Origin of the sequence: Paenibacillus shenyangensis, from assembly GCF_000346635.1 — a bacterium.
GTDB lineage: Bacteria > Bacillota > Bacilli > Paenibacillales > Paenibacillaceae > Saccharibacillus > Saccharibacillus dauci.
Genome location: NZ_AOIG01000006.1, coordinates 1 through 57,671, shown reverse-complemented (window position 1 = coordinate 57,671; position 57,671 = coordinate 1). Strand labels below are relative to the sequence as shown.

Below are 57,671 nucleotides of genomic sequence, written 5' to 3'. Positions count from 1 at the left end.
TATCCGGACGTGGTGAGCTTCACTTGGGTATCCTGATCGAGAACATGCGTCGTGAAGGTTATGAGCTGCAGGTGTCCAAGCCTGAAGTTATCGTTCGTGAAATCGACGGTACTCGCATGGAGCCAATCGAGCGTCTGATGATCGATGTGCCTGAAGAAAGCATGGGCGCAGTTATGGAAAGTCTGGGAAGCCGCAAAGCTGAGATGGTTAACATGGTTAACAATGGCAGCGGACAGGTTCGTCTGGAATTCCTGATTCCTGCACGTGGTCTGATCGGATATCGTACGTACTTCCTGACTCTGACTCGTGGTTACGGTATTATGAACCATGCGTTCGATAGCTACGGACCGCTGGTAGCAGGACAGGTTGGCGGACGTCACCAGGGCGTACTCGTATCCAGTGAGAATGGTTCTTCCACACTGTACGGTATTCTGTCTGTTGAAGATCGCGGTACACTGTTCGTTGAACCGGGTGCTGAAATCTATGAAGGTATGATCGTTGGTGAACATACTCGTGATAACGATATCGTCGTTAACATTTGTAAAGAAAAGCAGCTGACTAACGTTCGTTCTGCTACCAAGGATGACACCGTTAAAATGAAAACTCCGCGTCTGTTCTCTCTGGAGCAAGCTCTGGAATACCTGAACGATGATGAGTATTGTGAAATCACGCCGAAAGCTATTCGTCTTCGCAAAAAGATCTTGAACAAGAGTGAACGCGAACGTGCTGAGAAACACCGCAAAGCAGCACAAAACAGCTAATTCCGGTCGTGAAGTTGCAATTATAATCTGAATTCTTCATTATAGTAGGTGGCTGAATCCTGAGTATGCTGGTGATCAGCATAGGATGGAGCAGCCACCTTCACTACATTATCTAATAACGATGGAACAGGTGTTGAGAGCAATGAGTACGACTACAGGAGGACTTCCGCCGCGTGCGGGGGGCAAGGCCAAATCGCAAAAAGCCGGCAATCCCAAGTCCAATAAAAAACAAAAGAAAAAAGTTAGCGGCTTTAAACGGTTTATGCAGATTCTGCTAATCGTGATTCTGCTGGCAATTGTAGGTGTTATGGCGTACGCTGGTATTCTTTATTATCAGCTGCAGGGAATGTTCGAAGGTAAAGGTGGTACAGGTCAGACTCCAGGTATTGTAGATACCAGAGTTCCTGAGAAATCTGCCAAAGAAAAGCCGATTACGATGGCTCTGCTCGGTACGGATTATCGCAAAGAGACCGGTACACGTCTTACCGACGTAGTTATGGTAGCTACGCTGAATCCGGAGACCAAGTCTGCCACAATCGTATCACTGCCGCGGGATACGTACTTCCAGCTGGATGGATATATTCCCAACAAGCTGAATGCGTATTATCCTAAATTCTATGCGGAAGATAAGAAAAAAGGCACAGATAACGCCATGCAGGAAATGCAGACCATGCTGGGGAAATATCTGGGAGTAGATGTCGATTATACGACAGTTATTAATTTCCAGGGCTTCAGTGATGTTGTAGATGCTGTAGGTGGTGTGGATGTCGATGCAGCCATGAATATGTGTTATATTGACCGTGCAGACGGAACCAATATCAATATCAAAAAAGGTCCGCAGCATCTGAATGGGGAACAAGCTCTTGGATATGTACGTTATCGTCATTCCAGCAGTTCTTGTAGCCCACGCACACAGGAATCCAGTGACTTTGATCGTAACAAACGTCAGAACGAAGTACTGAATTCTGTAGTGGATAAAGTTCAATCGTTCAGTGGTGTAGCAAAGCTGAGTTCAATTATCCAGTCGGTCGATGATAATATGGAGACGGATATTGAAGGCAGTCAGTTCACCAATCTGTTAACCACTTACTGGGATATTCCAAAAGCGAATATCAAGTATATGCCGGTTACAGGAGATTGGAAGAGCCCGTATGTATACATCAATGAAACCGAGCTGGCTAACGCCAAGCAGGCACTTCAGGATGAACTGAACGGAACAGCAACACATTCGGATCAATTTGACGGTGCAGGTACTTCCACAGAAAGTACAGGTCAGTCAGCAACTGCAAAATAAAAGTGAATATCATAAACTCCGTATGTATTGTTAATAGATCAGAAAGAAAAGAACAGTTTTCTGCTTAGGCAGAGAGCTGTTCTTTTTTTGTTGTAAAATGTCTATTTATTCCTAGAAAATGAATTATTATAGTAACCAAAACACCTACTATCTCACATTTGAAAAGGGCAATATCTATGCTATAATATCCGTGCACCTTACTATTCGCTGAAGCAGGGATTGGAGGTTTTGGGATGCCGCAATGTATGTGTAATACACTATCATGTGATGGAATCATTTCACATGTGCCAAATCCAACTCTTATTCAGCTGTATGCCAAAGGTGCGGCTTGCTGTGATTTTTTCAAATTATATTATAATGATAGGACAAGTCTGGGTGCTGTATAACCCGGGCTTTTTTGTTTTATATCAAGGGGAGGGTGAGGCTTGGCGGTTCAGGAAGCGGGAAGCATAAGCTGGAGGCATCAGAGATCACAAACAATTCGTACCCAGGGGGGAATCTCCATGAAAAAGATTTTTGTATTGGATACCAATGTGCTTCTTCACGATCCGAATGCCATTTTCGCTTTTGAAGAAAATGATGTAATTATTCCCGCAGTGGTATTGGAAGAAATCGATTCAAAAAAACGCAATGCGGATGAAATCGGGCGAAATGCCCGAGGCGTCTCCCGTTCGCTGGATGCGCTTCGTGAAATAGGACATCTTCATGATGGCGTTCAGCTGGAAAATGGAGGTACACTGCGGGTTGAATTAAACCATCGCAGCTTTGCCAAAGTGCATGAGATGTTTGGCGAGATCACCAATGATAACCGTATTCTGGCTGTTGCTTTGAATTATGATTTGGAAGAACGCGAGAAAGCCGAACCTCGTCAGGTCATTCTGGTGAGTAAAGATGTACTTGTTCGTGTCAAAGCCGATGTACTCGGACTGCTGACAGAAGATTACCTATCCGATCGCGCAGCCGAACCCAATGAGATTTATACAGGCTATACGACACTTCAAGTTCATCCCGCGACTATCGATGATTTCTACAATAACCGTTATTTATCCGTGAATGCGTTGAACCTGAATTATACGCTGTACCCCAACGAATTTGTAATTCTCAAAGACGAAATGGGCAGCGGCAAGTCCGCACTGCTCAAAGTCAGTTATGATGGCAGCAAGCTGGAGCCACTTTTCCTAAGCAATGAGCCGATATGGGGAATAGCTGCACGTAATGCCCAGCAGCGAATGGCTCTGGAACTATTACTCAATGATGATATTCCACTGGTTACCATTACAGGAAAAGCCGGTACAGGCAAAACGCTGCTGGCACTCGCGGCCTCATTATCCAAAGTAGAAGATGAGCAAAAATACAAAAAGCTGCTGATTGCCCGTCCGGTTGTACCCATGGGGAAAGACATTGGTTATCTACCGGGAGAAAAAGATGAAAAGCTTCGTCCCTGGATGCAGCCTATCTACGATAACCTGGAGTTCTTGTTTGATACCAAAAAAGCAGGAGATATCGATAAGATTCTAATGGGACTGGGCAGCATTCAGGTAGAGGCACTTACCTATATCCGTGGGCGGTCGATCCCAGGACAATTCATTATTATTGATGAAGCTCAGAATCTATCTCGTCATGAAGTGAAGACAATTGTATCCCGTGTCGGTGAAGGCAGCAAAATTGTACTGGTCGGCGATCCGGATCAGATCGATCATCCGTATCTCGATTCGATTAGTAATGGTCTGACTCATGTGGTAGAGCATTTTAAACAGGAAGGAATCAGCGGTCATATTACTCTGGAAAAAGGAGAGCGTTCCAAACTCGCTCAGTTGGCTGCGGATCTGCTGTAATATAAATGAACAAAAAGCGTCTTCTCCAATCAGGGAGAGGACGCTTTTTGATATATTTATTCATTCTGGAGTAGTGAGCCTCCATACTTTTCTGTATAGAGGCGATTATTTTGGCTCTTGTTCATTGTTTACTTGAGTGACAACTCCAGCTGTACGGTCATCGATTGAGGGACAATCCCGACCGAAGTCGCTTTGAGATAAGGAATGATCTGTTCAGGATAGAATCCCAGGTCGAACTCATTCTCCAGCATTTGGCAGGTTGTATCCGGTAGACGAAATCCGTTGAATATCAGCTGATCTACCCGGAAACGCATTGTATTTTGCGGAGCATTTTCAATCTCATAATGACCAATGATCTCCAAGGCCAGTTGCCCCTCTTGTCCATGAACAACTAGTCGATCCTGTTCAAAATTGAATTGCAGGCTATCTGGCAACCCGGCAGTCTGATGCAGAAAATCATTCAACTGCTGCTGCTCGATAACAATCGTATACTGCCGACCATTTGTACGAATAGCTCCCGGCTGCGATTCAAGAAATGCGGGAAATTGCTGCATGGATTGAGCCAATGCCTGAAAATAATTCTTCACTTCATACAATCCAATATTCTCCCAGTAGGCATTCATTTCATTGATCAGTTGTCTCGCAGTGTCCGGCTCGGAGCTGGAAGCAAGACCGCTGTGAATTCGGGTTTGCAGAGAAGATACACGTTGTCTCTGTACGGTCAAACGACTGCCGATCGTACGTAACTCCGTGGAAGTACGCAGCAAATCGCTTCGTATAGACTGTATCTGCTCATATCTGGTTCGATAATCTGTCATAATTTGCTGATCATGATCCAGAATCATTTTATAGTATTCGTAAAATGCAATGACTCCCGATATACTACCAGCCGCCCAGAAAGCATTGCGTAATTGCTCCCGCTCTCCGGTATAATAGGCAATTAGTATTTTATCGGATTGTACTTTGGCATCATTCAACTGCTGTTCACTGGTCAGAGCTTGCTGTTCCAGTTGTTGATACCGGGTACGGGCGGTATTTTCTTCCTGACGAATTCGTGTGATTTCATGATCAAGTTCAGTTACCGATAAACTGTCTTCCAACAGCTGACGGGTCTGCGGATCGAGTTGCTCTGCAGATTCTAGGGAAGGCGCCGCTGCACTAATGAATGAAAAAGGTACAAACATAGCTGCCAAAAGAGAGAAGCAAACGACGCATGCCGTGTAAACAGGTTTCATCTATCGTTTCCTCCCTGTATAATTAATGTTGTTACTGCAAATAAATTCATTATAAATAATGCAGAAGCTGTCTTTGGATTAGAAATATGAATGAGTAGGTCACGATCCAAAAGCTATATTCGGGTTATGCCTATGTAGATATATGGCTGTATGTTGCATAAATCATCTACAATATAGGAAAGCAGCATAGAAGATAGGGGTTATTCACAACTCATATATTCTTATTTTATCGCATACCATGTTCGGAGGGAATCACATGATTATTGATATTTTTGGAGCAGGATCTTTGGGGCTGCTCTTTTATAGTAAAATGGCTCAGACACAAGAAGATATTCAGCTAAATCTGTGGACACGTACAGAAGCACAAGCTTCACTAATCCGACAAGAGGGCATTCACTATTATCCATCTGCAGATGCGGTAGCGGATTTATCAAGTTTGTCTATCCCGGCATCAGGGAATGTCTATCCTGTATCTCATATTTATCATACAGGAGACTGGCGACCGGCAGATGTCATTCTGGTTACGGTGAAACAAACCCATATGACTCCTGAATTGATAGAGCAGCTGGCAGAACGGGTATCGGAACGGACCTGTATTATCTATTTACAAAATGGTATACGAACAGATCATACGGGGGATAACAAGTGGCAGGTTTATGCAGGCATTACTACAGAAGGCGCCAAGAAATCAGCTCCCAACAAGGTGATACATTCAGGGTATGGAGAGACCATACTTGGACAACTAACGCAACCTCACGGTACTGTAGACAGGGGGTATGAATCGGAGGTTGCAGCTAATGGGCATTCGGACGCTATCATTTTGTTATTAAATTTATGGACTAAAGCAGGACTTAGTGCCTCTTTGTCGAATAATATCGAGATGGCAATATACCGGAAGCTGATTATTAATGCTGTAATTAATCCACTCACCGCTTTGTGGCGTATACCTAATGGAGAGCTTTTGGCCAGTGCGGAGCGCATAGCTGTGATGAGACAGCTTTATGAAGAAGCGATTCATGTATATGACAAAGCAGATATAGAATGGTCAGAATCACTTTGGAATGATATCTTACAGATATGTCGATCAACTGCATCCAATACCTCCTCTATGCTGGCTGATGTACAGCAGGGTAGAAGAACCGAGATACGGTGGATTAATGGCAGTATTGCAGAGATTGCCCGGCGTCATCAGACAATAGCCCCTGGACATGAATGGGTATGTCATCTGATTGAGGCAATGACCATAAAGGAGGCAGATTAATGGGAGGATTTTTCGGGTGGCTGCTGAATGGAGCGATTTTTTTGAGTCTCGTTCCTTTTATCCCTTTCCTGGCTGTATATCTGATCAGCCGGTTTAAGAAAGAGCCGAAAAAGAAAGCGGCCGGAAATGCGATGGACGTGACGACTCCATTTCTTTATATTTCGGTAGCGGCGTTATTTAATATCATATTTAACAGTCAAATGGGATTTTACATATTTTTGCTGATACTGCTGCTGGCTATTGGAGTTATCGGAAGTGCACAAAACCGTCTCAAAGGGAAAGTGGATTTTCAGCGTCTTTTCCGTGCAGTATGGCGTTTATCTTTTTTATTTTTGAACTTAGGTTACATCGTGCTGCTTTTAATCGCTATTTTGCAATACTTGACACGGTAATCGTGTCGAAAATTGGGATATTTTTGCTTGATGTTAGGTATTCCTCCGTGGGATGAAGCCTAATATACACTGCAATGTGACGAATATGTTGAAAAAACCGAAAAAAAACGCTTTTTTTAAGATTAAAATATAGATTTTTTTGACCACTGGTTGTATAATCAATAAACATATACCACAACCACATTTTTTAGGGGGAAACTGCTAGATGAAAAAGAAAAGTTGGTTAGTACTTATGACCCTCGTACTAGCTTTTAGCACCTTGCTCGCAGCTTGCGGCAGCGGTTCTGAGAGTGGTACAGGTACAAGTGGACAAGCAGGAGAAGGCACTGCATCACAGGATTTACGCATCAACATGAGTGCAGAACCTCCTACTTTTGATCCGGCTCAAGCAAAAGACAGCCAGACAAATACGGCTCTGAAGCTGATGTACGAAGGTCTCACCCGTATGGGCGCAGATGGCAACCCGGCTCCAGGCGTTGCTGAAAAATGGGATGTTTCCGAAGATGGTCTGAAATATACTTTCCACCTTCGTGATAATGCAACTTGGAACAACGGTGAACCTGTAACAGCGGAAGATTTCGCTTATGCATGGGAACACGTTCTGAGCCCGGACACTGCTCCAGCATCTGAATATGCTTACCAGCTTTACTACCTGAAAAATGGCGAAGCGTTCAACACTGGTAAAATCAAAGATTTCTCCCAGGTTGGCGTGAAAGTTGTTGACGAGAAGACACTCGAGGTTACTCTTGAGAACCCTGCACCTTACTGGCTCGGTCTGACTTCTTTCTACACATACTATCCGGTTAACAAAAAGAACGTTGAAGCTAATGACAAATGGGCTGCAAAAGCAGACACCATGGTTACTAACGGACCGTTCACTTTGACAACTTGGACAACAGGCCAACAACTGGCTTGGACTAAAAACGACAAGTATTGGGATAAAGATAACATCAAACTGAATACAATTACGGCTTCCCTGGTTAACTCCGGTGCAACCGAGTATTCCAGTTATCAAAGTGGCCAGCTTGATTATGCTGGTGCACCAACTGGTGAGATTCCAACGGACCAGATCCCTGCTGCAAAACAACAATTCCCGGATCAATTCCAGGCAAAAGGTATTGCAAGCACATACTACTATGAATTCAATAACAAAGAAAAACCTTTCAATAATGCAAAAATCCGTAAAGCGTTTGCAATGTCTATCAATCGCCAAGCGATCGTTGACAATGTAACACTGGGTGGACAAATTCCGGCATTTGGTTTCGTACCTCCGGGTATCAAAGGCCAAACAGACGAATATCGTACTGAGCACAAAGACAGCTATTTCAAAGAAGATGCAGCACAAGCAAAAACATTGCTGGCAGAAGGTATGAAAGAGGAAGGTTACACAACTTTGCCTCCAATCACACTGATCTACAACTCCAGTGAAGCGCATCAAAAAATCGCTCTGGCGATTGCTGATATGTGGAAGAGCAACCTTGGTGTAGACGTGAAAACTGAAAACCAAGAGTGGAGTGTATTCCTGAATAACCGTCAAAGTGGTAACTTCCAAGTTGCTCGTGCCGGTTGGACAGCTGACTACAATGATCCAATGACATTCATGGATATGTGGGTAACTGGCGGCGGTAACAATAACGCTGGCTATGCAAATCCTGCATATGACAAACTGATTGCTGATGCAAAAGCTACTCAGGATGCTGCAAAACGCATGGATGATATGTCCAAAGCAGAGAAAATGCTGATTGAAGATGACATGACTGTTATGCCTATCTACTACTACACTAGCATTTCTCTTGTAAAACCTAATCTTAAAGGAATCGTTGTTGATTTCAGTGGAGCAATTGACTTCTCCAAAGCATATTTCGAATAATTCAATAATTAATTTGGCAGTTAGATGATTGCTGCGGGATATATGTGGAGCTTTTCCAACCATATATATCCCGCTTTTATGTGTGTTTGACGTTTTACCATATATTGCTTTTTCTAACTTTGAATATTGCAAGTTTTTTACTTGTTTTTATTAAATAATATGAATTGCAAGTTTCTTTCTTACTTAAAGAATCAAAGAAATAGTATGGTTGAACAATACGCATAAACAATACACAAAGGAGGGTTCCAGAAGAATGGTTAGGTATATTGCCGGCAAGTTTCTTTTTATGCTAGTGTCTCTATTTATTCTGGTATCACTGACATTTTTCCTGATGAAAGTTATTCCAGGTGATCCTTTCATGTCAGAAAGAGCAGTGCAGCCTCAGATCAAAGCACGTCTGATGGCTCAATATGGATTGGATCAACCCATTCCTGTGCAGTATGTACGTTATCTGGGCAATGTTGTTCAAGGAGATCTTGGTATTTCGATGAAATATCAAAACCAGGATGTAACCGGACGAATTGCTCAAACCTTTAAGCCTTCTTTGCAGATTGGTATTTTTGCTATTATTATTTCTATTATTGTCGGAATTGTGCTTGGTTTGATTGCGGCTTTGTACCATCGGAAGCTGATCGACCATGTAGCCATGACTTTGGCAATTATAGGGATCGCAGTACCGAGCTTTGTGCTTGCAACCTTGATTCAGTATTTATTTGCACTCAAGCTGGGTTGGTTTAACGTTATGGGCTTCAGCAAGCCTAGTGACTTTGTGCTTCCGGTAGCGGCTCTGGCCGTACAACCTATAGCATTTATCGCTCGTCTGACACGATCCAGCATGCTGGAAGTTCTGAACTCCGAATACATCAAAACCGCTAAAGCCAAAGGTCTGAACGGCTTTACTATCATGACACGGCACGTGGTGCGTAATGGTATCTTGCCTGTTGTTACTTATGTTGGACCGATGACTGCAAACGTTATTACCGGTTCTGTCGTTATCGAGCAGATCTTTGGTATTGGCGGTATTGGTAAGGTATTCGTCGAAAGTATTACCAACCGTGATTACACAATGATTATGGGCGTCACCATTTTCTATGGTGTTATTTTGATGCTTGCACGTTTTATAACAGATATTTTGTATGTGCTGATTGATCCGCGCATCAAATTGTCTGGAAGAAAGGGGGCTTAACCGTTGGCAGCTACTGGAAACCCAAATCCGAATAAGGCAACTGCTGATACGGCGAGCGATCCGACTATTCAGCAGAAAAGTGTATCGTTGTGGCAGGATGCCATGTACCGTTTATCCCGTAACCCGGTTGCTATGATTAGCCTGGTTATACTTGTTATTATTATTTTAATGGCCATTATTGGTCCTTATATGTTGCCTTACAACTATTACAGTAATGATCTGATGAATACCAATAAAGCTCCTTCAGCTGAACACTGGTTTGGAACGGATAACCTGGGCCGTGACATGTGGGTTCGGACATGGATGGGAGCTCGCATTTCCCTGATCGTAGGTTTCTCTGCAGCGCTGATTGACCTTGTTATCGGTATTATTTATGGTGCTGTTATGGGTTACAAAGGTGGTCGCGTGGATGAAGTAATGAACAAAATTTCCGAAATTTTGTACTCCATTCCGTATCTGTTGATCGTAATCCTGCTGCTCGTTGTTATGGAGCCTGGATTGCCAACAATTATCTTTGCATTGGCTGTTACCGGCTGGGTAACCATGTCCTGGATTGTACGTGGTGAAATTATGCAGCTGAAAAACCGTGACTTTATTCTGGCAGCGCGTTCCATGGGTGCAAGTGGCAGTCGTCAATTGTTCAAACACCTGTTGCCAAACGCATTGGGACCGATTATTGTAACGGTAACATTATCGGTACCAAGTGCGATCTTCTCGGAAGCTTTCCTGAGTTTCCTGGGCCTTGGTGTACAGGCTCCTGTATCTTCTCTGGGTTCCATGATCAATGATGCACTTCAGGGATGGAATCTGTATCCTTGGCGTATGTGGTTCCCTGCAGGTCTGATCTGTCTTACCATGCTGGCATTTAACCTGCTGGGTGATGGTCTGAGAGACGCACTGGATCCGAAACTGAGAAAATAAAATCTATAGGAGGTGGGCTAAGTGGAGAAAATCTTAACAGTCAAGAATTTGAGCGTGTCTTTCAGTACTCGTGCAGGCGAATTTAATGCCGTAAAAGATGTCAATTTTGAAATTGGCAAAGGAGAGACGCTGGGTATTGTTGGGGAATCCGGTAGTGGTAAGAGTGTAACAGCTCAAACGATTATGCGTCTGATTCCTTCTCCGCCTTCTAAGATTAAAAGTGGAGAAATCACTTTCCTGGGCGAGAGCCTGCTTCATAAAACCGATAAACAAATGGAAACAATCCGTGGTAAAGATATCGGTATGATCTTCCAGGATCCGATGACTTCCCTGAACCCGACCATCAAAGTCGGCAAACAGATTACGGAAGTATTGCGCAAGCACCAGAAAATGTCTTCTACAGAAGCCAAAGCATCGGCACTGGAAATGCTCAAACTGGTTGGTATCAAAAACCCGGAAGTTCGTTTTAACCATTATCCTCACCAGTTCTCGGGTGGTATGCGTCAGCGTGCGATGATCGCTATCGCTCTGGCATGTCGTCCATCCCTGCTGATTGCGGATGAGCCTACTACTGCACTGGATGTTACGATTCAGGCCCAGATTCTGGATCTGATGAAAGACATGCAGCAAAAATTGGGTACATCGATTATCCTGATCACGCATGATCTGGGTGTTGTAGCCGGCATGTGTGACCGTGTGGTAGTTATGAAAGAAGGCGATGTTGTAGAAACAGGTACAACATCCGAAATTTTCAAAAATCCACAGCATCCGTATACCAAGCGTCTGCTGAATGCATTGCCTCGTCTGGATGAGCCGAAAAAACCTAAGATGGTATCTGCCATTGCAGGTCTTGATCCTACTCGTCCATTAGTAGAAGTGTCGAATCTTCGTCAGCACTTCAACCTGGGCAAAGGTAACGTTCTCAAAGCCGTAAATGATATCAGCTTCAAAATCTATGAAGGCGAAACACTGGGAGTAGTTGGTGAGTCCGGTTGTGGTAAGTCGACAACAGGTCGTACCATGCTTCGTTTGTATGAGCCAACAGGAGGAAGCGTTAAATTTAACGGAACGGATATTTTCAGCCTGTCTCCACGTAAAATGAAAGCGATGCGTAAAGATATGCAGATGATCTTCCAGGATCCCTATGCATCTTTGAACCCTCGTTTTAATGTTATGGATATTATCGGCGAATCGCTGGATATCCACGGTCTGGCGGGAAGCCGTGCAGAACGTAAAAGACGCGTAGAAGAACTGCTGGATATGGTTGGACTGAACGCAAGTCATGCTACCCGTTATCCACATGAATTCTCCGGTGGTCAAAGACAGAGAATCGGGATTGCCCGCGCTCTGGCAGTTAATCCAAAATTCATTATCTGTGATGAGCCGCTGTCCGCACTGGACGTATCGATTCAGGCACAGGTGGTTAAATTGCTGGAAGAATTGCAGCAGCGTCTGGGACTGACTTATCTGTTTATTGCCCATGACCTGTCCATGGTTAAGCACATTAGTGACCGTGTAGCAGTTATGTATATGGGTAAAATTGTAGAACTGGCAGAAAGTGAAGAATTGTATGCGAATCCGCTGCATCCTTACACCAAAACACTGCTGTCTGCAATTCCGATCCCTGACCCGGATGTTGAAGTGAACAAACGCAGAATTCTGCTTCCGGATGAGCAGCAGGTTCCTGTAGAGTCTGCTAATCCTGGCGCACCAAAAGATCCTTTCAATTTGGAAAATTCCGAGTTGAGGGAAGTATCTCCTGGGCACTGGGTAGCTCAATCGCTGGCTTAAATCAGCTTCTACACTATATAAAAACCGTCATAATATATGGCGGTTTTTTTCTTTATTTCAAAAAGTAAAAAAGTATGCTGATTTCTTTGACTAAACGGCTATACTTTCGTTACAATCATATAAGGTATAGAAGTTACAATAAGTAACAACGATGAGGAGGACCTTACCCCATGAATGTAGTCCCGGAGAGGCTACCTGCGAATCAGCCGCTGGCAGAGCGGTATATCAATGATTTTGCATCGGTAAGCAGCTTGTATAATATGAAGGTTACTGATCCGCAGACGTGGGCTCAGCGGGCAGCGTGGCTGGATCAGAGTAAGCACTCCCGGATGGATCGTGGAGCGTTAGTAGATTGTTTGGAGCCGTATAACCTTGTTCACAATAATCATGAAGAAGTGCAAAAGTCACTGCAACTGCTACGGCAGGAAGAGACGCTAACGATGGTGGGCGGTCAGCAAAGTGGATTATTTACAGGTCCACTGCTGGTGATTTATAAAGTAGTTACTCTGATTCTTGGTGCTCGTGAAGCGGCAGCCAGGTTGAACCGTCCGGTTGTTCCGGTATTCTGGATTGCTGGAGAAGATCATGACTGGGATGAAGTAAACCATACGTACCTGCCGGATCGTGATGGACAGGCAGTTAAAATTCGTATGGATCATGAGCGTGGTGGACATTCACCGGTCAGTCGTACCGCTATTGATCGCAGTCATACAGAAGGAGTTTTGAAGCAATTTGAGAGCCTGCTGCCGGACAGCGAGCACAAAAGCGAATGGATTCAGGAACTGCATCAGTGTATGGAGCAGTCAGATAATCTGAGTCATGCCTTTGCCAAGCAGCTGGGACGTTTATTCGGTCGCTTTGGTTTGGTACTGCTGGATTCGGATGATGCTCAGTTGCGTCGTCTTGAAGTACCCGTATTCCGTCAAATGATTCAGCAAAATGATGAGCTTACTCAGGCTTATCTGGCTGCAGCAGAGAAAGTTCGCACGCTTGGTTATGAAGAACAAGCGACAGTAGCAGAGGACAGTGCCAATCTGTTCTATATTCATAGTGATGAGATTTATACAAATGAACGAATTTTGCTGTTCAAGCGTGACGGTATGTTCACGGATCGTAAAGGTCTTGTGACGTTCACACCGGATGAACTTCTGGATATTTTGGAACAGCATCCGGAGCGATTCAGTAATAATGTACTGACCCGTCCGTTAATGCAGGAATCTCTATTCCCGGTATTGAGTACGATTCTGGGTACGGGGGAAATTGCGTACTGGGCACTTACCCATCAGGCATTTGAAGTACTCAATTTGCAGATGCCGCCGATTTTGCCGCGGATGTCATTTACCATGGTAGAAGAGAAAATCCAGATGCTAATGAAGCAGTTTGGTCTTTCTTTTGATGATGTACGTCAGCGGTTTGATGAAGTTAGAGCACAATGGTTGTCCGAACAAGAAGATTATCATCTGGATGAGCGTTTTGCAGAACTTAGACGCCAGTTTGATCAGATGTATATGCCTTTTATTGAGTCTTTGGGCGAGGTTGATCCTTCATTACCTCATATTGCCGCGACCAATCAGCACAAGATCGAAGCACAAATCGAATATCTGCATCGCAAGAGTAGCAATGCGGTAGCGAAGCAGCATGAAGTAGGTTTGCGTAGATTGGATCGTATTGCTCACTCTCTCTATCCATTTGGCAAGCCGCAGGAGCGGACAATCAACAGCTATTATTATTTTGGACGTTATGGTGAGCAGTGGCTCGATCAGCTACTCGGTATCGAACCGGATCTGGATGGCGGACATCGATTAATTTATATGTAAGAGCAGAATGCATTAGAGTGGATTACTAGCTGTAAAAAGCGATTTGTTTACTTTTATGAATCTTCATTATCCATATATCATTGAACAAGAAAAATGGAGCACTCTCACGGGAGATGCTCTATTTTTATATGAGCAGCCATAGTGAAAAAGCTTATACTTGATCAGCAGAATGCAAAACGAGCCGACAGGCTGCAGCAAATAAAGATTGCTTCTTGGATAGGTATGCCTTTAAATGGAACTATCAGTGGGTTATAATAATGAGCTGGAATTATCTATATGCAGAGGAGAAATGAAAATGACATTACCATCCCTTCAAAACAGCATTGTTGCCGATATGGCGCTTGCTCCGGAAGGCCACCGTAAAATCGAGTGGGTATCTTCCCATATGCCGGTCTTGAACCGGATTCGTGAAGAATTTGAACGTGATCTGCCTTTCAAGGGACTGAAAGTAACGATCTGTCTGCATCTGGAAGCCAAAACGGCTTACCTGGCCAAAGTGGTACAGGCAGGCGGAGCAGAAGTGACGATTACCGGCAGTAATCCATTGTCTACACAGGATGATGTATGTGCAGCGCTAGTCGAAGATGGAATCACTGTTTTTGCAAAGTATAATCCTGAACCTGCCGAGTACAAGAGTCTGGTCCTGCATGCTCTGGAGACTCGTCCCGATCTGATTATCGATGATGGTGGAGACCTGATTACCCTGATGCACGGCGAACGTCCGGATCTATTGGAAGGTATTCGTGGTGGTGCAGAAGAAACAACAACCGGCATTATCCGTCTCAAAGCCCTGCAAAAAGAAGGTACGCTGCAGTTGCCGATGGTCGCTGTCAATGACGCGTACTGCAAGCATCTGTTCGATAACCGTTATGGTACGGGTCAGTCGGTATTTGATGGTATTATTCGTACAACTAACCTAATGATTGCAGGCACAACCGTTGTTGTAGTCGGTTATGGATGGTGTGGTAAAGGTGTAGCTATGCGTGCCAAAGGACTGGGTGCCAATGTTATCGTAACCGAAGTGGATGCGATCAAAGCGGTAGAAGCCCACATGGATGGATTCCACGTAATGCCAATGATCAAAGCGGCGCAGCTGGGCGATTTCTTCATCACTGTAACCGGCAACAAAGATGTGATTGTAGGCGAACATTACGATGTAATGAAAGATGGCGCTATTGTATGTAATGCAGGCCATTTTGATGTAGAAGCGAACAAGCCTGATCTGGCTGCACGCGCGGTATCGATTCGTACAGCCCGCAAAAATATCGAAGAATACAAAATGCAGGATGGACGCCGCATTTATTTGCTGGCTGAAGGACGCCTGGTAAATCTGGGAGCAGCAGACGGTCATCCGGCTGAAATTATGGATATGACATTTGCTCTGCAGGCAGTAGGGCTGCGTTACGTAAACGAGAACTATGAACAGCTGGGTGCTGGAGTTATCAATGTACCTTATGAACTGGATGAGCAGGTAGCACGCTACAGACTGGAAAGTCTCGGAATCGATATCGATGTACTGAGCGATGCGCAGAAATCCTATCTGGATAGCTGGTCCTAAATTTCTATACCGATTTGGATAGCTTATAATTAATGGAGATGGATAATATGTTTGTCTGCGATGACAGCAAATATATTATCCATTTCTATGTAAATTACAGATTGAAAGGAAGGTTACGTATGACTCTTAACGATGAAGAATATTTATTGAAATCCAGACTAAAGAATTTTGGACAAAAAGAATTCTCTTTTTTAGAATGGAGTTTTCTGATGCCAAACTGCATAGAATCGTTGTTAAACAACATAGGAACAATAGATAGTGAATTACGGGATGATCTTATTTATACGACTTTTGCAAGATGGATTACGAGTGGACAGCTCTCTGCTGATATCATGCTGCATATCAAGAATACGATTATGGACACTACGCATATGTTCTACAGAATAGGCGAAAAGAATAACGATACTGTTTTTACTCGCTCTTTCTCTGTGCTATTCATTCCATTACTGTTGGAAAGAAATAAGCAGCAAGCATTTATGCAGCCTAACGAATTAACAGAGATCCAGGAAAAAATACTGCTTTATATCAAAGAAGAAAAAGATTTAAGAGGATTTGTAGAAAATAAAGGATGGGCTCATGCTTTGGCGCATACTGCCGATGCTATACATGCCATATCTGTATGCAATAATCTTTCTGCTCAGCAGAGTATGCGGTTTTTGGATGCAATAAAAAATGCGATATGTACGAAGCAGGTGGTTTATACGAATCTGGAGGAAGAAAGATTAGTGACGGCAGTGGTAAGTCTGATTACTCAAAACAAGCTATCCGATAAAGAGATTGAAAACTGGATCGGTCGTTTTCTGATTTGGGATAAGACAGAAGTATGGAATGAAGAATATAAAATCATATTTAATATCAAAAGCTTCTTAGGCAGTCTTTATTCCGTATACATAAGCGTAACGAATTCAGTTGCACAGCTAGAGTGATTGAAGACAGATTACATACCTTCATGCAAAGCTACATAAGCTGATGCCTTTATCTTAAGCGGGACTATTCAATCCCTAAAAAATAAATGATGTAATAGAATCATCGTAAAAAATGTTCAAGCAATTTACTAAGCAAAAAGAACGATACATCCGATATAAAAAAGTCGGGCTTTTTACGTGCTTTTTTGCAAAACAAGATGCTGATTTACATAAAGATTTAAAAAAAGATGAGTTTTCGCAAAAAAAATTGACATTTAAAGAAGGGTTTTGATTTTATACGGCGAATCTATTATGCTAGATAGGTGGAGGAAAGTGGTACATAGTGGGGAACAATGGGTAAAAGGAGTGAGCCGCCAATGTTCATGGGTGAGTATCAGCATAACATTGACGATAAAGGCCGGATTATTATTCCAGCTAAATTTCGCGAACTTCTGGGTCCATCTTTTGTTGTTACTCGTGGTCTGGACCATTGTCTTTTCGTTTATCCCATGGAGGAGTGGTCTCTCCTGGAACAAAAGCTTAAATCTTTACCGCTCATGAAAGCTGATGCCCGTGCTTTCACGCGTTTCTTTTTCTCGGGAGCGCTGGAAGGAGAATGGGACAAGCAGGGGCGTGTCAATCTGCCGATTAATTTGAAGCAGTACGCCAGGCTGGAGAAAGAATGTGTAATTATTGGTGTCTCCAACCGGGTAGAGATTTGGAGCCAATCCGTTTGGGAACAATATTATAACGAATCAGAACAATCATTTAACGAAATTGCTGAGAAGCTGGTTGATTTTGATCTTGATCTGTAATCGTCTAGGAGGTTTACATCTTGTTTCATCACATCACTGTATTAAAAGAAGAAGCGACAAGAGCCCTTCAGGTCAAACCTGATGGTATTTACGTCGATTGTACGCTCGGGGGAGCAGGACATAGTTCGGTTATTGCAGCTGAACTGGGAGCAGGGGGTCGACTGATTGCTTTTGATCAGGATGATACTGCACTAAATAATGCCAAAGCGGTATTGGCACCATATGAAGACAAAGTCACTCTGATCAAAAGTAACTTCCGTCATCTGGAGGAAAAGCTTTTGGAAGCCGGGGTGCCGGTCAAAGATGGAGTACCGCAGGTAGACGGCATTCTGTTCGATCTTGGCGTTTCTTCACCTCAGTTCGACGATGCTGACAGGGGATTCAGCTATAATCACGATGCTCCGCTGGATATGCGGATGGATCAATCCATCGAACTAACAGCACGGACTATTGTGAATACCTGGCCTGAAGAAGAAATCGCCCGCATACTATATCGATATGGCGAAGAAAAGTTTTCAAAACGGATTGCCAAAGTTATCGTGAAGCAGAGAAATGTAGCGCCGATCGAGACAACAGGGGAACTGGCAGAACTAGTCAAGGAAGGCATTCCCGCGGCAGCAAGAAGAACAGGCGGACATCCTGCAAAGCGTAGTTTTCAAGGGCTGCGAATTGCTGTGAATGATGAGCTGGGTGCTTTTGAAGAAGCACTTCATCAATCCGTGCGCTGTCTGGCACCGGGTGGACGTGTATCGGTTATCACTTTCCATTCTTTGGAAGATCGTTTATGCAAACAGATTTTTGCAGAGTATCTGGAAAAAGATGTAGCACCGCAGGGCTTCCCTATTTATGTAAGCAATGGCGGTGTGCTGAAGTTGGTGAATCGCAAGCCGGTTCTGCCAACTGATGAAGAAGTAACAAGCAACAAACGGGCAAGATCTGCCAAATTACGTGTTGCCGAAAAAGTGCAAAAAGAAAATCAAGAATAATACAGTAAGGAGACGGATACATGGCTTATACACGTGGGAACCTGGCAGTCAAGCAAAAACCGGCTGAGAAGGTCGTTCGGAAATATCGTGAAACGACAAAAGTGGTTGTACGCCGTTCTGCCCTGCCGATTCAGGAAAAAATGCTTTATCTCGCAACCGTTATTTTCTGCGTTGCTATTGCGAGTGTTATTATCTGGCGTTATGCGTATATTTATGAACTTAATAAAAATGCGCAGGATATGGCAACCGCAACCGCACAGCTGCAGAAGCAAACAACACAAAATGAGCTACGTCAACATCTCTTGGAGAATGATATCGTAGCGCGTGCAGCTGCACTGGGTTACATAGAGCCTACAGACACTGTACCTATTCAGGTGTCGCGGGAAAAAGGAACGGCCGCTACCTCGTCGGATGTCAAAGTGAACAACTAAAGCGGGGGATCAGGCAGTGGATAAAAGAATAAAACTTCGTGCTTTATTTATAGGGGGATGCATTACCCTCTTTTTTGCCGTACTCGTCATCCGTGTATTCTGGATTCAGGTTGTCCAAGGATCAGATTGGCATAAATATGCAGAGAAACAGTGGACCAGTCAAAGTACGATTTCTGCTGTTCGAGGCACAATTACGGATCGTAACGGCAATAAGTTGGCAATGGATGCGCCTGCCTACAATGTTGGACTTAACCCAAAGGTAATTGCGGAACTTGGGGTGAAGGATGAGATTGTAAGCCGTTTGCATGAAATTCTTGGCACGGATGAAAGTGAAATTGAGAAGCAGGCTACATCCATGACAACACCGACAGCCAAAAATCCAGTGAGCGAGCTGCGTACATGGCGTGAGCTGAATTCGGGTGGACGGCGTATCCCTCAGGATAAAGCAGATCAGGTGAATGCACTGATTGCTGAGCTGAAAGAAAAAACTGGTCGACGCTATGATGTTGGGGTACAGCTGGATGTAACGACCAAACGCTATTATCCCAAAAATGAACTTGCTTCTCATGTCCTTGGATATACCAACAATGATGGTGAAGCAGTAGCTGGTATTGAAGCTTATTATGATAAGCAGCTCAAAGGTGAAGATGGTTCTATTGTTTATCAACGTGATAATCAAAAGGACAAACTGCCGGATTCGCAGGATGTGTATAAGCCTGCAGTGAATGGCAGCAATCTGACGCTTACGATTGATGAGACGATTCAGTATTATACGGAGCAGGCGATGAAAGAAGCATTTAAGCAGCTTCAGCCGAAAAGTATTACGGTAATTGCTGCCGATCCGAATACAATGGATATTCTCGCAATGGCAAATATGCCGACTTTTGATCCTAATAAGTTTAATGAAGTTAAAGATATGGCTGACTTTACAAATTTGGGAATTAAAGCAGAGTATGAACCAGGTTCTACTTTTAAAATTGTTACTTTGGCTGGAGCAGTAGAAGAAGGATTATTTAATCCAGAAGCAACTTATCAATCGGGTACTATCCGAGTAGGTGGGAGTACGCTGCATGATATTAACCGTGTAGGCTGGGGACCGATAACTTATCTCACAGGTCTTAAACGCTCCAGTAACGTAGCTTTTGTTAAATTGGGTTACGAAATGCTGGGAGCAGAAAGATTGCGTAAATATATTGATGCTTTTGGATTTGGTTCCAAAACGGGAATAGATTTGCCGGGTGAATTAACAGGGGCTATTGGATTCCGTCCGTATGTCAAGACGGAAGTGGCTACAGCAGCTTACGGACATGGACTTGTACAGGTTACTCCTTTACAGCAGCTGGTAGGCGTCTCGGCAGTAGCAAACGGCGGTAAAGTGCTAACTCCTCACGTAGTTAAATCAATTATCGACCCGAATACCGGTGTAACTACAGATGTACCTGTACATGAAGTGCGTCAGGCTATTGATGCCGCTACTTCGGAGAAAGTACGTGGTTATCTGGAACAGGTCGTATCTGACCAGGAAATTGGAACAGGGCGTCATGCTTATATTGATGGCTATCGTGTAGCTGGTAAAACAGGTACAGCGGTCAAGGTTATTAACGGGAAATATGATTATACCAAGCAGGTCGTTTCCTTTATCGGATTTGCACCGGCAGACAAACCCAAAATCGCCATGATCGTCGTTATCGACCAACCTGCCGATTCTAAGCTGGGTGGTGGTGCAGCGGCGGCTCCGGTATTCAAGAAAATCGTGAGTCAGGCACTCCCGTATATGGGCGTACCGAAAGCAACCGATGACAGCGATACACAGAAGAAAACCAAAACAGCCACATCCGCACCAGCACCGGTTAGTTATAATGTACCTACACTTACCGGCAAAACGGTAGATGCTGCCAAAAAGAAACTGATTGCCAGTGGAATTACTTTTAAAGTAGTCGGTACAGGCAATAAAGTGGTCAAGCAGTATCCAGCTGTAGGAGCGCTGATGGATGGGGGTCAAAGTGTATATCTTATGACCGAAGATCCGACCAAAATGGAAATTCCCGATCTCAAAGGTGAATCATTGCGCGATGCGCTGGAGATCCTGAATCTGATGAAGGTCGAGGTAACTACAGTAGGACAGGGCTATGTTGCCGAACAGGTAGAATCTTCGGCAAATGGTCGCCGAATCATTACACTGACACTCAAATCAGCGAGAGCGATTGTTACAGGTGTGGATGATGAGGAAGCGAACGCGCTGGGGACTAAGAAAGCAACACCAGTTGCCGGTGATGACCAAACATCAACCGAAGCAGAAAATACCGGTTCTACAGACAAGAAGACTGAAGAATCGACTTCGTCGTCAGAGACTTCGGCAGAAACAACTCCTGAATCGTTCGGTCCTCCTTCAACAGATGCAGGTACTAACAGTACTGGCGATTCTACTGAAGGAACAAAAAACACGTCAGGAAGCACACTAAAAATTCCGGAGCCTACAGGTGCTCCAACGAACTAATGAGTTAATGCTAATTATGATAACCCGGCAGTCATCGGTAAGGGGAAGTCCTCCTTTTATTCATCCGAAGACTGCCGGGTATCGTTATTAATTTTGGAAAAGAGGAATCGCTATGTTGTTATCTGAAGCGGCCAGCCTGCTTATTACATCCCGGATTGAAGGTACTGCGGATGTTTCCATTACAGGCATGGAAATTGACTCACGCAAAGTAAAAGCTGGGGATTTGTTTATCTGTCTGCCAGGCTTCACGGTAGATGGTCATGATTTTGCAGAACAGGCAATAACCCAGGGAGCGGCGGCTCTTGCGGTAGAACGAATTTTGCCACTGGATATTCCTCAGCTGGTCGTTAGCAGCTGTCGTCACGCGATGGCTGTACTGGGAGATGCGTTTTATGAACATCCTAGTCGTAAGCTGAATATGATTGGAATCACAGGTACTAATGGCAAAACCACAACTTCTTACCTGATTGAGCGTATTATGAATGATCATCGTATCAATACAGGCTTGATTGGAACAATTGAAATGCGTTATAACGGTAAAGCGGTACCGATGCCTCGTACTACACCGGAAGCGATGGAACTTCAGCGTCTGCTGCATGAGATGGTTCAAAATGATGTGCAGTGCTGCGTCATGGAAGTATCTTCTCACGCGCTGGAACAAGGACGGGTCAAAGGAACAGATTACCGGACAGCTATTTTTACGAATATTAGTCAGGATCATCTGGATTATCATGAGACGATGGAACAGTATGTGGCAGCCAAAGGGCTGTTTTTTGCACGTCTGGGGAACTCTTATGACAAGGATCCGGCAGAGCGCAAATACGCTGTACTGAATGCTGACGATCCGGCCGTAGATTATTTCCGCGGTATAACAGCAGCAGATGTGATTACATATGGTGTGGATCAGCCTGCCGATGTGCAGGCTTCAAATATTCGAATTACCGCGAGAGGAACAACTTTCCATCTGCAAACGTTCCGCGGTAATACAGATATGACTCTCCAGATGGTAGGCAAGTTCAACGTATATAATGCACTTGCAGCCATTACAGCAGCACTGATCGAAAATGTGCCACTGGAACAAATTCGTGAGAGTCTTGGCCAGATGCCGGGTGTGGATGGACGCGTCGAAGCAGTAGACGCTGGACAGCCTTTTGCCGTGATTGTAGATTATGCACATACACCGGATGGACTGGAAAATGTACTTCGGACGATTAGCGAATTTGCGGAAGGCCGAATTCTGACGGTATTTGGCTGCGGTGGTGATCGGGATCGTACCAAACGCCCATTAATGGGACAGGTAGCCGCCAAATACAGTGATTATACGCTGGTTACATCGGATAATCCCCGAACAGAAGAACCGGTAAGCATTCTGGATGATATTGAAGCAGGTCTGCTTGAACAGCAGGTGGCTGCGGATCGATACGAACTGATTGTGGATCGCCGCGCTGCTATTCAAAAAGCGGTTGAAATGGCACAGCCTGGCGATGTACTATTGATTGCGGGTAAAGGCCATGAGACGTACCAGATTGTAGGTACGGAAGTTCATGATTTTGATGATCGGCTGGTAGCCAAAGAAGCGATAAGGGGTCTTTCCAAGTGATAAATATAACTATTGATCAGATAGCGGCAATGTGCGGTGGACAGCTGATTGGTGATTCATCGATACGCTGTCATGGCGTCGTCATTGATTCAAGACAGCTGCAGGATAACTGTCTGTTCATTCCGATTATTGGCGAGAGAGTCGATGGGCATGATCTGGTAGAACAAATACTGGCAAATGGAGCTGCTGCCGCGTTATGGCAGGCTGATCATGGCACGCCTCCTCAGGGGAATATAATAATCGTCGAGAATACGCTGAATGCCCTTCAGCAGCTTGCCAGCGCGTATCTGGAGAGTACCGAAGCCAGAGTAATTGGTATTACCGGTTCGAATGGCAAGACGACGACCAAGGATATGATTTATGCGCTTATGACCGAAGCCTATCGTGTGCATAAGACTGAAGGCAATTTTAATAGTCATATCGGTCTGCCGCTAACGATACTGGCGATGCCGGCAGATACCCAGATTCTGATTCTGGAAATGGGTATGCGTGCACGGGGTGAGATCGAATTGTTATCCGATATTGCTCATCCGGATACGGCAGTCATTACCAACATCGGAGAATCCCATCTGGAGCAGCTGGGTAGTCGGGAAGAGATTGCGCGTGCCAAGCTGGAGATTGTTCATGGTCTTAAAGCATCCGGATTGCTCGTATATCATGGGGATGAACCGCTGTTACAGCAAGTGCTGTCGGAACCGGAATATGCGGATCAAGACATGCGCAAGATTACTTTTGGCATGGAGCAGCACAATGATCTGTATGCGACCGGAATGATGACACAGGGACAGTCCACTATCTTTACTACCAATGCACTTTCGGAAGAAGCTTGGAAGCTACCGGTACTGGGTGCCCATAATATGGTCAATGCCATGGCAGCGATTCTGGTCGCTCAGGCATATGAGCTGAGTGAAGCACAGATTCGTCAGGGATTTGCCAAGCTACGCCTGACCGGAATGCGAATTGAAATGCTGCAGGGTCGCGATGGAATCACCCTGCTGAATGATGCTTACAATGCAAGTCCAAGCTCCATGAAGGCAGCGATTGATGTACTGGGTAATCTCAAAGGGTACAAACGCAAGATAGCTGTGCTTGGCGATATGCTGGAGCTTGGAGCCGAAGAGCTGGCATACCATGAACATATCGGAGAATATGTGAATGGGCAGGCAGATCTGCTATTTACTTATGGAGAGCGGGGACAGGCGATTGCCCGCGGCGCAGCGAGACATTTGCCGCCGGAATGTATTCGTTCCTATACATCCAAACCGGAACTGATCGAAGAACTGCAAAAAACAGCACGGGAACAGGATGTTATTTTATTCAAAGCTTCCAGAGGCATGAGACTGGAAGAAGTTCTACAGGCGCTGATGCCTGATTCAATAAGCAACGCATAGGCGCTGGAGGAGTAGGAAAATGGATTTTCAAATATTGTTATTAGCGGCGGCTGCATCGTTTGTATTATCAATTATTGCTATGCCGATATTGATTCCGCTGTTACGCCGCATTAAATTTGGTCAGCATGTACGCAGTGATGGTCCACAGACTCATCTTAAAAAAGCGGGTACGCCGACGATGGGTGGTATTGTTATCATCCTGGCAGCTACTCTGGTATTTATCAAATTTTCGGTTATCGACACTAACTTCTGGGTGCTGTTGACGTCTACCGTAGGATTTGGACTGGTTGGGTTCCTCGATGACTATATCAAAATCGGTCTCAAACGTTCACTCGGTCTGACTGCCAAGCAAAAACTGATTATGCAGCTGATTTTCTCGGCGATTATCTGTTATCTGCTAATCCAAAAAGGACACAGTACAGCGCTTGGTATTCCGGGAACATCGTTCTCGTTTGATTGGGGCGGCTGGTTCTATTATCCATTTATCGTAATTATGCTGCTGGCGATTACCAACGCAGTCAACTTTACAGATGGTGTGGATGGACTGTTGTCAGGAGTAAGTGCAATTGCATTTGCTGCTTATGCGATTATCGCGATTCAGGCGACTGCACCGGCAGCTGCGGTATGTGCTGCAGCGATGATTGGTGCAGTTATCGGATTCCTCATATTTAATGCTCATCCGGCCAAGGTATTTATGGGGGATATGGGCTCGCTCGGAATAGGAGGGGCAATCGGAGGGATTGCGATTGTCACCAAAAGTGAGCTGCTGTTCCTGGTTATTGGTGGGGTATTCGTAGTTGAATTGCTCTCTGTAGTTATTCAGGTCGTTTCTTACAAAACGCGTAACGGCAAACGTGTATTCAAAATGGCTCCAATTCATCATCATTTTGAATTATCAGGCTGGTCGGAATGGCGTGTTGTAATTACGTTTTGGGCAGTCAGTCTCGTACTGGCCGCACTCGGAATCTATATTAGCAAGGGGTTGTAGTGATGAATGATCCTCAATCATATCGTGGATTACCGGTCGTAGTCATCGGTCTGGCGCGCAGTGGTGTAGAAGCAGCCAAGGCTCTGCATCGACTTGGCGCATTAGTGACAGTCAATGACTTGAAGCCAAGAGAACAATCTCCGGAAGCTGCCGAACTGGAAGAGCTGAATATCGAGGTGATCTGTGGAGGACATCCGGAAGGATTGATTCACAAGGATATCGCTCTGCTTGTCAAAAATCCTGGTATTCCTTACAGCGCGCCGCCGATCCAGCAGGCAATGGATCTGGGTATTGAAGTGATTACCGAGGTGGAGCTGGCTTACCGGATCTCGGATGTGCCGATGATCGGTATCACGGGCTCAAACGGCAAAACGACCACGACAACATGGGTAGGTCAAATGCTCGATGCCTGCGGTCTTCATCCGATTGTAGGCGGTAATATCGGTATTCCACTATGTCAGGCCGTTGTGGAAGCCGAAGAGAAAGATAATGCGATTATTGTAGCAGAACTGAGCAGTTTTCAGCTCAAAGGTACGCGTGATTTCAATCCAACCATTGCCGCTCTGCTCAATGTAGCCGAGACGCATCTGGATTATCACGGTACGATGGATGATTATGTCACGTCCAAACGCAAAATTTTTGAAAATCAGGGCGAAAAGGATACAGCGGTACTGAACTGGGATGATAGTTACTGCCGCAGCATGATTCCTTATATCAAGGCAGGTCGCATAATTCCATTCTCTGTCAACGAGGAGCTGGGAAATAATGCAGCTATGGCCGCAGCATTGTCTACTCAGTCAGGCATGTCGGTAGGCGCAATGTATGTCTCTCCATCCTATGTGCCGGATATGGAGGATGATCTGGAGCGGACGATCATGTACTGGGATGAAGAGCAGGGAGCTGTACCGATTCTACGTGTGGATGAACTGGGTATTCCAGGTCGTTACAATGTAGAAAATGCACTGGCAGCCTGCGCAATTTCGATCGCTGCCGGCTGTCAGCCCAAGCAGCTGGCAGATACTCTGCGCACTTTCCGTAGTGTAGAGCATCGTCTGGAATATGTAACCACGCATAACGAGGTGGCTTACTATAACAATTCCAAAGCTACCAATGCCAAAGCAACAATGATGGCATTATCCGCTTTTCAGGATCAGGGGATCATATTGATTGCCGGCGGATTGGATCGTGGGTCGGACTATATGGATCTGCTGCCTGTATTTCAGTCGCAGGTCAAGGCGCTGGTTGTACTGGGACAAACCCGTCACAAGCTGGCACGAGTAGCCGAAATGGCAGGGGTTGCTTCGATACTGATTATTGAGGAGACCGATCAGGCGGAACAAGCTGTGTATCAGGCAGTTCAGCAAGCTTCAGAACTGGCAGAAACCGGTGATGTTGTATTATTGTCACCTGCCTGCGCCAGCTGGGATATGTTCTCTTCCTTTGAAATCAGGGGCAATGTATTCAAGCAGGCAGTTAACGAACTATAGATTCCTTATATATACATCTATGGTAATTCTGCGTATAGCCATGTGAACTATTCTGCTATACAATATGTAACTCAGAGACTAAGATACGCAAATTTAAATGAAAGGAGGTGCGATAAATGCGAGTTATATTAACGGGCGGTGGAACCGGAGGACATATATACCCTGCGCTGGCTATTGCCGAGCAATTCAAAGAGCAAGGTATCAAAGCGGAGTTTCTGTATATTGGCGGCAAGCGCGGACTGGAGACCCGGATCGTTCCAGAGACCAAAATGCGCTTTGAAACGATCGATATTACAGGTTTCCGCAGACGACTATTTTCACTAGAAAATATCAAGACAATCAATCGATTTATACAGGGTGTCAAAATTTCCAAAAAGCTGATTCGTGAATTCAAGCCAGATATTGTAATTGGTACCGGAGGTTATGTGTGTGGACCCGTAGTATATGCAGCTGCCAAGCTGGGGATTCCTACCATGGTACACGAGCAGAATGCGATTCCGGGACTGACGAATTTGTTCTTGAGCGGTTATGCCGATACCGTGGCAGTGAGCTTTGAAGAGGCGATCTCCAAGTTCAAACGGGCCAAACATGTACTGTTCACCGGAAATCCGCGAGCGACTATGGTGCAGCATGCCGATCGTGAAAGAGGACTTGCTTCACTGGGACTTCCGGCAGATGCCAGAGTAGTGTTGATGGTAGGCGGCAGTCGTGGTGCACGGGCTCTTGTGGAAGCGATGGTGCAGGCAGCGCCTTTGTTAAAGTCCAAGCCGGATGTTCATTATGTGTTCGTTACCGGTGAAATCTACTATGACGAAATCTATGAACGCATTAACCAGGCGACCGATTCCATGCCGAATTATCTGCATGTACTGCCGTATATTCCGAATATGCCGGAAGTACTGGCAGCGACTTCTCTTGTGATTGGTCGTGCAGGTGCTTCCTCACTCGCGGAGATTACATCACTGGGGACACCTTCCTTATTGATTCCTTCACCGAATGTCACCAATAATCATCAGGAAGCCAATGCGCTGGCTCTTCGAAAAGCCGGAGCAGCAGAGATGATATTGGAGCGTGAGTTAAACGGAGCGACTCTGATTGCTCACATTGATAAAATTATGGATCATGAAGAAGAGCGACAAAGGATGTCCGAGGCTGCTTCTACTCTCGGTACGCCACAATCGGCCTTTTTGCTGGTTGAAGAGATCCAGCGTATTTGCAATGCTTCTGTGGTAACCCAATAAGGATGCTGGACCGTTACATAGCAGTCGTTCGTGTCAAAGCAGAAATAGTTTACCCCCTATCGGACGACTGGCACTGTGATAAACAGTTTTCGTGATATGCAGGCAATATCGGGAGACATTTTACGCTGGTTGGGGATTCCAAATGAGGCATGCTATAATGACGGAGAAGTTCAGGTACAATCTGGCTGCAATACAGATGGAATTGAAATAAGACTTATTGGAGAATTGCCATGCCAAAGCAAAAACTAGTTGTTCTTCCGAAAAAAGAATCTTCTGCAGAATCGCGTCCTGCTGCGGGCCGCAAATTATTCGGACGCAAAAATCGACTGATCATTGTGCTAAGTATCTTTTTCCTGCTGGTACTTGGGATTGTGTTCTGGTTTTCACCGCTGGGCAAAATATCAGAGATTACTTTCAGGGGTAATGCGTTTACGTCCAAGGAAGATCTGCTGTCAGCAACCCGTCTGGCCAAAGGAAATGCTTTTTACGGTACATCTGAGGATACGCTCAAAGAAAGGCTGCTAAGCATCCCGGCAATTGAGAGTGCTACAGTGACCAAGCATTTTCCAGGCAAAATCGATGTTACGATCAAAGAGTATCCTGTGGTTGCCTATGAACTGGCAGGATCCGGACAATTGACAGCTATTTTGCAGAGCGGAGCTGCGGTACGTGCCGACACGCGCGGGGTAGCTGTAGAAAAGCCCGTCCTTACCCAATGGTCGGACTACGAAGCGCAAAAGGTTCAGCTGTGCAAAGTACTGGGTACGATACCGAGTGAGCTAACCTCGGATATCTCGGAGATTATTCCTTCACCAACGCCTTCATTCCCGGATCGAATCATGATGTATACCCGCTCGCGCTTTGAAGTGATTACAAGCATATCGCTGCTGGCGGATAAAGTGGAATACCTGAATCAGGTAATCGAGACACAACCGCCCGGTGTGATAACAATGCTGGAAGCAGATGCCTATACACCGTTCAATCCGGATGATATCAAAGATCAGACAGAAGAAGTGCCTGCACAGTAACGATTTTGACATCTTTTGTCGGCAAAATGTACTTTTTGACAATGTTCGGGCTGCAATACTTTCTGTGGCGTCAGAAAAATGCTAGAATAGGCTGTATAGATATTAAAGAATTGTAAACTTTAATACTGGCTTAACAATTTTCTGAAGTACCCGGTGAACTCTTTCTTTTTTCTCCAGACTTTTAACGTTTTTCGGAACCTCAAAAAGTTTGCAGAAAAAAGAGGGAAAGCATATGAAATGTGGAATACTAATGTAGAGAGCGTTTTATGGAAAATGATTTTCGGAAATTGAATTTCCAGCTTTTAGGCAGCAAGCCCGGAAGAACGGAAATGCACTATTTTAATTCAGGAATTTACAGGAGGTGCCAAGGGCTTGAGCAACAATGACATCATTGTTAGTTTGGACATCGGTACATCCAAAGTTCGTGCTATTATCGGGGAAATGAACAATGGAACCTTTAATATTATTGGAGTTGGATCTGCCGACTCGGAAGGAATTCGCAAGGGCGCGATCGTTGATATTGATCAAACCGTGCAGTCCATCCGAAATGCAGTTGATCATGCAGAGCGTATGGTCGGCATTCAAATATCTGAAGTGATTGTAGGTATTTCGGGCAACCATATCGGACTTCAAACGAGCCACGGAGTAGTAGCCGTATCCAATGAAGACCGCGAAATTGGTGAGGAAGATATCGAACGGGTGCTGAAAGCGGCAGAAGTGATTGCCCTTCCGCCGGAACGGGAGATTATCGATGTAGTCGCCAAGCAATACGTGGTGGACGGACTGGAAGGAATTCAGGACCCGCGCGGTATGATTGGCGTGAGACTGGAAGTAGAAGCTACCATTATTACAGGTGCCAAGACATCTATTCATAATCTTCTGCGTTGTGTAGAGAAAGCGGATCTGCACATTAAGGATCTGGTATTGATTTCGCTGGGAGCGGGGCAGCTGGCACTGTCCAAGGACGAAAAGACAATGGGAGCTGTTCTGGTCGATATTGGAGCAGGATCATCCACTATTGCGATTTTCGAAGAAGGTTCGCTCAAAGCAACTTCTACCTTGCCAATCGGCGGCGAATTCGTCACGAACGATATCGCTTATGGTCTGCGCACGCTGACAGAGAATGCGGAGAAGGTAAAATTGAAGTATGGCTGTGCACTCCATGAGGAAGCGGCTCCCGATGTAGTATTCAAAGTACAACGCATCGGCAGCAACGTGGACAAGGAGTTCACACAACAGGATCTTGCAGCGATTATCGAACCGCGTGTACAGGAAATTTTCGAATTGATTCGTCAGGAAGTTGTACGTCTCGGTTATCATGAGCTGCCGGGTGGTTATATACTCACAGGGGGCACTGTATCCATGCCGGGTGTTCTGGAGATTGCCCGTGAAGAATTGGCAGCCTCTGTCCGGATTGCAGTTCCTGATTATATCGGTGTACGTGACCCTGCCTATACGAGTGGAGTCGGTATCCTGTATAATGTAATTCGCAATATTCGCAGCGGTGGAAGTACAGCGGGCGCCAATAAAAAAGCACCGGCTCGTAACAAAGCTGCATCGACCCCGGAGAGCAATGCAAAACCGGGCTTGATTGAACGGCTCAAAAATATGTTCAGTGAATTCATTTAATAAGGAAGTTCATTCTAGCTTGGAACGAGCCATTCATGGACAATGAGGGGGAGATGGAAGAGTATGTTGGAATTTGATTTCGAAATGGAAAGCCTGGCCCAGATTAAGGTCATCGGTGTTGGCGGCGGCGGTAGCAATGCAGTCAATCGGATGATCGAAAATGGTGTTCAAGGCGTGGAATTTATAACAGTAAATACAGATGCACAGGCACTGCATCTGGCCAAATCCGAACATAAACTGCAAATCGGCGACAAGCTGACTCGCGGTCTGGGTGCAGGAGCAAATCCTGACGTAGGTAAAAAAGCAGCCGAAGAATCCCGTGATCTGATCAGCAACACGCTGAAAGGGGCAGATATGGTATTCGTCACTGCAGGTATGGGCGGCGGTACAGGAACAGGTGCAGCCCCTGTAATAGCTGAGATTGCCAGAGAATGCGGCGCCCTGACGGTTGGCGTAGTTACACGTCCGTTCACTTTTGAGGGTCGCAAACGTTTCTCCCAGGCAGAGCTTGGTATTGAAGCGCTCAAGGAAAAAGTAGACACGCTGATCGTTATCCCGAATGATCGCCTGCTGGAGATCGTTGACAAAAAGACTCCAATGCTGGAAGCATTCCGCGAAGCGGATAATGTACTGCGTCAGGCTGTACAAGGTATTTCCGATTTGATCGCTGTACCGGGTCTGATCAACCTTGACTTTGCTGACGTTAAAACCATCATGACCGAGCGGGGCTCTGCCTTGATGGGTATTGGTGAAGCAACAGGCGAGAACCGTGCAGCAGAAGCAGCACGTAAAGCCATCATGAGCCCACTGCTGGAGACTTCGATCGAAGGCGCACGCGGCGTTATCATGAATATCACAGGCGGCAACAACCTGTCCCTGTACGAAGTCAATGAAGCAGCCGAAATTGTAATCAGTGCTTCCGATCCGGAAGTGAATATGATCTTCGGTGCGATCATTGACGAGAACCTCAAGGAAGAGATCAAGGTTACGGTTATTGCGACTGGTTTTGAACACAAACCGGCACAGCCAATGCAGCCGGCACGTCGTCCATCTGCATCCCAGCCACAAGGACAGCAACCAACTTCCAGCGAGGCACCTGCTGAAGAAAAAGCGCCTAGTCAGCGCCAATTCAGCAACAATCAACAACCAAGCGGAGATCAACTGGATATCCCGACTTTCCTGCGTAACCGTTCCCGTCATAAAAACGACTAGAACTGGTAATATTGACAGCAGGACACCGATCGTAATGGTAAATGTACCCGATACAAAGATGTACCTGTGTGTTATGGAAAGGACTTGTTTTCTACGGAAAACAGGTCTTTTTCATTTCAGCAGCTTTTATGTATTTTGTTGAATATTCGTACAGAAAAACATCTGTACAGGAATGCCGGAAATGAGGTACGCATATGGAACCGTTTATTCATACCATGGAAAACAACAGACCAGAGCTGTTTAAGCTGGACTGTTCAGCATATAGCAGCGGATTGACTGCAGGATTTACTGGAAGAAAGGGTGGAGTCAGCAAGGCACCCTATGATTCTTTTAATCTGGCTTATCATGTAGAAGATCATGCCGGGGACGTACTGGAGAATCGTAAAATGCTCTGTGACACTCTGGGATTTTATCAGGAGAACTGGGTATGTGGAGAACAGGTACACAGTAATCACATTGAAATCGTTACTGCTGAACATGCAGGCAAAGGCTGGGCAGATCGGGAAAGCGCATTTCAGAATACAGATGGGCTGGTCACCAACGTACCGGGGGTATTACTCACTTCCTTTTATGCGGATTGTGTGCCATTATATTTTATAGACCCGGTAAATAAGGTCGTAGGCCTGGCGCACGCCGGCTGGAAAGGCACAGTAGCCGATATTGCCGGAGAGATGATCCGAACGATGACAGGGCAGTATGGAAGTCGTACAGAAGATATTCATACAGCCATCGGACCTTCTATTGGCAGTGATCATTATGAAGTGGATCACAAAGTTATGGATGCCGTAGATGTTTGGACAGCAAAGCTTGAGGGTAATGGTCAGCAGCTTACATACGCGAGACCGGGCAAGCCGGGCAAAACCTGGCTCGACCTCAAACAATTAAACCGTGAAATTATGATTTTTGCAGGAATACAGCCTCAGCATATCGAAATGAGTAGTTGGTGTACGTACGAGAACAATGATTTGTTCTTCTCCTATCGTGCAGATGGAGGACGTACAGGACGTATGGCTAGCTGGGTTGGCATAGAAATGGAGTGAACTACAGATTGGGACTACAGGAACGTATTGCTCATGTACAGGAGCGTATTCAGGCGGTCTGTGAGCGAAATAATCTTCATGCCGACGAGGTTCAGATTGTCGCTGTGACCAAGTATGTATCGCTGGCAAAAACAGCAGATGTACTGGATGCAGGACTGATGCATTTGGGAGAAAACCGTTGGCAGAACGCCCAGGCAAAATGGGAAGCACTGCATGATCGTGGTGTATGGCATTTTATCGGTCATTTACAGACCAACAAAGTCAAAGACGTTATTGGCAAATTTCAATATATTCATTCTCTGGATCGCCTGTCGCTCGCCAAAGAACTGGAAAAAAAGGCAGCCGAACTGGATATCCGTGTCAATGTATTCGTACAGGTCAATATTTCCGGAGAAGAGTCCAAGTATGGACTTGCAGCGGAAGAAGCTCCTGCTTTTTTGGAGTCTTTGCAGCAGATGCCACATCTGAATGTGGTGGGGCTGATGACAATGGCACCCGAAGTAGAGGATGCGGAACAGACACGTCCTGTATTCCGCGGACTTCGTGAACTAAGAGATCGCTTAAATGAACTGAAGCTGACGGAACAGCCGATACAGCATTTGTCGATGGGAATGTCGGGCGACTTTGAGATAGCAATTGAGGAGGGGGCGACTTTTGTACGCCTCGGCTCCATCCTGGTGGGTAAAGAGGAGGATTAACGATGGGTGTAATGAATCGCTTTATGAATTTTTTGGGACTTCAGGAAGAAGAGGAAATTGTAGAACGCGAGCAAATTATTGAGGAAGATGATGAGCCCCGTGAAACTTCTCCGTCCGATCTACGTAAGAACAGTAGAGCGAATAATGTCGTTAGTATTCATTCACAAAAAAATGTGAAAGTCATTTTGAATGAGCCGCGCAGTTATGATGAGGCGCAGGATATTGCAGATCATCTGCGTTCGCACCGTTCGGTTATTGTTAATCTGCAGCGTGTTCGTACGGATCAGGCGCTGCGTATTATTGATTTTATGAGCGGAACAGTCTATGCACTGGGCGGCAGCATTTCCAAGATCGGCGGTAACATTTTCCTGTGCACACCGGATACGGTAGAGATTGAGGGCACAATCGCGGAGATACTTGGTGAAGATTTTGATTATAACAAGATGAGGTGATAAGACTTTGGATACGCTTCTTACGGTATTATACTATCTGTACCAAATTTATACGTATATGCTTATTATTTATATCCTGCTGTCTTGGTTGCCAAGCGCACGCGAGAGTTCATTTGGACAGCTGCTGGCACGACTAGTGGAGCCTTATTTGGCACCGTTTCGCCGTTTCATTCCACCAATCGGCGGGGTACTGGATATTTCGCCGATCGTGGCGTTGTTCGTATTGAGATTGGCTTTTAGCGGCTTGCAGTATTTGTTGATCAGCCTGTTTTATTAAGCAGGAGACAAGTTCTGAATACCGTTTGTTCGTCTTGCAGCAGCTAGGCGAGGATATGTGTCTACAGTACAGGAGAGATCGCAAAATCACTCCACGAAAGGTAGTAACCACTCATGCATAGTAATATTCAACATCATTTTCATCCGGATGAGCGGGAGTTTGTAGAGCGGGCTGCGGAGTGGGTTCATAACGCAGCCCGTTATCATGAGCAGAAACTGACCGATTTTCTCGATCCGAGACAGGCCTATATTCTGTCTACGCTGATTGCCAGAGAACCGGATGTTCAGCTGCGCCTGGAAGGCGGCTCACCGCATGCAGAGCGCAAACGGGCATTGGTTGGTCCGGACTATCTGGATCTGGAATCGGAAGACATGCAGATAGAAGTGTTATCCATTACGCCGGAAGGTCAGAAGTTTACCGAACTGGAACATGGCGATTATATGGGTTCTATTCTGGGCCTCGGTATCAAGCGCGGCAAAGTAGGAGATATCCATGTGCTGGAGGATGGCTGCCATACTGTCGTGGCTTCCGAGATTGCTTCGTACCTGCATCTGCATCTGACTCAGGTGCACCGGCTGCATGTGATGACCGAACTGCTGCCAGCAAGTGCATTACGGGCAGCTGTGCCGGATATCCAGACAATGGAACTGACAGTGGCTTCCATGCGGCTGGATGGCATCGCCAGCGATGTCTACCGACTGAGCCGCAGCAAGATTCTGGTGCCTATCAAAGCCGGGCGCTGCCGGGTGAATTGGAAGCCCGAAGAAGATCCTTCCCATCCTCTCAAAGAAGGGGACATGGTCTCTGTGCAGGGAATGGGCCGCTTCAAGGTGCTTGAACTGGATGGCGTAACCAAAAAAGGAAGATACCGAGTCAAAATCGGCAAATTTGTGTGATAAACAGTAGGTCTTTCTTTTACGTTTTACCGTATCGGTGGATAACATTCTCATGCTGATTGCAGAGAGATAACATCACTATGCAGTCCAGAGATGGATAAGCAGGCAGAAGGGTCAACAAAAAAACGGACCGTATCATCATATACCGGTCGGTTTTTTTGTACCCGGCTGTTATTTCCGGTGTGAATAAAACGTAAAGCGGGATTAAAAAGCAGGCGGTATCAGCCAATAGATGCTAACATGCAGTCTTTCGGCATAAGAGTATATTCAACTTTGCTGAAATACAGTATGATAACAGTAATGAGGCAATTTAAGCGGCCTGAATATTATAGGAGGTGTCTATTATGCCATTAACCCCGCTGGATATACATAATAAGGAATTCTCGCGTCGGCTGCGTGGTTATGACGAAGACGAAGTGAATGAGTTCCTGGATCAGGTGATCAAGGATTATGAGGGAATGATCCGCGATAATAAAGACCTGCAAAACCAGCTGCTGGCTGTACAGGAGCGTCTGGATCATTTCGCCAATCTGGAAGAGACACTCAGCAAAACAATCATTGTTGCCCAGGAAGCAGCAGATGAGGTAAAGAACAATGCCAAAAAAGAAGCTCAGTTGATCATCAAGGAATCCGAAAAAAATGCGGACCGGATTATCAATGAGTCTCTGTCCAAGGCACGCAAGGTCTCGATGGAAGTGGAAGAACTCAAAAAGCAGGCTTCCATTTACCGTACCCGTTTCCGTACATTGGTTGAAGCGCAGCTGGAACTGCTTAGCCAGGACGGTTGGGACGCACTGGAGAATCAGACCCGCGAACTGGAACGCACCAGCAGTGAGCGCCAGGAGCGTAATGAGCGTGAACGCGAACAGTGGAATCGTGAACGTGAGCGCTTGGAAGATCGCGAAGCGGAAGAATCCCGTTCTTCCGGCGATGTGTACTAATGATGCCAAAGATCAGGTTGACATTTTCAGCCTGAAGCGCTATAAATATTTTATACCTGTGTCTGGATTAGCTATTGGATACAGCTGACTGTTCTGAGTAATTATCAGACAATCGGAGACAGTGAAATAATCGATATAACTTATAAATTCAGTGATGGGGCCAGTACAGGCTGTCATTGTTCCCAGAGAGTTGGCGGAAGGTGCAAGCCAATGAACAATGCGCTATGGAAAATCTCCCCGGAGAAGCGCGGCTGAACCGTAATTGCAGTAAGCCAAGCCGGAGTGCCTGTCGTTAACAGGGCACCGCATAGTATAGTGCGGGTACAAGTGTCATTTTATCTGTGGAGATTCATTCTGCAGCCGAACGTGCATTTTTGCGGATTGTTCAGTTCATTCATGTGCTGATGTCGGCAAAAGGGTACAAGAAGCGAGCAGGTGATTTTCAGCCTCAAAAGCAGGCAGATCAAATGGAACAAGGGTGGTAACGCGAGCAGCCTCGTCCCTTTTTGGGACGGGGCTTTTTTATGTTCTGGAACAGACTGATTACAGTGAAGAAATATACACGAGATAAGCAGTCAAGTAGATAACCAGACCGAAGATCGCAGCAAAATGAGACAGACCGAAAGGATGAAATGGACATGCAAAAAGTGGATATCAAAGAAAAAGCACGGGCACGCGACCTGCGTATCCTGAACAAATGGAACAGCGAGCGTACTTTCCAGCGCTCCATCGAGAGCCGTGAGGGCAAGCCGAACTTTGTATTTTATGAAGGACCGCCAACTGCAAACGGCAAGCCGCATATCGGGCATGTACTTGGCCGCGTTATTAAAGACTTTATCGGTCGTTATAACACGATGAAAGGATATCGTGTTGTACGTAAAGCGGGCTGGGATACTCACGGTCTGCCAGTAGAACTGGGCGTACAGAAAAAGCTGGGCATTTCCCACAAATGGGAAATCGAAGATTATGGCGTCGAGAAATTTATTAATGAATGTAAAGCCAGTGTGTTCGAATATGAACAACAGTGGCGTGATCTGACCGAAGCCATCGGCTACTGGACCGATATGGACAATCCATACATCACACTCGATAACAACTACATCGAGAGCGTATGGAATAACCTGGCTACCATTCATGACAAAGGACTAATGTACCGCGGACACCGTGTAAGTCCTTACTGTCCTTCCTGTCAGACGACACTGAGTTCTCATGAAGTAGCGCAAGGGTACAAAGACGTCAAGGATCTCAGTGCAACTGCCAAGTTCAAGCTGGATGACAGCGGCGAATATGTGGTAGCCTGGACAACCACTCCATGGACATTGCCTTCCCACGTAGCACTGGCAGTTAATCCTGATATGGAATATGCACGTGTTAGCCAGAATGGCGAAGTATACATCATGGCGAAGAACCTTGTCGAAGAAGTAATGAAAGATAGCAAAGGCGATTATGAAGTACTGAGCACCATGCCAGGTTCTGATCTGGTAGGCAAAACGTACGATCCTCCGTTTAACTATATCAAAGCGGAAAAAGCGAATATCATCCTAGGTGCAGGATTTGTTACCGATGCCAGTGGTACAGGTATCGTTCATATGGCGCCGGCTCATGGTGAAGATGACTATCGTGTCTGCCGCGAGAACGGTATTACTTTCGTGAATATGGTCGACCTGGAAGGTAAATTCGTGGATGCGGTGACTGACTTTGCCGGACGTTTTGTTAAAGACTGCGATGTGGATATCATCCGCTACCTGTCCGAACACGGACGACTGTTCAGCAAAGAAAGATACGAGCACAGCTATCCATTCTGCTGGCGCTGTGATACACCGCTGCTGTACTATGCGATGGACAGCTGGTTTATCCAGACGACAGCGATCAAGGATCAGCTGATCGCCAACAACAACGAAGTGAACTGGTATCCAGGACACGTACGTGAAGGTCGTTTCGGGAAATTCCTGGAGGATCTGGTCGACTGGAATATCAGTCGTGACCGTTATTGGGGTACGCCGCTGAACGTATGGGTATGCGAGGAGACCGGTGAGCAGTTTGCACCGCACAGTATCGCCGAACTGCGTGAGCGTGCGATCGGTGATGTACCAGAGAACCTGGAACTGCATAAGCCATATGTGGATGATATCAAAGTTCGCAGCTCCTGTGGCAAGTACGAAATGAAACGTACACCGGAAGTCATCGATGTATGGTTCGACAGCGGATCTATGCCGTTTGCCCAACAGCATTATCCTTTTGAAAATATGGAGACCTTCGAGCAGCAGTATCCGGCCGATATGATCTGTGAAGGTATCGACCAGACGCGTGGCTGGTTCTACAGTCTGCTGGCGGTATCGACTCTGATGACCGGCAAAGCGCCATACAAAGCTGTTATGGCAACCGGACACGTACTTGATGAGAACGGACAGAAAATGTCCAAGTCCAAAGGTAATGTTATCGATCCTTGGGAAGTCATCGAAGAGTATGGTACCGATGCATTCCGTTGGGCGCTGCTGTCCGATAGTGCACCATGGAACAGCAAACGCTTCTCCAAAGGCATCGTCGGCGAAGCCAAATCCAAAATGATCGATACACTCGTGAATACCCATGCGTTCCTGACGCTGTATGCGACGATCGATGGATTTGATCCGGCAGAGCATCCGTTCCAACCATCAGCACACAAGCTGGATCGCTGGATTGTATCCCGTCTGAACAGCCTAATCGTTCAGGTGGAAAAAGCACTTGCCGTAAATGATTACCTGAATTCTTCCAAAGCGATCGAAGGCTTTGTAGATGAGCTGAGCAACTGGTATATCCGTCGTTCCCGTGACCGTTTCTGGGGCAGCGGATTGACTGCAGACAAGCTGGATGCATACCGCACACTGACTGAAGTACTGCTGACCACTGCCAAGCTGGTGGCTCCATTTACACCAATGCTGGCTGAAGACATCTATCTTAACCTGAGCAGTGGCGAGAGCGTGCATATGGAAGACTATCCGGTTGTTAACGAATCCCTCGTTGATCTGGAGCTGGAGCGCGATATGGAGACCGCACGCCGTATTGTCGAGCTGGCACGTAACGTACGTAACGAGACCGGTATCAAAAACCGTCAGCCGCTGTCCGAGCTGATCGTGTCGCTGGACAAAGACTTTGATCTGGCTTCGTATGAAGACATCATCAAAGACGAGATCAACGTCAAAGGTATCCGTACCGAACATGATGATGCAGGTTTTGTTGACTTCAGCTTCAAGCTGAACCTGAAAGTAGCAGGTAAAAAATACGGTAAAAATGTAGGCTTCCTGCAGAATTTCTTCAAGGAAATGTCTGCAGAAGAGACTCGCAAAGTAGTCGCAGCCGGTGTACTAAATATTACTTCTCCGGAAGGCGAAGAACTGCACGTCACCAGCGAAGAACTGCTGGTAGAGAAAAAAGCCAAATCCGGCTTTGCTTCTGCATCCGGTTATGGTCTGACCGTTGCACTGAACACGGATATCACGCCTGAACTGGAACAGGAAGGCTGGGTTCGTGAAGTCGTGCGTACCGTCCAGGATTACCGCAAAAAGCTCGACCTGCCGATCGAGAAATATGTTCATCTGACGCTGAATGTGAATGATGAACTGCGTGGGGCAATCGAAGCGTTTGACCATGTACTGCGTGAGAATGTACTCGTAACCGATGTAACATTTGGTGAAGTGGCAAACATGGAGCAAGTAGAACTGGTTGGTCAAAAAGCAGGTATTCATATTTCCTGATAAATGATGATCATTAAAATGCAATAAACGTTATATAGTAATAGATTAGTATTGCAAGTAATAGGCACTATAACTAAAAAAAACCTCCTCATAAAAAATGGGTGCGCTATTAGCGGATAGCATACCTATTGAACTTGAGGGGGGATTTTTATAACTATACATACAAATGCATACAGATCATATAATTGAATATGAAATAAATATAACTGCTAAACATAAGTAAAAGAAACATAAAATCGAAGTCTGCTAGTGTGATTATTAGAAACATACATAAAAGCGTAAAACATATTATACATAGAACCGATCTGCAGTCGATCAATAGACGCATCATTTCTCCCTATGCTACAATAGGAAAAGCTGTGTTCATGATGCAAACGGACAAAATGATAGTTAATATCCGCTGCCGCCGGCACAGGGATTGAACAAACAGGGTGGAGGATGAACGTGATCTATTATGTAATTGCGCTCGTGGCTATTATTATCGACCAGATCAGCAAGCACTTTGTGGCCACACGAATGGAGCTAAGAGAACAAATTCCGGTAATCGGTGACTTTTTCCTGATTACATCACATCGTAATCAGGGTGCTGCCTTTGGTATTTTGCAAAATCAGCGCTGGTTTTTTATCGTTATTACTATTGTTGTAGTGGTTGCAATTGTATGGTATATCCAAAAAGTGAAATCACGTCCGGATAAGCTGCTGCCTTTGGCATTGTCGCTTGTGCTTGGCGGAGCGGTCGGCAATTTTATAGATCGTGCACGTATGGGTGAAGTAGTTGATTTCTTTCAGTTTAACTTTGGAAGTTACACCTTCCCGATCTTTAATGTAGCGGATTCCTGTATTGTTGTCGGTGTGGCGCTTATTATTTTGGACGCACTGCTGGATATGATCCGTGAGAAGAAACAGCCTGTTAATCAGGAAGAGGAGAATGTATAAGTGAGCAAGCAGGATAAGCATAATCAGACCGATGGTCTGGAAACGGTAGAAGAGATGGATACGCTGGAAGTTACGGCAGAGCTGGACGAGATGCTGGAAGACGGCGAAGAAGCAGGTGCAGAACTGTTGGAATGGACAGTTGCTGCGGATGAAGCCAAAGCTCGTATCGATAAATATATTGCAGATCGTCTGCCGGAAGGCATTTCCCGGTCCCAGGTACAGCAGTGGATCAGTGGCGGTCACGTAACCGTGAATGAGCAGCCTGTCAAAGCCAATCGCAAACTGGTAGAAGGCGAACAGGTCACTGTACGTGTACCGGATCTGTCGGCGGTAGAGATTGAGCCGGAAAATATTCCATTGAATATTGTATACGAAGATGCGGATGTAATTGTTGTGAACAAAGTACGCGGAATGGTTGTACATCCGGCAGCAGGGCATTCTTCAGGTACGCTGGTGAATGCGCTAATGCATCATTGTACGGATCTGTCCGGGATTAATGGCGAGCTGCGTCCAGGCATTGTACATCGGATCGATAAGGACACTAGTGGACTGCTGATGGCTGCCAAAAATGACAAAGCCCATGCTTCCCTATCTGCCCAACTGAAGAATCATACCGTTACACGTAAATATATTGCGCTCGTACATGGCAATATCGAGCATGATCACGGAACTATTGATGCGCCGATTGGCCGTGCTTCACAGAACCGTAAAATGTTCACGGTAACCGATCGCAACGGCAAGCGCGCAGTGACCCATTTCGCGGTAACCGAGCGTTTTGGTGACTTCACGGTAGCCGAGCTGCGTCTGGAGACTGGACGGACGCACCAGATTCGTGTGCATATGAAGTTTATTGAGCATCCATTGGTGGGTGATCCGATGTATGGACGTGTTCGTGCCAAGGCTTCCTTTGTCAAAGGACAGGCACTGCATGCAGCGATCCTTGGATTCGAACATCCAACGACAGGGGAATATATGGAATTTGAAGCGCCTATTCCAGACGACATGGAACAGGAACTGCACGCACTACGTAATCGCTAAGTTGGTTATTCATCCAGTAAGATTGTATGGATCAAATACGAAATAACATATCAATTAAGTCTGTCTTTCCGTTCAGGAAGACAGACTTTTTTTATTTATGTATGATATTAGATCACAATAATATCTGGCATAGTAAAAAATATAAATATCTATAAACCGTTGGGATTAACCTTCAGAAAGCAAAGAGTATCCGTACCTTACGCATGATGATAAATGTTAAGGTTGACATGACTTCACCTTTCTGTCATAATTCAATGCAGATGAATAAGCACCTTTAATTCAGTCCCGTGAGACTGGCAAGGTAACGTGAATGATGTTCACTGTAAGTACACCCTCTGATGGAGCGGTGATGTTGCAGTGCGTCTGAGTATGACAGTCATGACTGCGGTCGATGACTCGAGACTCCTTGCCGTTTTGGGGCAGGGAGTCTTTTTTATACCCTGTACTCATACGGTAAAAGGTTGGACTCGAGATCAGTACAGCAGTCGAATGTTAACCACGGGGCCTTAGGTGTACGAAGCATAAACCTGAGGAGGATATTAATCATGACGATGGATACACACATTATCATGGACGAGACGGCGATTCGCCGTGCTCTGACCCGTATAGCACACGAGATTCTGGAGAAAAATAAAGGGATTGAAGATTGTATTATCGTAGGCATTCGTACCCGCGGTGTCTATCTGGCAAGACGTATGGCAGAACGAATTCAGGAAATTGAAGGTGCTACTGTTCCTTACGGCGAGCTGGATATTACAGGCTACCGGGATGACCGCAAGCAAGAGCAGGCAGAATTAACAGGTCGCACAATGCTGACTCCGGAGAATCTGAATATCAGCGGCAAAAAAGTGATACTGTTCGATGATGTACTCTACACCGGCAGAACCATTCGTGCAGCGATGGATGCACTGATGGACTGCGGCAGACCAGAGCAGATTCAGCTGGCTGTACTGGCTGATCGCGGACACCGGGAACTCCCGATCCGTCCTGACTATATCGGCAAAAACGTACCGACTTCCAAACTGGAAGAAATCGAAGTTCGCCTGAGCGAAGTAGACGGTAGCGATCAGGTCAATATTATGCAGAACCGGGAGGTGACTGTATGATCATGGCAGCACCTACACTGAATCAACGCAGTCTTCTCGGTCTCAAAGGCATGAGTGCTAATGAACTGACGTCGATCCTGGATCGGGCAGCCTACTGGGATGCCCATACAGAGAAGCAGGTATCGGTCCTGCAATCCAAATTCGTCGCGAATATGTTTTTCGAGAATAGCACGCGTACCCGCTTTTCTTTTGAAATGGCAGAGAAGCGTCTGGGTGCCGAAGTACTGAATTTTACGGCCGCCGCTTCCAGTGTGGAAAAGGGCGAGTCGATCTATGATACTGTACGTACACTGGAGAGCATGGGCATTGACGCAGGCATTATCCGCCTCAAGCCTGCTGGTGTACTGCAGGAGCTGGCTGCCAAAGTAGGTGTGCCGCTCATTAACGCCGGGGATGGTAACAACGAGCACCCGACACAGGCGCTGCTTGATTTGTATACGATGCGCAGTCATTTTGGCGAAGTAAAAGGTCTGCATGTAGCCATTGTTGGTGACATTCTGCACAGCCGCGTGGCCCGCTCCAACTACTGGGCACTGAACGCTCTGGGTGCCAAAGTAAGCTTCTGCGCACCGGATAACATGAAGGCAGATGATCTGCCGGATGCTCGCTATATCAGCATGGAAGAAGCTCTGCAGGCCGATGTAGTCATGATGCTGCGTGTACAGCTAGAACGTCATGCCACAGGAATGCTGAAGTCAGCCGAAGATTACCGGCTGCAATATGGACTAACCGAAGAACGTGCTGGCAAAATGAAAAAACATGCAATCATTATGCACCCGGCTCCGGTCAACCGTAATGTTGAAATCGATGACGCACTGGTCGAAAGTGCACAATCCAAAATCTTTACCCAAATGCAAAATGGCGTACCGGTTCGCATGTCTGTTATCGAACGCGCGCTGCGTAATTAAAGCCTGCAGTACGGTGGACTGAATCAATCAGGTATCCGCTTCTGCAGGAAATATGCTGGCAGGAGCGGATACCGAAAATAAACGAGCGATTCCATCTGACAGATCAGAGAGGGAGACCGCCAAATTTCGGAGGGTAATAATGACACTTTTCATAAAAAATGCGAATGTACTGAACGGACAAGGCCAATTGGAAAGCACTCATGTATGGGTAGAATCCGGCAAAATCAAAGCCATCTTCCCGGGTACAACTTCGATTGACGAGATTCTGGTTACTGCTGAAGACAAGCAAATTACACAGATTGATGCATCGGGTAAGCTGCTGACACCGGGATTGATCGATATGCATGTGCATCTGCGCGAACCCGGCTTTGAACATAAAGAAACAATAGCTACAGGAACACAAGCTGCGGCTAAAGGCGGATTCACGACAATCGCATGTATGCCAAATACCAAGCCGGTCACAGATAAGCCGGAAGTAGTGCAGCTTGTACTGGACAAAGCAGCACAGGCTAACGGAGTCAAAGTACTGCCGTATGCAGCGATTACGTATAATGAACTCGGCCGCGAACTGACCGATTTTGCAGCACTGAAGCAGGCAGGTGCGATCGGATTCACCGACGATGGTGTAGGTGTGCAAAATGCCCAGATGATGAAGGATGCAATGGCTCTGGCAGCTTCGATGGATATGCCGGTTATCGCTCACTGTGAAGATGATTCCCTGGTAGTCGGTGCAGCCGTAGCCGAAAGCGAATTTGCCCGTAAACACGGCCTCAAAGGGATCCCTAATGAATCGGAAGCCATTCACGTCGGCCGCGATATTCTGCTTGCGGAAGCAACCGGCGTTCATTATCATGTCTGCCATGTCAGTACCGAGCAATCGATTCGGCTGATTCGTATGGCTAAATCGATCGGTATCAACGTCACTGCAGAGGTGTGTCCGCATCACCTGATCCTCTCAAGCGAAGATATCCCGGGTCTGGATGCCAACTGGAAAATGAATCCGCCGCTGCGCTCGCCGCGTGACGTGGAAGCCTGCATCGCTGCTCTGGAAGACGGTACACTGGATATGATCGTGACCGACCATGCACCGCACAGTGCCGAGGAAAAAGCGAAAGGCATGGAACTGGCACCATTTGGTATTACCGGATTCGAGACAGCGTTCCCGCTTCTCTATACCCAGTTTGTCAAAACCGGACGCTGGTCACTGGAAATGCTGGTACAACGCATGACAGCAGATCCTGCAAGAGTATTCCGCCTGGAAAGTGGACGTCTGGAAAAGAATGCACCGGCTGATTTGACACTGATTGATCTGGAAGAAGAGCGGGCAGTAGATCCGGCAGATTTTGCTTCCAAAGGAAAAAATACACCATTTACAGGATGGAAGCTGCAAGGATGGCCAACGATGACGATTGTAGACGGTCAAGTCGTATGGTCACAAGAAGTTATAACTCCTAGTGCATAAATATACTATAATGTGATATAATTATTCATAGAGCATACAGAACGGGTGATATGAACTGTATACCCGTTAATAATAACTTTCGAGAATGACAGAGGAGTGAATCGGAAATGCAGGCAAAATTGTTATTGGAAGACGGCACATTATTTACCGGCCGGAGCTTTGGAGCGGAAGGTGAAACGACAGGCGAGGTTGTATTCAACACAGGGATTACCGGTTATCAGGAGGTACTATCCGATCCTTCTTATTGCGGACAAATCGTTACCATGACCTATCCGCTGATCGGGAATTACGGCATCAACCGTGATGACTTTGAATCTGTACGCCCGTTTATTAATGGATTCGTCGTCCGCCGGCATGAGCCTGTTCCCAGCAATTGGCGTGCCCAGTACACGATTGATGAACTGCTGCGGGAATATGGAATCATCGGCATCAGCGATATCGATACACGGATGCTGACCCGTCGTATTCGTCACCAGGGTACGATGCGCGGGATTCTGACGACAGCTGCTCTGTCTCCGGAAGAATTGATGGAGCGTCTGCAGGCGACCAGCTCGTCGATCGATCAGGTTAGCCAGACATCGACTCGCCATATCTACAGCAGTCCGGGTGCCAAGGAACGGATTGTACTAATCGACTATGGCGCGAAAAGCGGTATTATGCGCGAACTGACACAGCGTGGATGCGATGTGGTTGTTGTTCCTCAGGATACTACAGCAGAGCAGATTCGCCGCCTGCATCCTGACGGTATCCAGCTGTCCAACGGCCCTGGGGATCCAAAAGATGTGATGGCAGCTGCTGGCGTTATTGCCGAACTGCTGGGTGAATATCCGATCTTCGGCATCTGTCTGGGTCATCAGTTATTCGCACTTGCCTGCGGCGCTGATACCGAGAAGCTGAAATTCGGACATCGCGGCGGTAACCATCCGGTCAAGGATCTGAGCACAGGCCGCTGCTACATCACTTCACAGAACCACGGTTATACCGTCAAGGAAGAGTCGATTCAGGGAACGGATCTGGAAGTGACTCATATCAATAATAATGACAAGACGATTGAAGGACTCAAACACAGCAAATACCCGGCATTCTCGGTACAATATCACCCGGAAGCAGCACCAGGTCCATTTGACAACAGTTATCTGTTCGATCGGTTCCTGGAAATGATCCGTGAACATAAGCAGCAAAACCCCAAGAAAACACGTCAGGCTGAGATGATGGCCGCTGTGAAAGGAGCTCGCTAAGTATGCCGATAAATAAAGAACTCAAAAAGATCCTCGTTATAGGTTCCGGTCCAATCGTTATTGGCCAAGCTGCCGAATTTGACTATGCAGGCACACAGGCCTGTCAGGCACTCAAAGAAGAAGGTGTAGAGGTTGTACTGATTAACAGCAACCCGGCGACCATTATGACCGATACCAATATGGCGGATAAAGTATATATCGAGCCGATTACGCTCGAATTCGTAACCCAGATCATTCGTCAGGAGCGTCCGGATGGACTGCTGCCTACACTTGGCGGACAGACGGGTCTGAATATGGCAGTCGAACTGGCACGTGCAGGCGTCCTAGAAAGTGAAAATGTAAAACTGCTCGGTACCCAGTTGAATTCGATCGAAAAAGCGGAAGATCGTGATTTGTTCCGCGACCTGATGCGTGAACTGGATCAACCGGTTCCGGATAGCACAATCGTTACTACCCTGGAAGAATCCATCGTTTTTGCGAATGAGATTGGATATCCGATCATTGTGCGTCCAGCGTATACATTGGGCGGTACAGGCGGCGGTATCTGCATAGACGAAGAAGAACTGCGCGAGACCGTAGCAGCGGGTCTTCGCTACAGTCCGATCGGACAATGTCTGGTAGAGAAAAGCATCGCCGGTATGAAAGAAGTCGAGTACGAGGTTATGCGCGATGCGAACGACAACTGTATCGTAGTATGTAATATGGAGAACTTTGACCCGGTTGGTGTACATACCGGTGACAGTATCGTCGTTGCACCGAGCCAGACGCTCTCTGACCGTGAATATCAAATGCTGCGCTCTGCATCGCTGAAGATTATCCGTGCTCTGAATATCGAGGGTGGCTGTAACGTACAATTCGCTCTCGACCCGCAAAGCTATCAATACTACGTCATCGAAGTGAATCCGCGGGTTAGCCGTTCATCTGCGCTTGCTTCCAAAGCGACAGGGTATCCGATCGCCAAAATGGCAGCGAAAATTGCGCTTGGATATACACTGGATGAGATCATGAACCCGGTTACGGGTCAGACATATGCTTGCTTCGAGCCGACACTGGATTATATTGTAGCCAAAATTCCTCGCTGGCCGTTCGACAAGTTCACAGGTGCCAACCGCAAACTGGGTACCCAGATGAAAGCGACCGGCGAAGTAATGGCAATTGGCCGTACCTTTGAAGAAGCGATTCACAAAGCTGTGCGTTCACTGGAAATCGGTGTGCATCGCCTGCATCTGGCAGGTGCTGACGAGATCGAAGACAGCAAGCTGGATGAACGCCTGACCAAGGCGGATGATGAGCGTCTGTTCCTCGTCGCCGAAGCATTCCGCCGTGGTTACAGTCTGGATCAGATCCAGGAACTGACGAATATCGACTGGTGGTTCCTCGACAAAATCGAACGGATCGTCGCTTATGAATCTGTCATTACAATGGAAGACGAGCTGACTGACGAGACTCTGTATACAGCAAAACGCCTTGGTTTCACTGACCGTTCGATTGCTGAACTGCGCCGTCAGAACAAGCCGGAAGACAAGTTCAGCAATGAACATGAGATCCGTGCTTATCGCAAGCAAAATGGCATGATGCCTGTCTTCAAAATGGTAGATACCTGTGCTGCCGAGTTCGAAGCGACAACACCATATTACTACTCTACCTTTGAGACCGAAAATGAAGTTACCCAGGCAACCAAAGAGAAAATCGTCGTTCTTGGTTCCGGACCGATTCGTATCGGGCAGGGTATCGAATTCGATTACTCCACAGTGCATGCCGTATGGGCGATTCAGGAAGCGGGTTATGAAGCAGTAATTATCAACAACAATCCGGAGACCGTATCGACCGACTTTAATACATCGGATCGACTGTACTTTGAACCATTATTCTTCGAGGATGTTATGAATGTCATCGAACAAGAACAGCCGATAGGTGTTATCGTACAGTTCGGTGGCCAGACAGCGATTAACCTGGCTGCGCCTCTGCAGCAAGCCGGTGTCAAAATTCTGGGTACCAGCCTTGAAAGTATCGATGAAGCGGAGAATCGCAAAAAATTCGAAGCTCTGCTGTCCCGTCTGAATATTGCCCAGCCGCAAGGCAGCACCGTACTGTCTGTAGATGAAGCGGTTGAGACAGCACAGAAGCTCGGCTATCCGGTACTGGTGCGTCCATCTTACGTACTTGGCGGACGCGCGATGGAGATTGTCTACTCGGATGAAGAACTGCTGCGTTATATGGTAGAAGCAGTTAAGATCAACCCGGAACATCCGGTACTAATCGACCGTTATATGCTCGGCAAGGAAGTCGAAGTCGACGCGATCTGTGACGGCGATACAGTAGTCGTACCAGGAATCATGGAGCATGTAGAGCGTGCAGGTGTTCACTCCGGTGACTCGATCGCCGTCTATCCACCGCAGCATCTGTCCGCAGAGCTCAAGGAAAAAATCGTCAGCATCACGATTCGTATTGCCAAGGAACTGAAAACGGTCGGTCTGGTTAATATCCAGTTCGTTATTTTCAACAATGAAGTGTACGTGATCGAAGTTAACCCGCGTTCATCCCGTACTGTGCCATTCCTGAGTAAAGTGACCAATATCCCGATGGCGAATGTAGCGACACAGGCAATTCTGGGCCGCAAGTTGGCAGATCTGGGTTATGAAGAAGGAATGTGGCCGGAGAGTGACCATGTATCGGTCAAAGTACCAGTATTCTCCTTTGCCAAGCTGCGCCGCGTAGAACCAACACTCGGACCGGAAATGAAATCTACCGGTGAAGTCATGGGACGCGACCTGCTGTATGCCAAAGCACTGTACAAAGGTCTAATCGGTGCCGGTATGAAAATACCATCCACCGGTGCACTGATTGCTACAGTAGCGGACAAGGACAAAGATGAAGCGGTTCGCCTGCTCAAAGGCTTCTACCGTCTTGGTTACAAAATTATCGCTACCGGCGGTACAGCAGATGCACTCAAAGCAGCCAATATTCCGGTGACGGTAGTTAACAAGCTGTCCGAAGGTACGCCAAACATCCTGGATCTGATCCGCAGCGGACAAGCCAACTTCGTTGTGAACACACTGACCAAAGGCAAAACGCCAGAGCGTGACGGATTCCGTATCCGCCGTGAAGCGGTAGAGAACGGAGTAGTATGTATGACTTCTCTCGATACAGTCGAAGCACTGCTGACCATGCTGGATACTATCAACTTCTCTTCCTACGCGATGCCTTCCCTGAGCAAGGAAAAGCAGCAAGATAAGGAAAGTCTGGATATTCAGGCAGTTGTCGGTCAACTGGAAGATCAAGAAACGATTCTTAGCTAATAAGATGATTAATCACATATGCGGCGGACCTTACTTGCGTCCGCCGTCATTTGTGTGCGCATATTGGTATCGATAAACCAATTTGGATATAGTAAAAGAAGCAGGATAAAAGGGAGTGTAAGGATGAATCAAGCTCTACATACGGCAGCCCGGCGGTTGATCGTCGCACTGGATTATCCGAATGCAGACGAAGCAAGACAGCTGATTACCCGGCTGGAAGGCATCCCCTGTTATATCAAAGTAGGGATGCAGCTGTTTTATACGGCAGGTCCTGACTTTGTCCATGATCTGAAATCTCGAGGTTACTCGGTCTTTTTGGATCTGAAAATGCATGATATTCCTAATACTGTAAAAGGCGGTGCCCACAGTATTACCCGTCTTGGCGTGGATATGTTCAATGTTCATGCGGCTGGAGGACGTCAGATGATGACAGCAGCCGTAGCGGGTATGGAGCAGGCACTGAGCGAGGATTCCACCCTGCAGCGTCCTTTACTGATTGCAGTTACCCAGTTGACGAGTACATCACAAGAAGTAATGAACAGGGAGATTGGCATTGCCGGCAAAGTGGAAGATACTGTCGTACATTATGCACAAATGGCTCGCGAAAGTGGACTGGATGGCGTCGTTTCTTCACCGCTGGAAGGGCCGGCAATCAAGCAGATCTGCGGATCTTCCTTTGTCACAGTAACCCCTGGGGTTCGTCCTGCCGGCAGTGAGGTCGGTGACCAGACACGGATTATGACACCTGGACAGGCAATAGCAGCAGGTAATGATTATCTGGTTGTAGGTCGTCCGATTACCGGAGCAGCAGACCCGAGAGCAGCAGCTGAACAAATTATAGAGGAGATGAGTCAACATGTTAACGATTGAAGAGATTCCAGCTCATATTGCCGCAGCCCTGCTGCAGATTGAAGCGGTCGCATTGCGTCCGCAGGAGCCTTTTACCTGGACATCCGGTATCAAGTCGCCCATCTATTGCGACAATCGGTTAACTATGTCCTATCCGTATATCCGCGATCAGATTGCTGATGGATTCGCCATGATTATTCGTGAACAGTATCCGGATACCGAAGTCATTGCCGGAACGGCGACAGCCGGTATTCCTCACGCTGCCTGGGTGGCTCAGAAGCTGGATCTGCCAATGGCTTATATTCGTGATAAAGCCAAAGGACACGGCAAGCAGAACCAGATCGAAGGACTGATCAAAGAAGGGCAGAAAGTAATCGTCATCGAAGATCTGATCTCGACCGGAGGCAGCTCAATCAAGGCAGCCGAAGCCGTCCGAGAGGTTGGAGCCGATCCACTGGCTGTGCTGGCTATTTTCAGCTATCAGTTGGACAAAGCGGTACAAGCTTTTGCAGATGCAAATCTTCCGCTGCAAACGTTGTCTAACTATACAGCTCTAATCGATCAAGCCGTGAAAATGGGTAAAATACAGCCGGACGATCTGGAACTGCTGCATTCCTGGAGAGAAGACCCGGCTGCATTTGGTAAATAACAGTATCGTGTATCTCTAAAAGCAAAGCAGCCTATAAGATAATGCGGCAGAATGATGCTGTATGATAAAACAATATGCAATATTAAGAACGCCAGCCGAGAGTGATATAGAGCGATATATCCCCTTGAGCTGGCGTATTATTTATGTATACATTTCAGTACAAGGGACAAGATGAATCGGCTACCTATGACAACGAATCAATAGCAGAAGAGAGCCCATGACTTGGAACTACAAGCTGTTGTGAAAAAATATTGACAGCGGTAAATGAGATGCGTTATATTAATTAAGTCGCTGTTTACTTGATGAACCAGAAGAGAACGCTCTTTTTGGTCATAGGGGCCTATAGCTCAGTTGGTTAGAGCTACCGGCTCATAACCGGTTGGTCGGGGGTTCGAGTCCCTCTGGGCCCATAATGAGAAAAAGGACAATCCACTGTCAGATTATGACATCAGGGATTGTCCTTTTTTTATGCAAATATAAATTTAACGTCTACCGCGTCTTCGTAACAATATAATGAGCAAGACAATAACAACGATAATCAACACGAATTTCATGGATCAGCCACCTCCTCAAATTCAGCGGCCTTTCCTCCAATTTCATTCACGAAGAATTAAAAAGTATGCAGGACGCATTAAATATAAATTTCTGTAGTATACGTTATTGGACCGAGTACGATATCGATAGATAAAGGTCAGAACCTATACCGTCACGAGTACTGCTGACGATTGTATAGATTATATACGGGAAGGTTTGTCTTTATCGGTCTCATCATCTTTATCCGTAAAGTCTTCACGTACCTTGTTTACAGCTTCACCGACAGCTTCCTCCAGCAGATCCTGGGCGGAGCGATCGTTATTCGGATCGGGATCAGGGATAGGATCGACACCTGCACCGCGTTCTTTATGAGAGTCTTTATATTCATCTGGTTTGTTCATTATTATTCATCCTTTCTGTATCATCTATGGGTAGGAAAGAAAGTAAAAAAGAATCAGAATTTAGCCGTCTCGCATATTTTTAAGCAAGGACTAAAAAGAAATCTATGTTATCGAAATAAACCATTGCAGCATAGACTGAATCATTTTGTTGAGTGTACCAGCCCTAAAAACAATAACAGAAGGCTTGGAGAAATACAGGAAAATATAAAGAAGGATGAGGGAATACAGAGACTTTAAAAGTATCTTGAAAAAATATGCTTTACAGAACGTTCAAATTGTTATATTATATGTTGGTGACTGAAACGCACAGGTTCATATCATGAGATGATGTACTACATAGCAATTAATGATAAGTATTCATACACCTGAGTGATCCAGCACATGAATTGATAACTTGCCGGGGTGGCGGAATTGGCAGACGCACAGGACTTAAAATCCTGCGGTAGGTGACTACCGTACGGGTTCGACCCCCGTCCTCGGCATACTACAAAAAAAGCTCTTTCTTCTTGATTTTAAGGAGAAAGAGCTTTTTTGTGTTATAAATTTTTTGTTCTACACCATACTTTTTCGATACACTACATTTGTGACTTTGTGACTTTGTGACTTTGTGACTTTGTGACTTTGTGACTTGTGACTTGTGACTGCGTAGATCACCTGCTGCCTGCATTTATATTCAATTTATAAAGATACTGAAATTATAAAAAATAACCACTCAGCAGCTAAAGTAATAAAAAGAGAGCCTTTTACAGATATAGAAGAGTACGCAATCTATCGTTAAGGAGTGTAAGGCATGCAAAATATCAACAATCATTCAAATCAGGGAAATGTTTCATCTGGAGGTAGTTCATCATCATCCAATAAACTCGCGCTCATCGCTACTATTCTTGCTGCTATTGCACTGCTCGGTTGTATCGCTCTGGTCGTGTGGAACATGAATCTGAAAAACCAGCTGTCTACGGTACAGAAGGACAACGAATCACTGCATACCAAGACGGAAACCCTAACAGCCAAAGTGAAAAAATCGGATTCGGAGCAGGCCAAGCTGAAGAAAATCGCACTGCTCAGTTATATGTCCCATAACCTTGAAGATGCTGTAGTTACGAATGATTTTGTAATTGATAAAATCTATTTTACGGCAAATAATAGTGGTGATGTAGAAGCCATTACAATCGATTTGGAAAATCAGCCGATGATGGCACTGGTCTATGAAGGAGATGGCGTATACAGTATCTCCAATCAGGCAGTTAGTGCCAAAGCTTCTGAACTAATCAAAACGGCCAAATCCTATTATGGCAACGATAAAGATGTCCCTGCCTGGACAGATGCTACCACAGTAAAATTGACGGTCAAAAATTATGATCTTGGTGAATATGCCAAAGGTACGTTCAAGTTAGCAAATGGAAAATAAAAGAAATAGATAAGAAGCAAATGTAACAGCCAAAAAGTATCTCAAAACACTATCTAAAATAATCATCATTTTTAAAATTAAAATTTCAATACATGAAAAATTCATAATAGAAATTCTAAAAAAAGACCGCGTCCCAACGAAGGGACTGCGGTCTTATTTATGCACAAATACCGTATCTTTGCGTGAATAGAAGGTTACATCCCCATCTTCGTTCTTCAACATTATGTAATCCTCGGTAATTCGCTCGATGATACCGTGCTCTACACTGAATCCAGGCTGCCAGGCATATACCTTGGCTTGGAACAGTGCAGCTGCAAAGAAATGGGCATTGGTCGTCAATTTGCGTTCCGTGCTTTCGTTCATGGGCGTTATGCACCTCCGTACACAGACAAAATAAAATCATCATAACAAGGCAGGATAGAAGATACCGATCCCGGACCGATAGGCGAATCGGAATAGCTTATTTGTAAGCCTGCTGTCTAATATAGTACCAAACTGTTTCGCTGATCACAATGGCGCGACTACGAGGATCGTCCTCACTCAGAGAATAACTTTTATATTTTAGCGTAGATCGGAAGGAGTACGTCCACGAAGCTGACGAAATACCCGGTTAAATGTGCGTACATTACCGAATCCCGATTCCAGTGCAATATCAATCAGTTTGCGGTCTGACTCCAGGATCAGCTGCTCGGCATGACGAATCCGCAGTTCATTGATATATGTATTATATCCTACACCGGTAACTGTTTTGAAAAAACGGGAAAAATGAAAAACGCTCATTCCGGCATAATCGGCGCCATCCTGCAAAGTGCATGGTTCGGTGCAATGCTGTTCAAGATGCTCCAGCAGCTCCTGCATGACCTTGAGATGAGCGAGCGTACGAGAATGGTGTCTGCGAACACCAGGATCATCTGTAGACAGATAACGAAGCGCCAGACCGCTCAATTGATGCAGCAGACCGGTAATAATCAATTCATACTGTGGTGCATGCTCCTGTACTTCCGCATCGAGAGACCGGATAATCGGACCCGCCTGCTGCAAAAAGGATTCATTCTGCGATGCTTCCGATCCGTTCCTGGTCACAAAGCTGGAGCGAAGCTGGCGTTCCTGCGGCCAGCCAGCCGGACTGCCTATCAGCCTTGGATTGAAGATAATCAGCAGAATTGTCGATTCCAGACCGGTGCTATCATAATAATGAATATCTCCACTGCCGCATAATGCGATTTCCCCTTGATGCAATACGCGAGTCTCCGAGTTAATTCCCATCCGCACAGATCCTTCATAGACATACATAAATTCAAGATCATGATGCCAATGTGCCAGAAAATTGATATTCCGGATCTGCATGGCCTGAAACGGAAATCCACTCTCATAGAAGTATAAGCGATTCTCGTGAAAAGCACGCATATTCTCACCTCAAATGGAATTGTAGATTGTTACGAAACAAAAGACTTTGTATTCGATCCTGATTTGGCAGAATTGATCGTATTTTCAGATAATCAAGGTTCGTACCAAATTAAATGAATAGTAGCAAAAATTGTCCATCAATACAACAAAAATGACGCGCAGAGCCTCAGCCTTTTCCTTACAATACATAGTATGTAAGCGTTACAAAAATAAGATCTGTACAGGATCACACATAGGAGAATCAGTAGATATGACAAAACAGGCATTGATCGTCAGAGGTGGCTGGGATGGACATCAGCCGGTCGAAGTATCCGAATTATTCGCAGAATGGCTGAGAGCTGAAGACTTTGAAGTAGAAATTGCCGATACATTGGACGCATTTCTGGACGAAGAGAGATTGAAGCAGCTTGATTTGATCGTACCAGTATGGACGATGGGCGAGATTAGCGACGAACAGCTGCAGCCCGTACTGCGCGCAGTTGCTTCCGGTGTAGGTCTGGCAGGCTGTCATGGCGGTATGTGCGATTCGTTCCGTAATAGTGTAGATTGGCAATTTATGACCGGATCGCAGTGGGTAGCCCATCCATTTAATGATGGAGTGGAGTATCAGGTACGGATGGTCAAATCAGCAGACAGCCCCTTAATAGAGGGTATTCCCGACTTTACCGTCAAATCGGAGCAGTACTATCTGCACGTCGATCCGACTGTACATGTACTCGCTACCACTACTTTTGTAATCAGCGATGGTCCTCACTCCGCCAATGGAGAAATTCGCATGCCGGTGGTCTATACGAAGCGCTGGGGTGAAGGCAAAGTGTATTATAACTCCCTTGGTCACCAGGCCAATATTTTTGATATTCCCGAAGCCAAAGAACTGATGAAGCGCGGATTATTATGGGCAGCACGCTAAATTGATAAAAGGAGGCTAATTATTTATGGGAAAAGTAAAAATCGGTCTTATCGGCTGCGGAACGATCAGCGATATTTATCTGCAGAATCTGACGCATACCTTTGTAAATACCGAAGTATATGCCTGTTCGGATCTGAATCAGGACAAAGCCAGAGAGGCCGCAGAGAAATACGGAATATCTCATACATGGACAGCAGACGAGATTATTGCCAGTGAAGAGATACAGATCGTTGTGAATTTAACGACACCACAGGATCATTTCCAGATTTGCCGTCAGGCACTGGAAGGCGGCAAACATGTCTATGTAGAGAAGCCGCTTTCCCTGTCGCCGGAACAAGGCAGTGAACTGGTGAAGCTGGCAGCGGAAAAAGGATTGCTGTTGGGCGGAGCACCAGATACCTTTCTTGGTGCCGGACTGCAGACCTGCCGCAAGCTGATCGATGACGGATTCATCGGTGAACCGTTGTCAGTAACAGCATTTATGGTAAACCATGGACATGAGAGCTGGCACCCTGCGCCGGAATTTTATTACAAAAAAGGCGGCGGTCCGATGTACGATATGGGTCCTTATTATCTGACAGCGCTCGTCTCCCTACTGGGGCCAGCAGAACTGGTCAGTGGTATGACCCGAACTTCTTTCAAGCAGCGGACGATTACAAGTGAGCCTCTGTTCGGCCAGATTATTGATGTGGATGTACCTACACATATTGCAGGAACCATCCAGTTCCGCAGTGGTGCAATCGCCAGTATGATTACCAGCTTTGATGTATGGAGCAGTACGCTTCCGCATATCGAGATTTATGGTACGCTGGGTACACTGCTTGTGCCTGATCCGAATACCTTTGGAGGACCTATTCGTCTGCGGCCTGCCCAGGGTAGCGAATTTATGGAGATTCCAGCAGTACACCAGTATGAAGAGAACAGCCGTGGCATCGGAATCTCGGATATGGCAGATTGCCTGATACATGGAGGTACACCACGTGCCAATGGACAGATTACCAACCATGTGCTGGAAATTATGCATGCTTTCCACAGCAGCGCGGATTCACGCCGATATGTAGAATTGACAACTACCTGCGAGCAACCGCAGCCTTTACCTTATGGACTGGTAAAAGGGCATCTGCGTTAAGCCTTTTGATTGCCAGCAAAGTCCATAGGTATGGATACACTGAACATAACATCAGAACATGGATTAATCTCTATGTGCATATTAGGTAGAGGTTATACGGTGGATGATATTCAACATATGGATCTTTATTGCATACTTATTTATTTTCAAATAGCGTTTTATAATATTCTCACCATCCATGCCTAACAAAAAGCGACCGTCTCCCATTAAACTGTACCCTACAAGATG

The 57,671-nt window shown here is 46.0% G+C and carries 46 protein-coding genes, 2 tRNA genes, 1 pseudogene and 1 other annotated feature (1 of these 50 running past the window's edge); of the genes and pseudogenes, 45 read left to right on the top strand and 4 right to left on the bottom strand.

What is annotated here, in order from left to right; translation table 11 throughout:
- The 3 genes from typA to H065_RS0104430 form a co-directional block, all read left to right on the top strand.
- Positions 1-761 carry the final stretch of a translational GTPase TypA gene (gene typA / locus H065_RS0104440; protein WP_017811814.1) on the top strand. Its footprint begins 1,084 nt before the window's first position, so 761 of the gene's 1,845 nt are visible here — the last part of the coding sequence; its start codon lies beyond the left edge, outside the window; its stop codon occupies positions 759-761.
- A 142-nt stretch (positions 762-903) separates the two neighbouring features.
- Positions 904-2,055 carry an LCP family protein gene (locus H065_RS0104435; protein ID WP_017811813.1) on the top strand — a complete coding sequence of 384 codons (1,152 nt, stop codon included), beginning with the start codon at positions 904-906 and terminating at the stop codon, positions 2,053-2,055.
- A 503-nt stretch (positions 2,056-2,558) separates the two neighbouring features.
- Positions 2,559-3,890 (top strand): PhoH family protein, encoded by a 1,332-nt coding sequence (locus tag H065_RS0104430; RefSeq protein ID WP_017811812.1) that lies wholly within the window; start codon positions 2,559-2,561, stop codon positions 3,888-3,890.
- 128 nt (positions 3,891-4,018) lie between these two features.
- Here H065_RS0104430 and H065_RS0104425 read toward each other — a convergent pair whose 3' ends face one another.
- Positions 4,019-5,125, bottom strand: coding sequence for a hypothetical protein (locus tag H065_RS0104425; protein WP_017811811.1), 1,107 nt, complete (start codon positions 5,123-5,125; stop codon positions 4,019-4,021).
- 256 nt (positions 5,126-5,381) lie between these two features.
- Here H065_RS0104425 and H065_RS0104420 point away from each other — a divergent pair, with 256 nt between their 5' ends.
- From H065_RS0104420 to H065_RS0104225, 38 genes and pseudogenes are all read left to right on the top strand, one after another.
- Positions 5,382-6,386: a ketopantoate reductase family protein gene (locus H065_RS0104420; RefSeq protein WP_017811810.1), complete on the top strand. Its 1,005-nt coding sequence runs from the start codon at positions 5,382-5,384 to the stop codon at positions 6,384-6,386.
- A complete protein-coding gene (locus tag H065_RS0104415) occupies positions 6,386-6,778 on the top strand; it encodes a DUF3397 domain-containing protein (RefSeq protein WP_017811809.1) in 393 nt (130 codons plus the stop codon). Before H065_RS0104420 ends, H065_RS0104415 begins: the two co-directional genes overlap by 1 nt.
- A 205-nt stretch (positions 6,779-6,983) precedes the next feature.
- Positions 6,984-8,648, top strand: a complete 1,665-nt coding sequence (locus tag H065_RS0104410) for a peptide ABC transporter substrate-binding protein (RefSeq protein WP_017811808.1) — start codon at positions 6,984-6,986, stop codon at positions 8,646-8,648.
- Between the two features lie 253 nt (positions 8,649-8,901).
- Positions 8,902-9,834 (top strand): ABC transporter permease, encoded by a 933-nt coding sequence (locus H065_RS0104405; RefSeq protein WP_017811807.1) that lies wholly within the window; start codon positions 8,902-8,904, stop codon positions 9,832-9,834.
- A gap of 3 nt (positions 9,835-9,837) precedes the next feature.
- Entirely contained in the window at positions 9,838-10,755 is a 918-nt protein-coding gene (locus H065_RS0104400; protein ID WP_017811806.1) for an ABC transporter permease, read from the top strand.
- Between the two features lie 21 nt (positions 10,756-10,776).
- The gene (locus tag H065_RS0104395; protein WP_017811805.1) at positions 10,777-12,546 is read left to right on the top strand and encodes an ABC transporter ATP-binding protein; all 1,770 of its coding nucleotides are present in this window, start codon (positions 10,777-10,779) and stop codon (positions 12,544-12,546) included.
- Between the two features lie 170 nt (positions 12,547-12,716).
- A complete protein-coding gene (bshC, locus tag H065_RS0104390; protein ID WP_017811804.1) occupies positions 12,717-14,363 on the top strand; it encodes a bacillithiol biosynthesis cysteine-adding enzyme BshC in 1,647 nt (548 codons plus the stop codon).
- Between the two features lie 295 nt (positions 14,364-14,658).
- Complete coding sequence (locus tag H065_RS0104385; protein WP_017811803.1) at positions 14,659-15,921, top strand: adenosylhomocysteinase; 1,263 nt, start codon at positions 14,659-14,661, stop codon at positions 15,919-15,921.
- 119 nt (positions 15,922-16,040) lie between these two features.
- Positions 16,041-16,847: a DUF2785 domain-containing protein gene (locus tag H065_RS25215; protein ID WP_017811802.1), complete on the top strand. Its 807-nt coding sequence runs from the start codon at positions 16,041-16,043 to the stop codon at positions 16,845-16,847.
- Positions 16,848-17,203: 356 nt separating this feature from the next.
- Positions 17,204-17,641: a division/cell wall cluster transcriptional repressor MraZ gene (mraZ, locus tag H065_RS0104370; protein WP_017811800.1), complete on the top strand. Its 438-nt coding sequence runs from the start codon at positions 17,204-17,206 to the stop codon at positions 17,639-17,641.
- A gap of 20 nt (positions 17,642-17,661) precedes the next feature.
- Positions 17,662-18,627, top strand: coding sequence for a 16S rRNA (cytosine(1402)-N(4))-methyltransferase RsmH (rsmH, locus tag H065_RS0104365; RefSeq protein ID WP_017811799.1), 966 nt, complete (start codon positions 17,662-17,664; stop codon positions 18,625-18,627).
- A gap of 20 nt (positions 18,628-18,647) precedes the next feature.
- On the top strand, positions 18,648-19,058 hold the full coding sequence (locus H065_RS0104360) for a hypothetical protein (RefSeq protein ID WP_017811798.1): 411 nt from the start codon (positions 18,648-18,650) through the stop codon (positions 19,056-19,058).
- A 16-nt stretch (positions 19,059-19,074) separates the two neighbouring features.
- Complete coding sequence (locus H065_RS0104355; RefSeq protein ID WP_017811797.1) at positions 19,075-21,555, top strand: penicillin-binding transpeptidase domain-containing protein; 2,481 nt, start codon at positions 19,075-19,077, stop codon at positions 21,553-21,555.
- Between the two features lie 112 nt (positions 21,556-21,667).
- A complete protein-coding gene (locus tag H065_RS0104350) occupies positions 21,668-23,155 on the top strand; it encodes a UDP-N-acetylmuramoyl-L-alanyl-D-glutamate--2,6-diaminopimelate ligase (RefSeq protein ID WP_017811796.1) in 1,488 nt (495 codons plus the stop codon).
- On the top strand, positions 23,152-24,546 hold the full coding sequence (locus H065_RS0104345; protein WP_017811795.1) for a UDP-N-acetylmuramoyl-tripeptide--D-alanyl-D-alanine ligase: 1,395 nt from the start codon (positions 23,152-23,154) through the stop codon (positions 24,544-24,546). Before H065_RS0104350 ends, H065_RS0104345 begins: the two co-directional genes overlap by 4 nt.
- Positions 24,547-24,565: 19 nt before the next feature.
- A complete protein-coding gene (mraY, locus tag H065_RS0104340; RefSeq protein ID WP_017811794.1) occupies positions 24,566-25,534 on the top strand; it encodes a phospho-N-acetylmuramoyl-pentapeptide-transferase in 969 nt (322 codons plus the stop codon).
- Positions 25,535-25,536: 2 nt separating this feature from the next.
- Positions 25,537-27,021, top strand: coding sequence for a UDP-N-acetylmuramoyl-L-alanine--D-glutamate ligase (murD, locus tag H065_RS0104335; RefSeq protein WP_017811793.1), 1,485 nt, complete (start codon positions 25,537-25,539; stop codon positions 27,019-27,021).
- Between the two features lie 116 nt (positions 27,022-27,137).
- A complete protein-coding gene (gene murG / locus H065_RS0104330; protein WP_017811792.1) occupies positions 27,138-28,262 on the top strand; it encodes an undecaprenyldiphospho-muramoylpentapeptide beta-N-acetylglucosaminyltransferase in 1,125 nt (374 codons plus the stop codon).
- Positions 28,263-28,492: 230 nt separating this feature from the next.
- Positions 28,493-29,290 (top strand): cell division protein FtsQ/DivIB, encoded by a 798-nt coding sequence (locus H065_RS0104325; RefSeq protein ID WP_017811791.1) that lies wholly within the window; start codon positions 28,493-28,495, stop codon positions 29,288-29,290.
- Positions 29,291-29,662: 372 nt separating this feature from the next.
- Positions 29,663-30,919, top strand: a complete 1,257-nt coding sequence (gene ftsA / locus H065_RS0104320; RefSeq protein WP_017811790.1) for a cell division protein FtsA — start codon at positions 29,663-29,665, stop codon at positions 30,917-30,919.
- 63 nt (positions 30,920-30,982) lie between these two features.
- Positions 30,983-32,131, top strand: a complete 1,149-nt coding sequence (gene ftsZ / locus H065_RS0104315) for a cell division protein FtsZ (RefSeq protein WP_017811789.1) — start codon at positions 30,983-30,985, stop codon at positions 32,129-32,131.
- A gap of 194 nt (positions 32,132-32,325) precedes the next feature.
- Complete coding sequence (pgeF, locus tag H065_RS0104310; RefSeq protein ID WP_017811788.1) at positions 32,326-33,171, top strand: peptidoglycan editing factor PgeF; 846 nt, start codon at positions 32,326-32,328, stop codon at positions 33,169-33,171.
- An 8-nt stretch (positions 33,172-33,179) separates the two neighbouring features.
- The gene (locus H065_RS0104305; RefSeq protein WP_017811787.1) at positions 33,180-33,869 is read left to right on the top strand and encodes a YggS family pyridoxal phosphate-dependent enzyme; all 690 of its coding nucleotides are present in this window, start codon (positions 33,180-33,182) and stop codon (positions 33,867-33,869) included.
- A 2-nt stretch (positions 33,870-33,871) separates the two neighbouring features.
- Positions 33,872-34,321 (top strand): cell division protein SepF, encoded by a 450-nt coding sequence (locus tag H065_RS0104300; protein WP_017811786.1) that lies wholly within the window; start codon positions 33,872-33,874, stop codon positions 34,319-34,321.
- Positions 34,322-34,328: 7 nt separating this feature from the next.
- Positions 34,329-34,598 (top strand): YggT family protein, encoded by a 270-nt coding sequence (locus H065_RS0104295; RefSeq protein ID WP_017811785.1) that lies wholly within the window; start codon positions 34,329-34,331, stop codon positions 34,596-34,598.
- A gap of 113 nt (positions 34,599-34,711) precedes the next feature.
- Positions 34,712-35,494, top strand: coding sequence for a YlmH family RNA-binding protein (locus tag H065_RS0104290; protein ID WP_017811784.1), 783 nt, complete (start codon positions 34,712-34,714; stop codon positions 35,492-35,494).
- Between the two features lie 344 nt (positions 35,495-35,838).
- Positions 35,839-36,339 (top strand): annotated as a pseudogene (locus H065_RS25210) (DivIVA domain-containing protein); the annotation flags it as partial.
- A gap of 238 nt (positions 36,340-36,577) precedes the next feature.
- Positions 36,578-36,942: a binding site (T-box leader), on the top strand.
- A gap of 131 nt (positions 36,943-37,073) precedes the next feature.
- Entirely contained in the window at positions 37,074-40,169 is a 3,096-nt protein-coding gene (gene ileS, locus H065_RS0104275) for an isoleucine--tRNA ligase (RefSeq protein WP_017811781.1), read from the top strand.
- Between the two features lie 444 nt (positions 40,170-40,613).
- Positions 40,614-41,105 carry a signal peptidase II gene (lspA, locus tag H065_RS0104270; protein WP_017811780.1) on the top strand — a complete coding sequence of 164 codons (492 nt, stop codon included), beginning with the start codon at positions 40,614-40,616 and terminating at the stop codon, positions 41,103-41,105.
- Between the two features lie 81 nt (positions 41,106-41,186).
- Positions 41,187-42,143, top strand: coding sequence for an RluA family pseudouridine synthase (locus tag H065_RS0104265; RefSeq protein ID WP_036629378.1), 957 nt, complete (start codon positions 41,187-41,189; stop codon positions 42,141-42,143).
- Between the two features lie 545 nt (positions 42,144-42,688).
- Positions 42,689-43,249: a bifunctional pyr operon transcriptional regulator/uracil phosphoribosyltransferase PyrR gene (gene pyrR / locus H065_RS0104260; protein WP_017811778.1), complete on the top strand. Its 561-nt coding sequence runs from the start codon at positions 42,689-42,691 to the stop codon at positions 43,247-43,249.
- Positions 43,246-44,157: an aspartate carbamoyltransferase catalytic subunit gene (locus tag H065_RS0104255; protein WP_017811777.1), complete on the top strand. Its 912-nt coding sequence runs from the start codon at positions 43,246-43,248 to the stop codon at positions 44,155-44,157. The genes pyrR and H065_RS0104255 overlap by 4 nt, the downstream gene beginning before the upstream one ends.
- Before the next feature lie 139 nt (positions 44,158-44,296).
- Complete coding sequence (pyrC, locus tag H065_RS0104250; protein WP_017811776.1) at positions 44,297-45,619, top strand: dihydroorotase; 1,323 nt, start codon at positions 44,297-44,299, stop codon at positions 45,617-45,619.
- A 107-nt stretch (positions 45,620-45,726) separates the two neighbouring features.
- Entirely contained in the window at positions 45,727-46,857 is a 1,131-nt protein-coding gene (locus H065_RS0104245) for a carbamoyl phosphate synthase small subunit (protein WP_017811775.1), read from the top strand.
- Positions 46,858-46,859: 2 nt separating this feature from the next.
- Complete coding sequence (gene carB / locus H065_RS0104240) at positions 46,860-50,156, top strand: carbamoyl-phosphate synthase large subunit (protein WP_017811774.1); 3,297 nt, start codon at positions 46,860-46,862, stop codon at positions 50,154-50,156.
- 123 nt (positions 50,157-50,279) lie between these two features.
- Positions 50,280-51,026: an orotidine-5'-phosphate decarboxylase gene (pyrF, locus tag H065_RS0104235; protein ID WP_017811773.1), complete on the top strand. Its 747-nt coding sequence runs from the start codon at positions 50,280-50,282 to the stop codon at positions 51,024-51,026.
- Positions 51,013-51,654: an orotate phosphoribosyltransferase gene (pyrE, locus tag H065_RS0104230; RefSeq protein ID WP_017811772.1), complete on the top strand. Its 642-nt coding sequence runs from the start codon at positions 51,013-51,015 to the stop codon at positions 51,652-51,654. Before pyrF ends, pyrE begins: the two co-directional genes overlap by 14 nt.
- A gap of 336 nt (positions 51,655-51,990) precedes the next feature.
- Positions 51,991-52,064: transfer RNA gene (locus H065_RS0104225), tRNA-Ile, on the top strand.
- A 324-nt stretch (positions 52,065-52,388) separates the two neighbouring features.
- Here the strand turns inward: H065_RS0104225 and H065_RS25205 are convergent.
- On the bottom strand, positions 52,389-52,589 hold the full coding sequence (locus H065_RS25205) for a hypothetical protein (protein WP_017811771.1): 201 nt from the start codon (positions 52,587-52,589) through the stop codon (positions 52,389-52,391).
- Between the two features lie 396 nt (positions 52,590-52,985).
- Between H065_RS25205 and H065_RS0104215 the strand changes: the two genes are divergently transcribed.
- Together H065_RS0104215 and H065_RS25200 are read left to right on the top strand one after the other, a co-directional pair.
- A tRNA-Leu gene (locus H065_RS0104215) sits at positions 52,986-53,071 on the top strand.
- Positions 53,072-53,379: 308 nt separating this feature from the next.
- On the top strand, positions 53,380-53,997 hold the full coding sequence (locus H065_RS25200; RefSeq protein ID WP_017811770.1) for a hypothetical protein: 618 nt from the start codon (positions 53,380-53,382) through the stop codon (positions 53,995-53,997).
- 153 nt (positions 53,998-54,150) lie between these two features.
- On the opposite strand, the gene H065_RS0104205 is transcribed toward H065_RS25200, so the two are convergent.
- Positions 54,151-54,360 (bottom strand): hypothetical protein, encoded by a 210-nt coding sequence (locus H065_RS0104205; RefSeq protein WP_017811769.1) that lies wholly within the window; start codon positions 54,358-54,360, stop codon positions 54,151-54,153.
- A gap of 198 nt (positions 54,361-54,558) precedes the next feature.
- The gene (locus H065_RS0104200) at positions 54,559-55,404 is read right to left on the bottom strand and encodes an AraC family transcriptional regulator (RefSeq protein ID WP_017811768.1); all 846 of its coding nucleotides are present in this window, start codon (positions 55,402-55,404) and stop codon (positions 54,559-54,561) included.
- A 250-nt stretch (positions 55,405-55,654) separates the two neighbouring features.
- On the opposite strand from H065_RS0104200, the gene H065_RS0104195 reads away from it, so the two are divergent.
- Positions 55,655-56,314: a ThuA domain-containing protein gene (locus H065_RS0104195; RefSeq protein WP_017811767.1), complete on the top strand. Its 660-nt coding sequence runs from the start codon at positions 55,655-55,657 to the stop codon at positions 56,312-56,314.
- Between the two features lie 25 nt (positions 56,315-56,339).
- On the top strand, positions 56,340-57,443 hold the full coding sequence (locus H065_RS0104190) for a Gfo/Idh/MocA family protein (RefSeq protein WP_017811766.1): 1,104 nt from the start codon (positions 56,340-56,342) through the stop codon (positions 57,441-57,443).
- Positions 57,444-57,671 lie beyond the last annotated feature (228 nt).

Bases quoted from the DNA above. Each gene is read 5' to 3' on its own strand.
- pyrR (WP_017811778.1), top strand. From the start codon at position 42,689: ATGACGATGGATACACACATTATCATGGACGAGACGGCGATTCGCCGT.
- H065_RS0104425 (WP_017811811.1), bottom strand. From the start codon at position 5,125: ATGAAACCTGTTTACACGGCATGCGTCGTTTGCTTCTCTCTTTTGGCA.
- murD (WP_017811793.1), top strand. From the start codon at position 25,537: ATGAATGATCCTCAATCATATCGTGGATTACCGGTCGTAGTCATCGGT.
- H065_RS0104430 (WP_017811812.1), top strand. From the start codon at position 2,559: ATGAAAAAGATTTTTGTATTGGATACCAATGTGCTTCTTCACGATCCG.
- ileS (WP_017811781.1), top strand. From the start codon at position 37,074: ATGCAAAAAGTGGATATCAAAGAAAAAGCACGGGCACGCGACCTGCGT.
- H065_RS0104325 (WP_017811791.1), top strand. From the start codon at position 28,493: ATGCCAAAGCAAAAACTAGTTGTTCTTCCGAAAAAAGAATCTTCTGCA.
- H065_RS0104415 (WP_017811809.1), top strand. From the start codon at position 6,386: ATGGGAGGATTTTTCGGGTGGCTGCTGAATGGAGCGATTTTTTTGAGT.
- mraZ (WP_017811800.1), top strand. From the start codon at position 17,204: ATGTTCATGGGTGAGTATCAGCATAACATTGACGATAAAGGCCGGATT.
- H065_RS0104195 (WP_017811767.1), top strand. From the start codon at position 55,655: ATGACAAAACAGGCATTGATCGTCAGAGGTGGCTGGGATGGACATCAG.
- pgeF (WP_017811788.1), top strand. From the start codon at position 32,326: ATGGAACCGTTTATTCATACCATGGAAAACAACAGACCAGAGCTGTTT.
- H065_RS0104405 (WP_017811807.1), top strand. From the start codon at position 8,902: ATGGTTAGGTATATTGCCGGCAAGTTTCTTTTTATGCTAGTGTCTCTA.
- bshC (WP_017811804.1), top strand. From the start codon at position 12,717: ATGAATGTAGTCCCGGAGAGGCTACCTGCGAATCAGCCGCTGGCAGAG.
- H065_RS0104435 (WP_017811813.1), top strand. From the start codon at position 904: ATGAGTACGACTACAGGAGGACTTCCGCCGCGTGCGGGGGGCAAGGCC.
- H065_RS0104255 (WP_017811777.1), top strand. From the start codon at position 43,246: ATGATCATGGCAGCACCTACACTGAATCAACGCAGTCTTCTCGGTCTC.
- H065_RS0104385 (WP_017811803.1), top strand. From the start codon at position 14,659: ATGACATTACCATCCCTTCAAAACAGCATTGTTGCCGATATGGCGCTT.
- murG (WP_017811792.1), top strand. From the start codon at position 27,138: ATGCGAGTTATATTAACGGGCGGTGGAACCGGAGGACATATATACCCT.
- H065_RS0104190 (WP_017811766.1), top strand. From the start codon at position 56,340: ATGGGAAAAGTAAAAATCGGTCTTATCGGCTGCGGAACGATCAGCGAT.
- H065_RS0104420 (WP_017811810.1), top strand. From the start codon at position 5,382: ATGATTATTGATATTTTTGGAGCAGGATCTTTGGGGCTGCTCTTTTAT.
- H065_RS0104290 (WP_017811784.1), top strand. From the start codon at position 34,712: ATGCATAGTAATATTCAACATCATTTTCATCCGGATGAGCGGGAGTTT.
- H065_RS0104350 (WP_017811796.1), top strand. From the start codon at position 21,668: ATGTTGTTATCTGAAGCGGCCAGCCTGCTTATTACATCCCGGATTGAA.
- H065_RS0104360 (WP_017811798.1), top strand. From the start codon at position 18,648: ATGGCTTATACACGTGGGAACCTGGCAGTCAAGCAAAAACCGGCTGAG.
- pyrE (WP_017811772.1), top strand. From the start codon at position 51,013: ATGTTAACGATTGAAGAGATTCCAGCTCATATTGCCGCAGCCCTGCTG.
- H065_RS0104300 (WP_017811786.1), top strand. From the start codon at position 33,872: ATGGGTGTAATGAATCGCTTTATGAATTTTTTGGGACTTCAGGAAGAA.
- mraY (WP_017811794.1), top strand. From the start codon at position 24,566: ATGGATTTTCAAATATTGTTATTAGCGGCGGCTGCATCGTTTGTATTA.
- H065_RS0104200 (WP_017811768.1), bottom strand. From the start codon at position 55,404: ATGCGTGCTTTTCACGAGAATCGCTTATACTTCTATGAGAGTGGATTT.
- H065_RS0104410 (WP_017811808.1), top strand. From the start codon at position 6,984: ATGAAAAAGAAAAGTTGGTTAGTACTTATGACCCTCGTACTAGCTTTT.
- H065_RS25205 (WP_017811771.1), bottom strand. From the start codon at position 52,589: ATGAACAAACCAGATGAATATAAAGACTCTCATAAAGAACGCGGTGCA.
- pyrC (WP_017811776.1), top strand. From the start codon at position 44,297: ATGACACTTTTCATAAAAAATGCGAATGTACTGAACGGACAAGGCCAA.
- ftsZ (WP_017811789.1), top strand. From the start codon at position 30,983: ATGTTGGAATTTGATTTCGAAATGGAAAGCCTGGCCCAGATTAAGGTC.
- H065_RS0104205 (WP_017811769.1), bottom strand. From the start codon at position 54,360: ATGAACGAAAGCACGGAACGCAAATTGACGACCAATGCCCATTTCTTT.
- H065_RS25215 (WP_017811802.1), top strand. From the start codon at position 16,041: ATGACTCTTAACGATGAAGAATATTTATTGAAATCCAGACTAAAGAAT.
- pyrF (WP_017811773.1), top strand. From the start codon at position 50,280: ATGAATCAAGCTCTACATACGGCAGCCCGGCGGTTGATCGTCGCACTG.
- carB (WP_017811774.1), top strand. From the start codon at position 46,860: ATGCCGATAAATAAAGAACTCAAAAAGATCCTCGTTATAGGTTCCGGT.
- H065_RS25200 (WP_017811770.1), top strand. From the start codon at position 53,380: ATGCAAAATATCAACAATCATTCAAATCAGGGAAATGTTTCATCTGGA.
- H065_RS0104245 (WP_017811775.1), top strand. From the start codon at position 45,727: ATGCAGGCAAAATTGTTATTGGAAGACGGCACATTATTTACCGGCCGG.